Origin of the sequence: Streptomyces sp. NPDC007905, assembly GCF_042959345.1 — a bacterium.
Taxonomy (GTDB): domain Bacteria; phylum Actinomycetota; class Actinomycetes; order Streptomycetales; family Streptomycetaceae; genus Streptomyces.
The window spans coordinates 302,763-356,236 of record NZ_JBIBKS010000001.1; the positions used below are offsets into that span (position 1 = coordinate 302,763).

General features: G+C 72.7%; 49 protein-coding genes and 4 pseudogenes. 30 read left to right on the forward strand and 23 right to left on the reverse strand.

Annotation, left to right across the window (positions count from 1 at the left end):
• Positions 1–143 precede the first annotated feature (143 nt).
• Both ACFZDC_RS01510 and ACFZDC_RS01515 read right to left on the reverse strand, forming a co-directional pair.
• Entirely contained in the window at positions 144–1,145 is a 1,002-nt protein-coding gene (locus ACFZDC_RS01510; protein ID WP_391319327.1) for a lysylphosphatidylglycerol synthase domain-containing protein, read from the reverse strand.
• A gap of 34 nt (positions 1,146–1,179) precedes the next feature.
• Complete coding sequence (locus tag ACFZDC_RS01515; RefSeq protein ID WP_391319328.1) at positions 1,180–2,667, reverse strand: hypothetical protein; 1,488 nt, start codon at positions 2,665–2,667, stop codon at positions 1,180–1,182.
• Positions 2,668–2,841: 174 nt separating this feature from the next.
• Here ACFZDC_RS01515 and ACFZDC_RS01520 point away from each other — a divergent pair, with 174 nt between their 5' ends.
• A complete protein-coding gene (locus tag ACFZDC_RS01520; RefSeq protein ID WP_391319329.1) occupies positions 2,842–3,225 on the forward strand; it encodes a BlaI/MecI/CopY family transcriptional regulator in 384 nt (127 codons plus the stop codon).
• Positions 3,222–4,115, forward strand: a complete 894-nt coding sequence (locus ACFZDC_RS01525; RefSeq protein WP_391319330.1) for a M48 family metalloprotease — start codon at positions 3,222–3,224, stop codon at positions 4,113–4,115. Before ACFZDC_RS01520 ends, ACFZDC_RS01525 begins: the two co-directional genes overlap by 4 nt.
• 2 nt (positions 4,116–4,117) lie before the next feature.
• Here ACFZDC_RS01525 and ACFZDC_RS01530 read toward each other — a convergent pair whose 3' ends face one another.
• Together ACFZDC_RS01530 and ACFZDC_RS01535 are read right to left on the reverse strand one after the other, a co-directional pair.
• Complete coding sequence (locus ACFZDC_RS01530) at positions 4,118–6,460, reverse strand: glycosyl hydrolase family 65 protein (protein ID WP_391319331.1); 2,343 nt, start codon at positions 6,458–6,460, stop codon at positions 4,118–4,120.
• Positions 6,457–7,197 carry a beta-phosphoglucomutase family hydrolase gene (locus tag ACFZDC_RS01535; RefSeq protein ID WP_391319332.1) on the reverse strand — a complete coding sequence of 247 codons (741 nt, stop codon included), beginning with the start codon at positions 7,195–7,197 and terminating at the stop codon, positions 6,457–6,459. The genes ACFZDC_RS01530 and ACFZDC_RS01535 overlap by 4 nt, the downstream gene beginning before the upstream one ends.
• A 119-nt stretch (positions 7,198–7,316) precedes the next feature.
• Here ACFZDC_RS01535 and ACFZDC_RS01540 point away from each other — a divergent pair, with 119 nt between their 5' ends.
• The 7 genes from ACFZDC_RS01540 (at position 7,317) to ACFZDC_RS01570 (ending at position 15,227) form a co-directional block, all read left to right on the forward strand.
• Positions 7,317–7,964 (forward strand): nucleoside/nucleotide kinase family protein, encoded by a 648-nt coding sequence (locus ACFZDC_RS01540; RefSeq protein WP_391319333.1) that lies wholly within the window; start codon positions 7,317–7,319, stop codon positions 7,962–7,964.
• A gap of 255 nt (positions 7,965–8,219) precedes the next feature.
• Positions 8,220–8,381: a hypothetical protein gene (locus ACFZDC_RS01545; RefSeq protein WP_391319334.1), complete on the forward strand. Its 162-nt coding sequence runs from the start codon at positions 8,220–8,222 to the stop codon at positions 8,379–8,381.
• Positions 8,382–8,849: 468 nt separating this feature from the next.
• Positions 8,850–9,044 (forward strand): hypothetical protein, encoded by a 195-nt coding sequence (locus ACFZDC_RS01550; protein ID WP_391319335.1) that lies wholly within the window; start codon positions 8,850–8,852, stop codon positions 9,042–9,044.
• Positions 9,045–9,136: 92 nt separating this feature from the next.
• The gene (locus tag ACFZDC_RS01555; protein ID WP_391319336.1) at positions 9,137–10,873 is read left to right on the forward strand and encodes a phospholipid carrier-dependent glycosyltransferase; all 1,737 of its coding nucleotides are present in this window, start codon (positions 9,137–9,139) and stop codon (positions 10,871–10,873) included.
• A gap of 81 nt (positions 10,874–10,954) precedes the next feature.
• Positions 10,955–11,872 (forward strand): SIS domain-containing protein, encoded by a 918-nt coding sequence (locus ACFZDC_RS01560; RefSeq protein WP_391319706.1) that lies wholly within the window; start codon positions 10,955–10,957, stop codon positions 11,870–11,872.
• A gap of 449 nt (positions 11,873–12,321) precedes the next feature.
• Entirely contained in the window at positions 12,322–12,702 is a 381-nt protein-coding gene (locus ACFZDC_RS01565; RefSeq protein WP_391319337.1) for a hypothetical protein, read from the forward strand.
• 128 nt (positions 12,703–12,830) lie between these two features.
• Positions 12,831–15,227 carry a SpoIIE family protein phosphatase gene (locus ACFZDC_RS01570; protein WP_391319338.1) on the forward strand — a complete coding sequence of 799 codons (2,397 nt, stop codon included), beginning with the start codon at positions 12,831–12,833 and terminating at the stop codon, positions 15,225–15,227.
• Positions 15,228–15,487: 260 nt separating this feature from the next.
• Here the strand turns inward: ACFZDC_RS01570 and ACFZDC_RS01575 are convergent, their stop codons facing one another.
• From ACFZDC_RS01575 to ACFZDC_RS01585, 3 genes are all read right to left on the reverse strand, one after another.
• Complete coding sequence (locus ACFZDC_RS01575) at positions 15,488–15,967, reverse strand: flavin reductase (RefSeq protein WP_391319339.1); 480 nt, start codon at positions 15,965–15,967, stop codon at positions 15,488–15,490.
• Positions 15,968–16,045: 78 nt separating this feature from the next.
• Positions 16,046–16,789 carry a peptidoglycan-binding protein gene (locus ACFZDC_RS01580; protein WP_391319340.1) on the reverse strand — a complete coding sequence of 248 codons (744 nt, stop codon included), beginning with the start codon at positions 16,787–16,789 and terminating at the stop codon, positions 16,046–16,048.
• Positions 16,790–16,938: 149 nt separating this feature from the next.
• Entirely contained in the window at positions 16,939–17,790 is an 852-nt protein-coding gene (locus ACFZDC_RS01585) for a hypothetical protein (protein ID WP_391319341.1), read from the reverse strand.
• 257 nt (positions 17,791–18,047) lie between these two features.
• Here ACFZDC_RS01585 and ACFZDC_RS01590 point away from each other — a divergent pair, with 257 nt between their 5' ends.
• The 4 genes from ACFZDC_RS01590 (at position 18,048) to ACFZDC_RS01605 (ending at position 23,044) form a co-directional block, all read left to right on the forward strand.
• Positions 18,048–18,833: a TetR family transcriptional regulator gene (locus tag ACFZDC_RS01590; protein WP_391319342.1), complete on the forward strand. Its 786-nt coding sequence runs from the start codon at positions 18,048–18,050 to the stop codon at positions 18,831–18,833.
• Between the two features lie 183 nt (positions 18,834–19,016).
• On the forward strand, positions 19,017–19,433 hold the full coding sequence (locus ACFZDC_RS01595) for a zinc ribbon domain-containing protein (protein ID WP_391319343.1): 417 nt from the start codon (positions 19,017–19,019) through the stop codon (positions 19,431–19,433).
• Positions 19,434–19,477: 44 nt separating this feature from the next.
• Positions 19,478–19,870, forward strand: a complete 393-nt coding sequence (locus ACFZDC_RS01600) for a DUF4440 domain-containing protein (RefSeq protein ID WP_391319344.1) — start codon at positions 19,478–19,480, stop codon at positions 19,868–19,870.
• Between the two features lie 414 nt (positions 19,871–20,284).
• On the forward strand, positions 20,285–23,044 hold the full coding sequence (locus ACFZDC_RS01605) for a hypothetical protein (RefSeq protein WP_391319345.1): 2,760 nt from the start codon (positions 20,285–20,287) through the stop codon (positions 23,042–23,044).
• Between the two features lie 54 nt (positions 23,045–23,098).
• On the opposite strand, the gene ACFZDC_RS01610 is transcribed toward ACFZDC_RS01605, so the two are convergent.
• Together ACFZDC_RS01610 and ACFZDC_RS01615 are read right to left on the reverse strand one after the other, a co-directional pair.
• Positions 23,099–23,485, reverse strand: a complete 387-nt coding sequence (locus ACFZDC_RS01610) for a PPOX class F420-dependent oxidoreductase (RefSeq protein ID WP_391319346.1) — start codon at positions 23,483–23,485, stop codon at positions 23,099–23,101.
• Positions 23,486–23,554: 69 nt separating this feature from the next.
• Positions 23,555–24,733 (reverse strand): aminotransferase class I/II-fold pyridoxal phosphate-dependent enzyme, encoded by a 1,179-nt coding sequence (locus ACFZDC_RS01615; RefSeq protein WP_391319347.1) that lies wholly within the window; start codon positions 24,731–24,733, stop codon positions 23,555–23,557.
• A gap of 22 nt (positions 24,734–24,755) precedes the next feature.
• Here ACFZDC_RS01615 and ACFZDC_RS01620 point away from each other — a divergent pair, with 22 nt between their 5' ends.
• The 3 genes from ACFZDC_RS01620 (at position 24,756) to ACFZDC_RS01630 (ending at position 27,441) form a co-directional block, all read left to right on the forward strand.
• Positions 24,756–25,034, forward strand: coding sequence for a hypothetical protein (locus tag ACFZDC_RS01620; RefSeq protein ID WP_391319348.1), 279 nt, complete (start codon positions 24,756–24,758; stop codon positions 25,032–25,034).
• Positions 25,035–25,084: 50 nt separating this feature from the next.
• Positions 25,085–25,915 carry an SAM-dependent methyltransferase gene (locus ACFZDC_RS01625; protein WP_391319349.1) on the forward strand — a complete coding sequence of 277 codons (831 nt, stop codon included), beginning with the start codon at positions 25,085–25,087 and terminating at the stop codon, positions 25,913–25,915.
• A 140-nt stretch (positions 25,916–26,055) separates the two neighbouring features.
• Positions 26,056–27,441, forward strand: coding sequence for an alpha-lytic protease prodomain-containing protein (locus tag ACFZDC_RS01630; protein ID WP_391319350.1), 1,386 nt, complete (start codon positions 26,056–26,058; stop codon positions 27,439–27,441).
• Positions 27,442–27,546: 105 nt separating this feature from the next.
• On the opposite strand, the gene ACFZDC_RS01635 is transcribed toward ACFZDC_RS01630, so the two are convergent.
• Positions 27,547–27,732, reverse strand: coding sequence for a hypothetical protein (locus tag ACFZDC_RS01635; protein ID WP_391319351.1), 186 nt, complete (start codon positions 27,730–27,732; stop codon positions 27,547–27,549).
• 99 nt (positions 27,733–27,831) lie between these two features.
• Positions 27,832–28,125 (reverse strand): annotated as a pseudogene (locus tag ACFZDC_RS01640) (MarR family transcriptional regulator); the annotation flags it as partial.
• On the opposite strand from ACFZDC_RS01640, the pseudogene ACFZDC_RS01645 reads away from it, so the two are divergent.
• Positions 28,125–28,352, forward strand: a pseudogene (locus ACFZDC_RS01645) (gfo/Idh/MocA family oxidoreductase); the annotation flags it as partial. The pseudogenes ACFZDC_RS01640 and ACFZDC_RS01645 sit on opposite strands and share 1 nt — an antisense overlap.
• Before the next feature lie 37 nt (positions 28,353–28,389).
• On the opposite strand, the gene ACFZDC_RS01650 reads toward ACFZDC_RS01645, so the two are convergent.
• Positions 28,390–29,085: a L,D-transpeptidase family protein gene (locus ACFZDC_RS01650; protein WP_391319352.1), complete on the reverse strand. Its 696-nt coding sequence runs from the start codon at positions 29,083–29,085 to the stop codon at positions 28,390–28,392.
• Between the two features lie 187 nt (positions 29,086–29,272).
• On the opposite strand from ACFZDC_RS01650, the pseudogene ACFZDC_RS01655 reads away from it, so the two are divergent.
• Positions 29,273–30,130: pseudogene (locus ACFZDC_RS01655) on the forward strand (pyridoxal phosphate-dependent decarboxylase family protein); the annotation flags it as partial.
• A 40-nt stretch (positions 30,131–30,170) separates the two neighbouring features.
• Here the strand turns inward: ACFZDC_RS01655 and ACFZDC_RS01660 are convergent.
• The 4 genes from ACFZDC_RS01660 to ACFZDC_RS01675 all read right to left on the reverse strand — a co-directional run bounded on the left by ACFZDC_RS01660 (position 30,171) and on the right by ACFZDC_RS01675 (position 32,831).
• Positions 30,171–30,539, reverse strand: coding sequence for a DUF4180 domain-containing protein (locus tag ACFZDC_RS01660; RefSeq protein WP_391319353.1), 369 nt, complete (start codon positions 30,537–30,539; stop codon positions 30,171–30,173).
• Between the two features lie 28 nt (positions 30,540–30,567).
• Entirely contained in the window at positions 30,568–31,197 is a 630-nt protein-coding gene (locus ACFZDC_RS01665; RefSeq protein ID WP_391319354.1) for an MBL fold metallo-hydrolase, read from the reverse strand.
• Positions 31,197–32,285: an S-(hydroxymethyl)mycothiol dehydrogenase gene (locus tag ACFZDC_RS01670; RefSeq protein ID WP_391319355.1), complete on the reverse strand. Its 1,089-nt coding sequence runs from the start codon at positions 32,283–32,285 to the stop codon at positions 31,197–31,199. Before ACFZDC_RS01670 ends, ACFZDC_RS01665 begins: the two co-directional genes overlap by 1 nt.
• 240 nt (positions 32,286–32,525) lie before the next feature.
• Positions 32,526–32,831, reverse strand: coding sequence for a hypothetical protein (locus tag ACFZDC_RS01675; RefSeq protein WP_391319356.1), 306 nt, complete (start codon positions 32,829–32,831; stop codon positions 32,526–32,528).
• 171 nt (positions 32,832–33,002) lie between these two features.
• On the opposite strand from ACFZDC_RS01675, the gene ACFZDC_RS01680 reads away from it, so the two are divergent.
• Together ACFZDC_RS01680 and ACFZDC_RS01685 are read left to right on the forward strand one after the other, a co-directional pair.
• Positions 33,003–33,368 carry a nuclear transport factor 2 family protein gene (locus ACFZDC_RS01680; RefSeq protein WP_391319357.1) on the forward strand — a complete coding sequence of 122 codons (366 nt, stop codon included), beginning with the start codon at positions 33,003–33,005 and terminating at the stop codon, positions 33,366–33,368.
• Between the two features lie 429 nt (positions 33,369–33,797).
• Positions 33,798–33,899: pseudogene (locus tag ACFZDC_RS01685) on the forward strand (bifunctional 5,10-methylene-tetrahydrofolate dehydrogenase/5,10-methylene-tetrahydrofolate cyclohydrolase); the annotation flags it as partial.
• On the opposite strand, the gene ACFZDC_RS01690 reads toward ACFZDC_RS01685, so the two are convergent.
• A complete protein-coding gene (locus ACFZDC_RS01690) occupies positions 33,900–34,910 on the reverse strand; it encodes a CU044_5270 family protein (RefSeq protein ID WP_391319358.1) in 1,011 nt (336 codons plus the stop codon).
• Positions 34,903–35,466: a sigma-70 family RNA polymerase sigma factor gene (locus ACFZDC_RS01695; protein ID WP_391319359.1), complete on the reverse strand. Its 564-nt coding sequence runs from the start codon at positions 35,464–35,466 to the stop codon at positions 34,903–34,905. The genes ACFZDC_RS01690 and ACFZDC_RS01695 overlap by 8 nt, the downstream gene beginning before the upstream one ends.
• 106 nt (positions 35,467–35,572) lie before the next feature.
• Here ACFZDC_RS01695 and ctaD point away from each other — a divergent pair, with 106 nt between their 5' ends.
• Positions 35,573–37,198 (forward strand): cytochrome c oxidase subunit I, encoded by a 1,626-nt coding sequence (gene ctaD / locus ACFZDC_RS01700; protein ID WP_391319360.1) that lies wholly within the window; start codon positions 35,573–35,575, stop codon positions 37,196–37,198.
• Positions 37,195–37,548, forward strand: coding sequence for a hypothetical protein (locus ACFZDC_RS01705; RefSeq protein WP_391319361.1), 354 nt, complete (start codon positions 37,195–37,197; stop codon positions 37,546–37,548). Before ctaD ends, ACFZDC_RS01705 begins: the two co-directional genes overlap by 4 nt.
• Before the next feature lie 5 nt (positions 37,549–37,553).
• On the opposite strand, the gene ACFZDC_RS01710 is transcribed toward ACFZDC_RS01705, so the two are convergent.
• The 3 genes from ACFZDC_RS01710 to ACFZDC_RS01720 form a co-directional block, all read right to left on the reverse strand.
• Positions 37,554–37,691 (reverse strand): RICIN domain-containing protein, encoded by a 138-nt coding sequence (locus tag ACFZDC_RS01710; protein ID WP_391319362.1) that lies wholly within the window; start codon positions 37,689–37,691, stop codon positions 37,554–37,556.
• 280 nt (positions 37,692–37,971) lie between these two features.
• Positions 37,972–38,997, reverse strand: coding sequence for an alcohol dehydrogenase catalytic domain-containing protein (locus ACFZDC_RS01715; protein ID WP_391319363.1), 1,026 nt, complete (start codon positions 38,995–38,997; stop codon positions 37,972–37,974).
• A 134-nt stretch (positions 38,998–39,131) separates the two neighbouring features.
• Complete coding sequence (locus ACFZDC_RS01720) at positions 39,132–39,794, reverse strand: TetR family transcriptional regulator (protein ID WP_391319364.1); 663 nt, start codon at positions 39,792–39,794, stop codon at positions 39,132–39,134.
• 141 nt (positions 39,795–39,935) lie between these two features.
• Here ACFZDC_RS01720 and ACFZDC_RS01725 point away from each other — a divergent pair, with 141 nt between their 5' ends.
• Positions 39,936–41,195, forward strand: coding sequence for a YncE family protein (locus ACFZDC_RS01725; RefSeq protein ID WP_391319365.1), 1,260 nt, complete (start codon positions 39,936–39,938; stop codon positions 41,193–41,195).
• Between the two features lie 45 nt (positions 41,196–41,240).
• Here the strand turns inward: ACFZDC_RS01725 and ACFZDC_RS01730 are convergent, their stop codons facing one another.
• Entirely contained in the window at positions 41,241–43,097 is a 1,857-nt protein-coding gene (locus tag ACFZDC_RS01730; protein WP_391319366.1) for a cellulase family glycosylhydrolase, read from the reverse strand.
• 83 nt (positions 43,098–43,180) lie between these two features.
• Positions 43,181–45,151, reverse strand: a complete 1,971-nt coding sequence (locus tag ACFZDC_RS01735) for a GTP-binding protein (protein WP_391319367.1) — start codon at positions 45,149–45,151, stop codon at positions 43,181–43,183.
• A 255-nt stretch (positions 45,152–45,406) separates the two neighbouring features.
• On the opposite strand from ACFZDC_RS01735, the gene ACFZDC_RS01740 reads away from it, so the two are divergent.
• The 7 genes from ACFZDC_RS01740 to ACFZDC_RS01770 all read left to right on the forward strand — a co-directional run bounded on the left by ACFZDC_RS01740 (position 45,407) and on the right by ACFZDC_RS01770 (position 53,362).
• Positions 45,407–45,889: a 2Fe-2S iron-sulfur cluster-binding protein gene (locus ACFZDC_RS01740; RefSeq protein WP_391319368.1), complete on the forward strand. Its 483-nt coding sequence runs from the start codon at positions 45,407–45,409 to the stop codon at positions 45,887–45,889.
• Entirely contained in the window at positions 45,886–48,381 is a 2,496-nt protein-coding gene (locus ACFZDC_RS01745) for a molybdopterin cofactor-binding domain-containing protein (RefSeq protein WP_391319369.1), read from the forward strand. Before ACFZDC_RS01740 ends, ACFZDC_RS01745 begins: the two co-directional genes overlap by 4 nt.
• On the forward strand, positions 48,378–49,232 hold the full coding sequence (locus ACFZDC_RS01750; protein ID WP_391319370.1) for an FAD binding domain-containing protein: 855 nt from the start codon (positions 48,378–48,380) through the stop codon (positions 49,230–49,232). The genes ACFZDC_RS01745 and ACFZDC_RS01750 overlap by 4 nt, the downstream gene beginning before the upstream one ends.
• A gap of 15 nt (positions 49,233–49,247) precedes the next feature.
• Positions 49,248–50,123, forward strand: a complete 876-nt coding sequence (locus tag ACFZDC_RS01755) for an AAA family ATPase (RefSeq protein WP_391319371.1) — start codon at positions 49,248–49,250, stop codon at positions 50,121–50,123.
• 299 nt (positions 50,124–50,422) lie between these two features.
• On the forward strand, positions 50,423–51,601 hold the full coding sequence (locus ACFZDC_RS01760) for a VWA domain-containing protein (RefSeq protein WP_391319372.1): 1,179 nt from the start codon (positions 50,423–50,425) through the stop codon (positions 51,599–51,601).
• Positions 51,594–52,700, forward strand: coding sequence for an XdhC family protein (locus tag ACFZDC_RS01765; RefSeq protein WP_391319373.1), 1,107 nt, complete (start codon positions 51,594–51,596; stop codon positions 52,698–52,700). The genes ACFZDC_RS01760 and ACFZDC_RS01765 overlap by 8 nt, the downstream gene beginning before the upstream one ends.
• 17 nt (positions 52,701–52,717) lie before the next feature.
• A complete protein-coding gene (locus tag ACFZDC_RS01770; RefSeq protein WP_391319374.1) occupies positions 52,718–53,362 on the forward strand; it encodes an SRPBCC domain-containing protein in 645 nt (214 codons plus the stop codon).
• The last annotated feature ends 112 nt before the right edge of the window (positions 53,363–53,474 follow it).

Sequence of the window (53,474 nt, forward strand, 5' to 3'; positions counted from 1 at the left end):
CGCCGTCTCACAGGGCCTTGCGCGGGGAACCTCGCGCCGTCTCACAGGGCCTTGCGCGGGGAACCTCGCGCCGTCTCACAGGGCCTTGCGCGGGGAACCTCGCGCCGTCTCACAGGGCCTTGCGCGGGGAGCCTCGCGCCGTCTCACAGGGCCTTGCGCCGCACCAGCAGGGCCAGCACCAGCAGGCCCGGGAGCAGCGGCAGCCATACGGTCAGCAGCCGGTAGCCGAGGACGGCGGAGGCGGCCGTCGCCGCGGGTGCGCCGGAGACCGTCAGTCCGAGGGCGAGGGCGGCGTCCAGGGAGCCGAGCCCGCCCGGAGTGGGCAGCAGGGCGGCCGCACCGCTGGCGGCGAGATACAGCAGGGCCACCTGGAGCGGGGCCAGAGGCAGTTCGACGGCCTGTCCGACGGCGATGAGGACCAGGCAGTGCAGGGCCGCGAAGGTGAGCGAGCCGCCCCAGAGGGCGGCCGCGCGGGCGGGGCAGGCGTGCACGGCGCGGATGTCGGGCAGGACGGCCGCCAGCGCCCGGCGGCAGCGCGGGCGCAGCGGACCGGTCAGGAGCACGGCGAGCAGGGCGGCGGCGCCGAGGACGGCGGCGAGCGCGGAGGGCGAGACGTGCGGGACGCGCAGCAGGCCCGGGCAGAGCGGCGCGAGCACCGCGATCAGGGCGAGGCGGACCACGGCGCCGGCGGTGGCCTTGACGGCGAGCGCGCCGGCCGAGCGGCCCGCCGGCAGCCCGCAGCGCATCAGGAAGCGCAGGTTCACCGCGCCGGCGCCGAGCCCGGCGGGGAGCAGGTGGTTGGCGGCGGAGGCGGCGAACTGGGCGGCGACCAGCCGCGATCCGGGCAGGCGCCGGGCGACCGCGCCCTGCTGGGCGAGCGCCGAGGCCGCCCAGGTGCTCACGGCCGCCGCCGCGCCGACGAGCAGCCACCCCTGGTCGGCCACGGCCAGCCGCAGCGCCCCGGTCTCCACCGCCGGCCAGTGCCGCCGGGCCAGGTAGGCCGCGCCCGGCAGGACGGCGAGGCAGACCAGGCTGGGCCAGTAGGCCCGGCGGCGGCCGATGGTGGCGGCGAGGCCCACCGGGGACGTCACGAGGGCCGGTGCGGGCACGTCATGGGCGGCCTCCGGTACGGCGTGCTGGGTCATCGGCCGTCTCCCCCGCGTCTGCCTCGGCACCAGGTCATGAACCGGCCTCCGGTACGGCGTAATAGAGGCGCAGTCCGTCGAGCGGCACGGACGGCCAGCGCCGGGCGTACCCGGGTGGCCGGGAGCCCGCGGGCACCAGGGTGGCGACCGGGGTGTGACGCGCGGTGCGGGCGATGTCCTGTGCCGTGCTGTTGGCGTTGTGCCCGTTGGTGGCGGCCGAGGAACAGCCGGCGTAGAACGCCACCGGGATGGCCTCATGCCCGGTGAGCAGACAGGGCGGGCGGACGCCGAGCCCGTGGAGGGTGGCCGCGGTGCGGGACCAGTCGCGGTGGGCGGCGGTGGTGCGGGCCACGGTGGGCACCAGGACGGCGAGTTGTACGGCGAGGTGGGCCGCGAGTCCGAGCGCCACCAGCGTCAGGGCCACCGGCCGGCGGGCCCGGGCCGGCGCGGTCACCAGGTGGACGAGCGCACCGGCGACGGGGATCGCCGACAGGGCGTAGGCGGGGAGCAGGAAGCGGGGCGCCGCGTAACCGATCATGAACAGGTAGGGGATGGCGGCCGTCGCCGCGCAGGCGAGCGGGAGCAGTGTGGGCGCCGTGCGCCGGGCCCGGACCGCGACCACCAGGCCGAGCACGGCGAACACCGGCAGGACGAACCACCAGGCGGTGACCGCCGGGTGGGGCAGCGCTCCCGTGCACGGGCGGCACAGCGCCCGCCCGCCCAGACTGCGCACCTGGTCGACGACGGCGAAGTGGAAGCCGAGCCCGCCCTGGATCGCCGAGGCGTCGGACAGGCGGCGGGCGAGACCGCCGTAGTCGACGTACGCCTCGATCACCCACTCGGCCGCCCCGGCGGCGAGCCCGGCGAGCAGGACGAGCGGGGGCCGCCAGGGGCGGCGCAGCAGGCCGAGGACGAGGAGCGGCACAGTGACCCAGACGGCGTCCACGGGCCGCATCCACGCCATCAGCGCCCCGCTCGCGGCCAGACCCCACAGCGCGGCCCGGTCGGCACGGTCGGCCCTGGCGCGCAGGAAGCAGGCCACGGCCGTCAGGGCGCCCACGGCCACCCAGTAGTTGGGCATGGCCTGGGGGCCGTAGAACAGGGTCACCCACAGGGAGGCGAACAGGGCGCCGGCGAGGGCGAGCACGCGGACCGGGAACAGGCCCCGCCAGGCGCGCAGGGCCAGGAACAGCGCGAGGCCGGACAGGACGGCGAGGTAGACCCGCAGCAGCGCCGTCGAGGAGGACCAGGCGGCGACGGGTGCGACCAGCAGGGAGACACCTCGCGCGCGGGGTGCGCTGAAGAAGGCCGCGGGAATGTGTCCGCTGACCTGGCTGACGTACACCGTCTCGTCCCAGCCGAGGCCCATGCCGGGCCGGACGAGGAGCAGTTGGGCCAGGGTGAAGGCGGCCGCGACGGCCGCGAGCGGCCGCATGGCGCGATTGGGTACGGTGCCTGCGGACGCGCGGCGCGCGCGCTCGCGCCGGGCCGCGTCGACCGCGGCGTGCGCGCTGCCGGCCATGATCACTCCTCTGTTCCTTCTGTTCCTGCGGCTGGTAGGGGCGCTGTCACCCTACAGCCTGTAGGGCAGGGGGCGAGAGTCGGGAAAACACGGTCAAACTAACGCGGATTCCGGGCCCCGGCAGGGCGAACAGGCCCACCGGGCCCGCGGCCCTACGCGCTGTAAGGTTGGGGCATGGCTGGCACAGGGGCCCGTGGCAGGGCGGAGCGGCGCAGCGCCGGGGCGCTGGAGAGCGAGGTGCTGGCCGCCCTCTGGGCCACCGATCGGCCGCTGACCCCGGCGGAGATCCAGGCCGAGATCGGTGGCGGGCTGGCCTACAACACCGTGCACACCATCCTCAAACGCCTGTACGACAAGGGGCTGGTGCTGCGGGACGCCGACGGCCGGCGCGGCGCGTACCGGCCGGCGAAGAACGCGGCCGAGCTGACCGCCGAGGCGATGCACGAGGCCCTGGACCGGGGGCCGGATCCGATCGCCGTGCTCCAGCAGTTCGTGACCGGCCTGAGCCCCGAGGAGGAGCGGGCACTGCGCGAGTTGCTCGCCGGAGGCGGCGCATGAGGTTCGACGTGTACACCCCGCTGGTGCTGTCGCTGCTGCTGTCCGTCGTCGCCCCGGTGATCGGCGGCCGGGTCGCCCCGGCGCTCGCGGCACGCGTGCTGACATCGGCGGCCGTGCTCACGGCGGCGGCCACGACCTGGTCCTTGGTGCTGCTGGTGACCGCGCTGCTCGGGGACGCGCCGCCGGTGGTGCGCGAGGCGCGGGAGGACGGGCATCGGCTGGCGGATCCGGTGCCGGTGGTGATCGGGATCGCCGCCGGTGTGGCGCTGGCCGTGGTGGCCCGGCGGGTGTGCCGGGCGGTGCGCGCCGAGCGGTGCACCCGCCGGGCGCTGCAGCGGCTGTGCGCCGGCCAGCCCGCCGACACGGAGCTGATCGTCGCCGCCTCCAAGGTGCCCCAGGCGTTCGCGATTCCCGGTCGGCCGGGCCGGATCCTGGTCACCTCCGCGATGCTGAGCGCGCTGGAGCCGCCCGAGCGGCGGGTGCTGCTGGCCCATGAGCGCGCGCACCTGGCCCACCGGCACGGGCCGCTGGTGACGGCGGCCACGCTCGCGGCCGCGGCCAACCCGCTGCTCACCCCGGTCCGTTCGGCTGTCGTCTTCCTGGTGGAGCGCTGGGCCGACGAGCAGGCGGCGGCAGTCGTCGGGGACCGGCGGACCGCCGCCCGCGCGCTGGCCCGGGCCGCGCTGAGCGCGGGCCGGGCCCGCCCGGCGTGCCCCCTGAACTTCACCGAGCGCGCCGTCACCCGCCGCATCGCGGCGCTCCAGACGAGCCCGCCGCCACGCCTGTGGCCGGCCGCGGCGGCCGTCCTCGCCCTGGGCGCGCTCCCGGCCCTGCTCGCCGCCGACGCGACGGACGATCTGCTCGGTCTGCTGTCCGGCGTGCTGACCTGACCTCAGCCGGTGTTCGGTGCCCGGTGCGGGGGCTGCTCGGGCGCGGGGCGTGGGGCGACCGGTGGCACCGCGCGTGCGGCGGGCTCGTCGGTGCTCACCATGAGGGGCTCCCCGTGGTGGTGCAGCGTGAGCGGCGGCCCGTCGAGGAGCGTGTACGTCGCCTTGTCCGCGCCGATCTCCACCTTGAGGCGGCGGCCGCGGAACTGGAGGTTGAAGGCCAGGCGGCGCAGCCGCTCGGGGAGGCGGGGTGCGAAGCGCAGTCCGGCGCCGTCGCGGCGCAGCCCGCCGAAGCCGGCGACCAGGGCCATCCAGGTCCCGGCGAGGGAGGCGATGTGCAGTCCGTCGCGGGTGTTGTGCTCCAGGTCCTGCAGGTCCATCAGGGCCGCCTCGGCCGTGTAGGCGTAGGCGAGGTGCAGATGGCCGGCCTGGGCGGCGATGACGGCCTGGCAGCAGGCGGACAGCGAGGAGTCGCGTACGGTCAGCGGCTCGTAGTAGGCGAAGTTGCGGGCGATCTGCTCGTCGTCGAAGAAGGAGCCGCACGTGTACATGGCCAGGACCAGGTCGGCCTGTTTGACGACCTGTTTGCGGTAGAGGTCGAAGTAGGGGAAGTTCAGCAGCAGCGGGTACTGGTCGGGGCGGGTGCCGGCGAAGTCCCAGCGCTGGTAGCGGGTGAAACCGGCGTGTTGCTCGTGCACGCCGAGTTCCTTGTTGTAGGGGATGTGCACGGCCTCGGCGGCGTCCCGCCAGGCCGCGCTCTCCTCCTCGTCCACCCCCAGGCGCTCCGCCTCGCGCGGATGGCGCTGGACGGCGTCGGCGGCGGCGAGCAGGTTCTGGCGGGCCATCAGGTTGGTGTAGGTGTTGTCGTCGGCGACCGCGCTGTACTCGTCGGGTCCGGTCACGCCGTCGATGTGGAAGACGCCGCGGTGGTCGTGGTGGCCCAGCGAGCGCCACAGGCGGGCCGTCTCCACCAGCAGTTCCACCCCCACCTCCCGCTCGAACGCGGTGTCGGCGGTGGCCTCGACGTAACGGACGACCGCGTCGGCTATGTCGGCGTTCACATGGAAGGCCGCGGTGCCCGCCGGCCAGTACGCCGAGCCCTCCGCGCCCTGGATGGTCCGCCAGGGGAACGCGGCCCCGCCGAGGCCCAGTTGGGCCGCGCGCTCGCGTGCCTCGTCCAGAGTGTTGTACCGCCAGCGCAGCGCCTCGGCGACCGCCTGCGGAGCGGTGTGGGTGAGCACCGGCAGCACGAACGTCTCGGTGTCCCAGAAGGCGTGCCCGTCATAACCGGAGCCGGTCAGCCCTTTGGCGGGTATCGCCCGCTGTTCGGCGCGCGCCCCGGCCTGCAGCACATGGAAGAGGGCGAACCGTACGGCCTGCTGGATCTCCTCGTCGCCGTCCACCTCGACGTCCGCACGGGCCCAGAAGTCCTCCAGATGGGCCCGCTGGTCCTCCAGCAGGCCCTGCCAGCCGTCGTGCGCGGCAGCCGCGAGAGCCGCGTCCACCTGATCGGCCATCGCCGGCAGCGAGCGGGCACCGGACCAGCCATGGGCGACCAGCTTCTCCACCCGCAGCGTCTGACCGGGCTCCAGCACCGAGGTGACGGTGAGCCGGGCGACGTCGGTGCCGCTCTCGCTGTGGGTCGTGGTGCGCTCCGGTCCGGCGACCACGTGATCGGCGGCGACCGCCACCCGCAGGCCGCTGCGCCGGGTACGGTGCACCAGCCGCAGCCGGTTGCCGGAGGCGAAGTGGTCCTCCTGCTCCAGCGGCGACTGCAGGGCGATCGCCGCGCGCGGGTCACCGTTCGACCCGGGCAGCTGCTCGTTGGCGACCAGCTCCGACTGGATCACCACCCGGCTGCGGCTGCCGACGGCCTCCACCTCGTACGCCACCGCGGCCACCGCCCGCTGGGTCAGTGACACCAGTCGCGTCGAACGCACCCGCACCGTCGACCCCGCGGGCGACGTCCACTCGCACGTCCGCTCCAGCACCCCGCGACGCAGGTCCAGGACCCGCTCGTGAGTGACGAGCCGGCCGTAGCGCAGATCGAACGGCTCGTCGTCCACCAACAGCCGCAGCACCTTGCCGTTGGTGACGTTGATGACCGTCTGCCCCGACTCCGGATAGCCGTAGCCGGCCTCCGCGTACGGCAACGGGTGCACCTCGTGCACCCCGTTGAGGTAACTGCCCGGCAGACCGTGCGGCTCGCCCTCGTCCAGATTGCCACGCCAGCCGACATGACCGTTGGACAGCGCGAACACCGACTCGCTCTGCGCGAGCACGTCGAGATTCAGGTCCGTCTCGCGCACGGCCCACGGCTCGACCGTGTACGACCGGTGGGTGATCACTGCTTGCCTCCCAGCTCGGCGAGGTCCTTGACGACGACGCTCGCGCCGTGCGCGTACAGTGCCTCGGTCTGTCCGACGCGGTCGACACCGACGACGTATCCGAAGCCGCCCGCGCGGCCCGCGTCCATGCCGGCCAGCGCGTCCTCGAAGACGGCCGCCCGTTCAGGTTCCACACCCAGGTCCCGAGCGGCGGCCAGGAAGGTGTCGGGGTGCGGTTTGCCCGGCAGGTGCCGCTCGGCGGCGACCACACCGTCGATCCGTACGTCGAAGAAGTGCTCGGCACCGACGGCGCGCAGCACGTCACGGCAGTTGGCGCTGGAGGAGACGATCGCGGTGCCAAGTCCCTGCGCGCGGACGGCCTCCAGATAGCGCAGCGTGCCCTCGTAGGCCTCCACACCGCCGGTGCGGATCCGCTCCAGCAGCAGGTCGTTCTTGCGGTTGCCGAGGCCGTGCACGGTACGGGCGTCCGGTGGGTCGTCGGGGCCGCCCTCGGGCAGGTGGATGCCGCGCGAGGCGAGGAAGGAGCGGACCCCGTCGGCGCGCGGGCGTCCGTCGACGTACTCGTCGTAGTCGGCGATCTCGTCGAACGGCCGCGCCCCGGGGCCCTCGTACTCGCGCAGGAACGCGTCGAACGTCTCCTTCCAGGCGGCCGCGTGCACGACGGCCGTCCTGGTGACGACCCCGTCGAGGTCGAAGAGACAGGCCTGGATGGTGTCGGGCAGACCGAGCTGAGTCATACCCAGCACTGTTCCCCATGGGGCGCCGTCCAGTGGGTGGCGCACGCCACATGGGCCATACTTTCGCATCTCCACACCGCGCTCTCACCACACGGGCCGCTGGTGACACACTCTGCTGTGTGCCGCTGACCTTCGACGACCTCCTCATCCGTGCCCGCGCCCTCACCGCAGGCGGCCGGCGCGCGATCCTCGGGATCGCGGGCGGCCCGGGCGCGGGCAAGACGACCCTGGCCGAGCACCTGGTGCGCGCGCTCAACGGGGACGGCCCGCCCTGGGTGGCGCACGTGCCCATGGACGGTTTCCATCTGGCCGACGCCGAACTGGACCGGCTGGGCCGCCGGGACCGCAAGGGCGCGCCGGACACCTTTGACGCGGCGGGGTACGCCGCCCTGCTGCGGCGGCTGCGCGAGGAGACCGGCGAGGTGGTGTACGCGCCTTGCTTCGAGCGGGTGCTGGAACAGCCGCTCGCGGGCGCGATCCCGGTGCCGCCGGCCGCCCGGCTGGTCGTCACCGAGGGCAACTACCTTCTGCTGCAGGAGGGTTCGTGGGCCCGGGTGCGGGCGTGCCTGGACGAGGTGTGGTTCTGCGAGATCGACGAGCAGGAGCGGATCCGGCGCCTGGTCGCCCGGCACGAGGAGTTCGGCAAGGACCATGAGGCGGCCGCGGCCTGGGTGCTGGGGACGGACCAGTGCAACGCCGACCTGATCGCGACGACGCGGGACCGGGCGGACCTGGTCGTGCCGCCCGGCGCGCTGCCCTCGCCGTAGGGGGTCCCGGCATCGGGTGAGGGCGCCGGCCTGCGCCGGTGAACAGCCGGTGCTCACCCGCCCAGCGTCAGCTCGGGTTCGCCGTCCGCGTCGCCCCGGGATGCCCGAGCAGGGCGGTGAACGCCTCGGTGCGCACCGTCAGCCCCCGCTCGTCGCCGTCGAAGCCGGGCGCGAAGGGGCCGCCCGGGCCCGTACCGTACGGCGAACACGTGCAGTCCCTCCGGGGCGCCGGGCGCCGGGTCGGCCTCCAGCGCGGTGGAGGCCGACCAGGTGGCGCCGGCCCTCGTCGGGATTACCGTAGCCACGCGGGTCGGTCGCGAGCGCGAACGCCGCCTGTTGCTGGGTGAGTTCGGCGCGGGCGTCGAAGTGGTCCGGGCGCGGGTCCGCCGGATGCGTGAGGCGCAGCCCACCCGCTGAGGCGACCTCACCCTCGGCGGTACGACGCACCCGGTCGCCGTCGTCGGCGGCGTACGGCAGCCCGGACGTGCGAGCAGGGGGGACGGCTGGACCTGATCGCCGCGGCCGACGGCTACGGCGCCTTCGACTCCGACGTCACCGTCACCCTGTACCCGGCCACCGGCGGCCTCTCGGCGGCCTACCGCTGGCGCAACGGCATCGACGGCCACGGCGGACTCACCGAGCGGGGCACCGGCACGCTGACGCCGACCGGCCGCAACCGGTACACGGGTGGCACCGTGCTGGAGGCCGGCGCGCTGGTCGCGGGCTCGCGGGACGCCCCGGGCCACGGGGACGTGCGTCTCACGGGCGGCGCCCTGCGGGTCGGACAGCGGCTGCGGGTGCACGGGAGCTACGCCCAGGAGTCCGGCACGCCGGCGCACCCTGCGTGCGGGCCGCAAGGCGCCGCTGACCGTCCAGCGCCTCGCGGTGCTGGGCCGCTCGGCCGTGCCGTCGATGCGCTTCGACACCGAGCGGCCGCAGGCCGCGGGCAGCACGCTGCCGGTGCTCGACGTGCCGCGGCTGCGCGGGCAGTTCGACCGGGTCGAGGTGAACTCCGACGGGCTGCGGGCCGTACCGGTGTACACGGCAGAAGGTCTGTCGGTACGACTCGTGAAGCGGTGACCCCTCGGTGGCGGGAGCGGGTGCGACAGTAGGGCCATGATCCGGCCCCGGCTCGCCCCCGCCACCGCACGGCCGGTACCACCGCGGGGCGGATGATGGCGCGCGAACAGCAGACGGTCCCCACGGACCGGGCGGACCGGGCGGACCAGGCGGACCTCGCACCCGGGCCGCCCGGCGGCGACGGGCCCACGCGGACGTCGGCCCGGTCCCGCCCGTACGCCGGCCCGCGCGGCCGGCGGCGGTGGCTCGTGCCGCTCCTGGTGGCGCTGCTGCTGGCCCAGATGGCCGTCGCGATGGTCACCACGGCCGTGCAGCAGACGCCCACCATCGACGAACCCGTGTACGTGGCCACGGCCACCGACTATCTGCGCGAGCACCGGCTGCGCTACAACCCCGAGCACCCGCCGCTCGGCAAGCTGCTGATCGCGGCCGGGGTGGCAGCGGCCGACCCGCACTACGACCCGTCGTACGCCGGCACCCAGGGCGAGGTGGGCCGGCATCTGCTGTACGAGTCGGGCAACGATCCCTGGCGGCTGATGCTGTGGGCCCGGCTGCCGGTGATCACACTGACCCTGCTGTTCGGTCTTGTCGTGTTCGCGTTCGCCCGTGAGGTGGTGGGCCCGGCGGGCGGTCTTGTGGCGCTCGCGCTGTACGCCTTCTCCCCCGATGTGATCGCGCACGGCTCGCTGGCCACCCTGGACATGCCGGCGGCCGGGTTCGTGCTGACGTCCGCCTGGTCGCTGTGGCGGGCGCGGCACGCGCCCCGGCTGTGGCTGCCGCTCGCCGGGGCGGCCCTCGGGGCGGCCGTGGCGACCAAGATGAGCGCGCTGCCCGCGGTCCCTCTGGTGATGCTCCTCGCGGTGGTGTCGGTGTGGACGCCCCGGCACGATGCCGACCGGCGCCGGAAGGTGCTCCTGGGGCTGGCGGGGGCAGCGGTCGTGGCGCTGGTGGCCGTCGCCGTCGTCTGGGTCACGTACCTCGCGGTCGACCCCCGGCTGCGGTTCACGGCCGCCGAGCCGGTGCCGGCCGTGCACGGGCTGCGCGGGCGGCTGACCGACCTGCTGCCGCTGCCGCGCGCCTACCGGGACGGGATGCGGGTGCAGTTCGCTCTGGAGGACTACCCCTGGCAGGGGTACCTGTTCGGGCACCTGTACACCGGCTCGCACTGGTACTACCTGCCGGCCGCTCTGCTGGTGAAGACACCGCTCGGGCTGCTCGCGCTGGGCCCGGCCGGTGCCGTCGCCACCGTGGCGGTAAGCCGGCTGCGGGCCGCCGCGCCGTATCTGCTGCTGCCGCCCGCGGTGCTGCTGGCGGTGGCCATGACGGGTTCGCGGGACTTCGGGACGCGGTACGCGCTGTTCGTGCCGGTGTTCCTCGCGGTGACGGGAGCCGGTGTGCTCGCGTTGCGGTGGCGGTGGGCGCCGCTGCTGACGGGGCTGCTGGTGCTGTTCGTGGCGGTGAGTTCGCTGCGTACGTTCCCGTACTACCTGCCGTACGCCAACGAGGCGTTCGGCGGCCCGGCGCACACCCACCGGCTGCTGCACGACTCCAACGTGGACTGGGGTCAGGACCTGGGCCGGCTCGCCGACCGCCTGCGGCAGCGGTATCCCGGCGAGCGGGTGTGGCTGGTCTACAAGGGCAGCGGTGTGCCGCCGTACTACGGGATCGACGCTTCCGATCCACGCAAGGTGCCGCCGGACCGGGTGCACGGGCTGCTCGTCGTGTCGGACTCCGCGGCGGCCAAGGCGCGCGGCGAACTGGCCGAACTGATCGCCTCCAGCCGTGCGGTCGATCAGGTGGGCCATTCGATCACCCTGTACCGCCGGTGAGCCTGTCGGGCCGTCACACCCCTGGTGACCAGGGTCGGTGAGCTATGTTGAGTATTCGTGGCAGACAAAGGAGGCGAGCCGGTGCCCTCGCCGCAGCAGGCACGCGCCCAGGCATCAGCGATCACCTCGGGCAAGATCGCGCCGGAGGCCGGTGCCGCACCGACCTCCCAGCTCAGGGAGCTCTTCGACGGCCCCCGGCTGTCCCCGGGGCAGCGCCGCGTCGCCCAGTACCTGATCGAGCACATCACCGAGGCTGCGTTCCTGTCGATCACCGAGCTGGCGGACCGCGTCGGCGTCAGCCAGCCCTCTGTCACCCGCTTCGCCGCCGCCGTGGGCTTCAGCGGCTACCCGGCGCTGCGCGAGAAGCTCCAGTCGATCGCACTGAGCACGCTGGCCGGCGGACCGAGCGAGGAGGACCGCGCCAACGAACTCCAGGCGGCCGTCGACGCCGAGATCCAGAACCTGGAGAACCTGCGCCGCGACTTCGCCGACCCCGACCGGGTGATCCGGGTCGGCCGCGCGCTGTCCCGCTCCACCCCGCTGACCGTGCTGGGCCTGCGCATCTCCGTGTCGCTGGCCGAGTACTTCGGCTACGCGGCCCGCCGCATCCATCCCGATGTGCGGCTGGTCACGCGCGGCGGCAGCGTGGCCTACGACGCACTGCTGCAGTCCCGCGAGGCCGGCGGCACCTGGGTGCTGGCGTTCGCCATGCCCCGGCACGCGCAGGAGACGCTCACCGCGCTCCGGGTCGCGCGCGAGGCGGGCCTGAAGGTCGCGCTGATCACCGACCTGGCCCTCGGCCCGCTGGCCGACGAGGCCGACGTCACCTTCACCACCGGCGCCGGCTCCCGCCTGGTCTTCGACTCCTACGCCGCGCCCGGACTGCTGGCCTCTGCCCTGCTGCAGGCCATGACCGACGCCGATCCGGAGCGCACGCAGGCCCGGCTGGAGAAGTACGAACAGGTGGCGGATCAGCAGCAGTTCTTCCTCAGGGACTGAACTTTTCGCATTCGGGAGACCTTGCCGCAGATCCTCCTGCCGCAGGCCGCCCGCGCGAGGATCATTCGGTCCACGGGGATCATTCACCGCATATCTCGCATGAATGTTTTCATACGTCTTGCAAAGCGGTCGGCATATATAAATACTGCTCACGGATCGCGCCCGGCCCACTCCGGGCACCTTCCGCACCCGCCGATTCACCGCTCGCACACCGCCCCGAGAAAGCCGATGGACCGCCCATGCGCACGCAAGCACTCCTGCCGCGCCGGTCCGCTGTGCCCGGGGCTCCCGCACGGACATCCCAAGCCGCCGTTCCCTACCCACGTCGGCGCCCGGGATGTTCGGTGGCGCATCGCCCAGGCGATACGCCCGTGGCGGCCCCGGCCATCCCCTGGGCCGGGGCCGCCCCAACCGTCGGACCACCCTCACGACGCCGCACACCGGAAGCGATGATCATGCCCCTGACCACCACGCGCCTCAGCCCGGACTGGCCCTGCCAGGTCAAGACGCCGGGCAGCTACGACTGGGAACGCTCGGCGGCCAAGTGGCTGCGCGAACTGATCCCCGCCCGCTACGCCAGCTACCCCGCTCTGATCCGGCACCCCGTCCTGCTCGCCCGGCACGCCCAGCTCCAGGTCCAGCAGGAGATCCGGGTGGCGCGGACGGCGCTGCAGACCGCCCGGGCCGAGCTGCCCGTGCTCGGTCTGCCCGAAGCGGTCATCGAGCACACGATCAAGCTGTACGCGGCCGAGGTGCTGCAGCTTCAGCACATCGCGCGCAGTGTCCGCGCGGTCAGCGAGGCGCTGGCCGGACGCGGCACCGGCCGCTGAGGGCAGGCCCACGGCGCCTCCCCCGGCCTGCTCGGGGCACCGCCGCGGCCCGTCACGGCCTCGCGTCCGAGCCCTCCTGTCTCCCTGGTGAAGCCGGACGTGGCAGACGAGTGATCGGACGGCCCGACATGTGCAATGCTCATCGCGTGACGAGCGAGCCAGCGCCCTCTGCGGACCCCGGCGCCGGTGCCGATCTGGTGGCACTGGCCAAGGTCGTGGCCCGGCAGCGCGCCGAGATGGAGCGGCTGCGGGACCTGGCGGCGACCTCGGCCGTGCTGGAGCGGGCCAAGGGTGCGCTGATGGCGACGACCGGCTGCTCCCCCGACGCCGCGCACGAGGAGCTGATGCAGCGCGCCAAGGCCGGCAACCGCACGCTCCTGGAGGAGTGCTGGCTCACACTGGGCGGCCTGGTGCCACCGAAGGGGGCGGCTCCCGAACCCGAGGACGCGATACGCTCCACGGCCGCCGCCTGGGAGCCCGGGCCCGCCGGCACCCGCGACCTGGCGGACGTACTCGGCCATGTCGGCCGGGACCTGGTCGGGGTCGGCTCCCCGCAGGAGCTGGCCGGATGCCTGCTGGCACACCTGGCGCCCGAGGTGGGCGCGAACGCCGTGCTGCTGTACGAGCGGCTGCCCGGGGGCGGGCTCGAACTGATCGGGCACGCCGGGGTGAACGCCACGCTCGCCACCCAGTGGCACCATGTGCCGCCCCTGAGGGTCACCACGCTCGACGCCCTGACCACCGGCGAGCCGCGCTGGCTGGAGGACATCGCCACGGACCGGCAGCGCTACCTGCTCATCGGGGACCCGCCCGAGCGGTGGCTGTCGCGGGCCTGGCTGCCCATGCCCGCCGGGGACAGCGCGGGGGTGGCCCTCGGCGTGCTGCGCCGGCGGGACGGGCCGTTCGCACCGCGCGAGCGGGAACTGCTGCGGGCCGTGGCCCGGCTGTGCGCGGGCCGGTTGCGGGCCTTCGACGCCCCCCAGGAAGGCACCGACGAGGGCATCGCCCAGACCGTGCAGGCCGTCTTCGACGCCCTGCCGGGAGCGACGGTCCTGCTGACCCCGCTGCGCGCCGCCTCCGGCGTGGTGGAGGACTACCGCATCGACGCCGCCACCGCCGACGCGGTCGACGTGTTCGGTCGGGCCGGGCGGGACATGGTCGGCAAGCACATCCTGGAGAGCTATCCCTCCGTTGCGGGCGAGCCCCTGTGGCTCGGCTATCTGGACGCGCTCGACACAGGTGTGCCGTTCGAGAGCGAGCCGTTCGCCTACCAGGACGTGGCCGACGGAACGCTGGTGACCGCCACCTACTCGGTGCGAGCGGCGCCGCTGGGCGAGGGGCTGCTGGTGACCTGGCTGCGGCACGACCCCGCGGAGCGCCAGGAGCAACGCCTGTCCGACGTCCAGCGGCTCGGCAACCTCGGCTGGGCCAACTGGAACCTGGTCACCCAGGAGATCACCTGGTCCCCGCAGGCCTACGCCGTCCTCGGCCGCGACCCCGCGCACGGACCGGTCCGGCTGGAGCGGCTGCCGGACCTGGTGCTGCCCCAGGACGCCGGCCCCCTGGCCCACGCGATCGCCGAACTCGTCCGGCACGCTCGGCCGTTCGACGTGCCGTTCCGCGTCCAGGCGTCCGACGGCGTACGGCACCTGAGGATCGTCGCGGAGGCCGTGACGGAACCGGACGGCACCCCCGCCGACGTGCACGGCTTCATGCAGGACCTGACCGCGCAGCGCAGTGCCGAACTCGCCCTGGTGGAGAGCGAGCGCGCCATGCTGCTGCAGCGCGGGGTCCTGCAGGCCGAGCGGGCCCTGGCCGCCCGGCTGCAGCACGCACTGCTGCCACTGCCCAGCAAGCCGGTGCGGCTGGCCGGGCTGCGGATCGAAGTCGCCTACCTGCCCGCCCAGTCGGGCATCCACGTCGGCGGCGACTGGTTCAGCGCCATCGAACTGCCCGACGATGCGGCGCTGTTCGTGGTCGGCGACGTGGCGGGACACGGCATCGGCGCCGTGGCCACGATGGCCCAGCTCCGGTTCACCGCCAAGGGCATGGTGAGTACGGGCTCCTCGCTGACCGGAGCCCTCGCACGGCTGAACCAGCTGCTGCTGCACTCCCGGGACAGCCGGGCCACGGCCACCCTGATCCTCGCCCGCTACGACCCCAGCACCCATGTGCTGACCTGGGCCCAGGCCGGCCATCCGCCGCCGCTGCTGGTGCGCCGCGGCGAGGCGCGTTACCTCCAGCGACCGGGCGGCATGCTGCTCGGCGCGAGCGCGAGCCCGGTCTTCGAGTCGGCCGAGATCCGCCTGGAACCGGGCGACCGTCTGGTGCTGTACACCGACGGCCTGGTGGAGCGCCCCGGTGAGGGCCTCGACGCGGGCTTCGCCCGCTTGGCCGACGCGGTCCGCGCCCACGGCTGCGGCCGGCCGGGGTCCCTGGAGGCGCTGCTCGGCGCGATGCTGTCGGAGGAGCGGCGGGACGACGTGTGGGTGCTGGACATTCGGATGCCGCTGGAAGGGGAGTAGCCGGATCCCGCCCGTCGTCAGTCGGGATCCCGCCCGTCGTCAGTCCTCGTCGCGATGTCGCCAGTACCAGCAGACGCCGATGGTCAGGGCCAGCAGGAAGACGGCGGGCACTAGCAGGCCCGGGATGCGGGAGCCGGTCATCGGCGTGGCCTTCGGTCGTGGTGCGAGGTGCGCCCGGCGGGGCGACTGCCCATGGTGCGGCCCGGTGGCCGGACGTTCGTGGAGCTTTTCCGAGGTGTTGCCCGGTGTTCGAGCACGGGTCAGTCCACCGGGTGACCGGGATCGATCGGGAGCGCGTCGGACAGCCGCAGCAGCGGGCCGCCGGGCCCTTCGCCCCACTGCACCGGGTCGAGGACGAAGCCGACGTGGTCGCCGCCGTCGGTGCGGTGCAGGATGCCGCCGACGAACCAGGCCGCCGCGCCCGTCAGAACGGCCGCGCCGTGTGCCTCCCGCCAGTCCACCTGAGTGAACTTGTCGACCTCGTCGCCCGTCTCGCCGCCGAAGACCACCGCGAGGTCCCGCTGGTCGCGGGTGAGGAGGTGGACGGCGAGGCAGTGCGCGGCCCGGGCGACCCGGTAGGTGCGGTTGGCCTTGGACAGCCACACCGCGAACCTCAGCGGCCGGATGGAGCACTGCGAGGCGAAACCCACCAGACAGCCGGCCCGCTCACCGCCCGCCACGGCCGTGACCACGCACATCTCAGGATCGAGTCGATGGAAGAAGTCGTCCAGGTCCGTCATGCCGCTCAGCTCCCGTCCGCACCGTCACCGCACCCTCAGAGTGCCCCGGGAGGCGGAGCCGATGCACCGGGCCGGCGATCAGCCGCCACTGTCGAGGCTGGTGCGGGATTCCAGCGCGCGGCGGGTGTCGTCGCCGTAGACGCCGGTCTCGTCGCCGCTGATGCCGTACCAGAGCTGGAAGCGGGCCACGGCCGCAGTGAGGACGGCGTCGTATGTGCCGTCGGCCGAGCCGTCACGGTAGACGTCGGGGATGCGCAGCAGGCGCTGCTGCAGTTCGGTGACCTCGGGGCCGGTGTCGCCCTGGCGGAGGGTGCCGGCGCCGTCCGGGTCGGCGGCGGCGGTGGGAGTTGCCGGGGCGGGGGTGGCCGGGGCGGGGGTGGCCGGCGCCGTGGTGGCCGGCGCCGTGGTGGCGGGGTGGGAGGGCCGCACGGTCGCACTGGCCTCCTGGCGGCCCGGGAGCAGCAGGGCGCAGGCGAAGCCGACGAGTGCGGCAGCGCCGACGGCCACGGCGACGGCGGCGCGGCGCAGTCCGGGTCCGAAGCCGAAGGCACCGGGGGCGGAGTGGCCGGGGCCGGCCGGTGCCGTGCGCGGGGGCGTGGGGAACGGGGGCAGCTCCTGGGTCTCGTCCTCGGCGGCGTGGGGCGACCGGGTGGTGGCGGCGCCCGGTCGGGGTGGGCCGCCCAAGGATTCGTAGGTCTCCGGTTCCGGATACATCTCGCGCATCAGCTCCGCGAGGGCGTCGAAGCGGCGTAGTCGCAGGACGCGGACAGGTTCGAGGACCGGTCCCGGGTGCGGCTGTTCCGGGTCGGGCGGTGTCGGCACGCTGCTCTCCTTCCGTCCCATGCGGATGGGCGTCCGCGGTCCCCGGGCTGAGATACGGCGCGCACGGCGGTGCCGTTCACCCCCACCCACCGACTGCAAACGCTCGAAACGTTCAACTCGGACGGCGCGTGCGGCGCAGCGGATCGGCGTCAGGCCGGGACGAGCGCCTCCGGCGCCCCGTGGACGAACCGGCTCAGGGACGCCGTCAGCGCCGTGACGAAGGAGACCCGGGCCTCCTCGGGCAGGGCGTCAAGGGAGAGGTAGGGGTTGAGGTCCTCCAGCTCGACCAGCAGCAACTCACCGTCCAGGGCGCGGCAGGCGTCGACGCGCTGGATGCCGTGGCCGAGGCCGTTCCAGTCGATGAAGCGGCGGGCGAACTCGAGATCGGCGGCGGTGGCCGCGTACGGCTTCAGCTCCCAGCGGCGCTCCGGGTCGGGGGCGTACAGGGCGTACTGGAAGTCGTCGTCCACGAAGTAGAAGGACACCTCGTGGGCGAAGTCGACGCACGGCTGGATGAGGACGGAGCCGTCGGCGGGTCCGGTGAGCCGGCCGGCGGGCAGGATCCGCAGGCCGAGGGAGTCGGCGCCGAGCTTGGGCTTGACGACGTACCGCTCGGCCGTCGGCAGCAGGTGCAGGTCCTCGAGGCGATCGACGGTGGGAATGACCGGGAAGCCGGCGGCGCTGAGGTCGACCAGGTACTGCTTGCCGGCCATGTCCGCCTTGCCGGTGAGCGGGTTGTACACCCGCATCCCGCTGTCGAGCGCACGCGCGCGGAAGGCGTCGTACTCCTTCTGGTAGCCGAGGACGGGGCCGCTGTTGCGGACGACGACGGCGTCGTGCGCGTCCATCAGCGCCGCCGCGTCCAGCGGATGGCACAGGGCGAGGTCGAAGTGCTCGCGCAGCCGGGAGGTGAGGAAGATGTCCTCGTCGCAGTAGCGGCGCCCGCGGGCCGGGTACGCCAGGTCGGTGACGTAGAGGACGCGGGGGCGGACGGTGGGCATGCGGGTTCTCCTCGGGCGGGCCGACGGCGGCGCGGGGGCCGGTGGCGGCACTGGTGGAGAAAGGTTACGTCCCAGCGTGCGGGCGACTTCCGGCGGCCCTGCCCGTCAGGTGTCCGGGCCCTGCGGTCCGCCGCCCACAGGCCCATTCGATCGTTCCGGTGTTCGGGTCGAGGGTGGGAAAGCACTCAGTTCCCCGAGCGGGCATCGGCTGCTGCACTGAGTGTCATGAAACCGGGCCGGGTGCTACGTTCCCGTTCATGAGCTCCAGCAGCGCGGCATCGGCCGCGAAGCCGCCGATGCGGGACGCCCTGGTGGCGGCGGCCTTCCGGCTCTTCCTTGAACGCGGGTACGAGCAGACCACCGTGGACGACATCGTGGCGCTGGCCGGGGTCGGCCGGCGCTCGTTCTTCCGCTACTTCCCCTCGAAGGAGGACGTGGTCTTCCCCGACCACGAGCGCTGCCTGGCGGACATGACCGCCTTCCTCGCCGCGAGCGACGAGGCGGACGAGCCGGTGCGGCGGGCGTGCGACGCGGCCCGGCTGGTGCTGCGGATGTACGCCGAGAACCCGACCTTCTCCGTGCAGCGCTACCGGCTCACCAAGAAGGTGCCGGGGCTGCGCGCCTATGAGCTGTCGGTGGTGTGGCGCTACGAGCGCGCGCTCGCCGAGTATCTGCGCGAGCGGTTCGCGGGCCGGCCGGACGGGACGCTGCGCGCCGAAGTGATCGCGGCCGCGGTCGTCGCCGCGCACAACAACGCCCTGCGCTCCTGGCTGCGTTCGGACGGCAAGGGTGACGCGGGCGCGGCGGTGGACCATGCCCTGGGGCACGTCCAGGCCGCGTTCGACCGCTCGGCAACCGGGCACCCCGCCCCGGCCCACTCCAGGCCCGCCGCCTCCGGGTACGACACCGACCGGGCCGGGCACCCCGACGTCGAGGACCCCGGCGGCGAGCGCCCTGACGACGTGGTCGTCCTGGTCGCCCGCCGGGACGCACCACTGTGGCGGGTGGTGCAGGAGTTCGAGTCGGCGCTCGGCCGGCCCTGACCCCGACACGGGCCGGGAGCGCCCGCACAAAGACTCCGCAGATTCGGGGTACGGAGTGCCTTTACGAGTGACACTGAGTGCCATACTCTGTCGGCGTGCACGGTGGCACCGCGACCGCGCACACGCGTGCGCGGTTCACGCCGGGCGCGCGGGTTTCCGGCCGAGCGCAGGGAGTTGACCAGCGTGTACCACCACTCAGCAAGTACCTCGCATTCGGCGGCCGGATCCGCGGCGGGTGTCCTCGACCCCGTTGCCGCGGACTCCAGGGACGCCATCCACTTCCAGCGCTGCACCTGGTGCGGCACCGCGATGTACCACCGGCTGCTGTGTCCGGTGTGCCAGGGCAGCGAGCTGCGCACGGAGCGCAGCGAGGGCGTCGGGACGGTGCGCCACTCCACCGTGGTGCACCGCAACACGCCCGCGGCGCGGAATGTGTCGCTGATCGAGATGGCCGAGGGGTTCGTCGTACGGGGCCGGGTCATGGGTCCGCCCGTCGGCATCCACAGCGGGGACCGGGTACGGCTGTCCACGGCCAAGGACCCGGTACGCGGCGAACCGGTCTTCCAGCTGCTCGACGAGCCGTACCGGGCGTGGACCTGAGGACCCGTTGACCGCGGCCCTGCGGCCTGGGCGAAGATGCCTCCATGACCACGGCATGGGAATCGGAGCAGGTGAGCGCGGCCATCGCGGGTGAGCTTCGGCTCATGGACCCCCGGGTGCGCGCCTCGCGGGACCTGGCCCGGCGGTGGCTCGACCCGGAGTACCTCGAAGTCGGCGCGTCGGGCAGGCGCTGGACCCTGGAGGACATCCTCGCCGAACTGCCGGACATGGCGGGCAGCGCGGAGGACGGCCCCCGATACGAGCCCTCGGGGATCAAGGGCGTCCTCCTCGCCCCGGGTCTGGTGCATCTGACGTACGAGACGGTGCTCGAGGGCCGTCGCGCGCGCCGCAGTTCGCTGTGGCGCCGGCAGGACGAGGAGTCGGGCTGGCGGATGTACTACCACCAGGCCACCCCGGTCCCACCCGGCACCGAGTAGCCGGACCACCGGCAGGCGCGGGCCGAGAGGACAGGTCGATGTCCGTTCTCGGTTCCTCGGTGCACCCCGGCGGCGGGGCACGACGCCTGATCGACCCCGTGCCCGTAGGCCGTCGGACGACTCCGTGCCTGCGTGAGCCGGGCAGTTCGCAACCCTCCACCGTCATGCGGATGCGGCGCGAGCACGACGAGCAGGCCGCCGCGTCGGCGAGAACGTGATCACCCCTGCTTCGCGGCGGGTGTCTGCGCAAGGACTCCAGGACCTCGTCCGCCGGACCGCTGACCGTGCGATGTGATCGAACACTTGGCCTTCACAGGCAACCCACAGACTCTCCTTCCCGTCCTCCGGGGGCGAGGGGCGCCCGGGGCGCCCGGGACGGCCGGGACGCCCGAGGTCGGGGTCAGAGGAGGAACTGTGGTCCGTGCCCGGCGCATATGGGTCACCGCCGCCGCGCTGCTCGCGGTGGCGGGAGCGTCCCCAGGGTCGGCGATTGCCCAACCACCGTCACCAGCGGGGTCGTTAACTGCCAAGGCCGAACGGACACTGCCGCCCGGGTGGGGGATCACCGGCGGCCGGTCGGCGCCACAGCTGGTGTGGCGGTCGGACCGGAGGGTGCCCATGGGTGACGCGCGCGTCGAATTCCGTTCGGACGGGCGGCTGTTGGGCGTTCCGCAGCCGGCCGAGGACGGACGCACCTTCCGGTTGCGGCTCGACGGGCAGCGCCCCGGCGAGCTGCGGGGGCTGCAAGTCTGGTCCGGCGGGCGCCGGTTGGACGGCAAGGACGCCGCCCCGACCACGTCGGCGGGCCGGATGCCGGCGCCGCTGCCGGCCAACTCCGTGGATCCGGGCAAGCCGGGTTCGTACCGCACCAAGACGGGTGAGTACCGGCTCACGTCGGTCCGCCTGCCGGGCTTCTCCGCCCCGGTGGAGATGCGCGCGGCGGTCGTCGCTCCCACCGGCGCCCGTGGCCCGCGCCCGCTCGTGCTGTTCCTGCACGGCCGCCACTACACGTGCTACAAGGGGCACGACATCACGGGTGACTGGCCCTGCCCGGCCGGGACGAAGCCGGTGCCGAGCCACCGCGGCTATCTGCGCGACCAGAAACTGCTGGCCTCCCAGGGCTATGTGACCGTCTCGATCTCCGCGAACGGCATCAACGGCCAGGACTGGGCGGCCGAGGACGGCGGCGCGCAGGCGCGTTCCTCCCTGGTGCGGCTGCACCTGGCGAAGTGGGCCGACTGGGCCGAGCACCCCGACACGGCCCCGCCGGTCGTGCGGGACGCACCGCGCGCCGACCTGTCCCGCGTCCTGCTGATCGGGCACTCGCGAGGCGGCGAGGGCGTGAACCGGGCGGCGCTGGACAGCCTCTACCCGCCGCCGGCCGACCAGGACGGCTACCACGGACCGGTGCGCTGGACCATCCGCGGGCTGGTCCTCATCGGCCCCACGGTCTTCGGCCAGAACCCGGTGCCCGACGTGCCCTCGGCGACGGTCCTGCCGGGCTGCGACGGTGACGTCTCCGACCTCCAGGGCGAGGTGTACGTCGACGGCACGCGCGCCGTCAGCCGCGGCGGCGCCCTGCACAGTGCCGTGTACGTCATCGGCGCCAACCACAACTTCTTCAACTCCGAGTGGACGCCGGGGCAGGCCGCCGCGCCCGCCGAGGACGACTTCTCGGACGACCCGGAGCACCACGACCCGGTGTGCTCCAAGCACGCTGCCACCCGGCTGACCGCCGACCAGCAGCACCGGGCCGGTTCGACCTACATCGCGGCCGCCGCGCGGCTGTTCCTCGCCGGTGACGACCGGGTACGGCCGCTGCTGGACGGCTCCGGGAAGCGGGCGCCGTCGGCGGACCCGGCCCGGGTCCTCACCCACGCCGTGGGCGGGCGCCGTGACGCCGGGTTCCTGCCGGACGGTGGCGTGTCCGTGACCGGCGGCCGACTGTGCTCGGCGGTCGATCCCGCACCGGCCAAGGCCTGCCTGGGCCAGGGTGCCAAGGGAATCTCGCCGCACTTCGCCCAGTGGGAGACGGACCGCGAGGCGGGCCGGCACGCGATCGCGCTGCACTGGACCCATGCCGGCACACCTGCGCGGGTGCGGATGAAGGACGCGGTGTCGCTGGCCGGTGACAAGGCGCTGGCACTGCGGCTGTTCGTACCGCCGAACTCCCGGGGCACGCGCCTCGACGTGTCCCTCACCGACGCCTCCGGCCGCAAGGCGGTCCTCGGCAACGTCCGGGTCGACGGTCTGCCCGGCAGCGAGCGCACCGCCTCCTACTGGGCGCGCGAGATCCGGGTGCCGCTGACGGCGGCCACCCGTGCCGGGCTCGACCTGCACAAGGTCAAGTCCTTCGGACTGACACCGCGTTCGGCCTCGGGCCGGGCCTGGCTGATGGACGCGTGGGGCTGGCGTCCCGGTCTGCCTGCGGTGCGGGCCGCGGATCTGCCGCGGGTGGACGTCGGCCGGACGACCGTGGCCGAGGGCGACTCCGGCGTGCGCACCTACCGGGTGCCGGTCGAGGTGTCGGGGCACGGCAGCGGCCAGGTCAGGGTGTACGTCCTGGACCCGGCCACCGGCCGGGGCAAGGACCGGCTGGTCACCGTGCACCCGGGCGGCCACGACATCGACGTGCCGGTCGAGGTGAAGGGCAACACGCGCTACGGCATGGACCTGTCGTACGACATCCTGGTCAAGGCGGTCCGGGGCGCGGTCGTCGGCTCGTACCGGGGCGGGATCACCGTGCACGACGACGACCCGGCGCCCAAGGTGACCGTCACTCCGCTCGCCGACCGGGTGGCGGAGGGGCAGGCCCTGAAGTGGCGGGTGTCGCTGTCCGAGCCGGTCGACGTGAACCTGGGCACGGCCTTCATGGCAGTCGCGCCGGTCACCGGCCCGGAGTTGTCCACGAAGGACGTGTCCGCGCGCTGGCTGCGGGACACCACCGGCGCGTCGCCGGACCCCGAGCGGCCCCTGTCCAAGCTGGAGGGCGGTCTCTACCTGTGGGTGGACGTCCCGGCGGGCAGCACCAGCACGGACGTCACCATTCCCACGGTCAAGGACCGGGTGACGGAGCCGGCCGAGTCGGTGCGGTTCCAGCAGACGGACGAGCAGACCGGCGAACCGCGGTCCGGCGGGATGGAGTTGAACGGCACGGTGCTCGACGCGCCGTAGCCGGCCGGGGCCCTGCGGGAGCGGCGGCTTCCTCAGGGCCTCACCGCACCCGGATCAGGGCCCCAGGGTCACCCGGATCCCGACCGTGCCGTCCAGGCCGCGTCGCAGCCGGCTGCCCAGCAGCGTGAGACGGCCGAGGATGCCGTACTTGCGGGCGATGAGGGTGCGGTAGCGAGCGGTGGTGGCCGCGTCGGCGATCTCGGCGGTGGCCGGGAGCTGGTCACCGGTGGGATGGCCGCGCAGGTCGCAGGGGCCGACGAGGACGTCGGCCCGACGACGGATCCGCTTGACCTTCCAGCTGTCGGCGGCCGTCCACACTCCGAGGGCATCCCCGTCCCGCACCACCCACACCGGCGTGGCGACGGGGGTGCCGTCCTTGCGGTAGCTGGTGACCAGCAGGTATTTGCCGGAGCCGAGCCGGTCCTGCCGTGTGTGGTCCATGTCCGGAAGTCTAGGTCCTGTCGTCGACGTCCAGGTGCCGTTCCGGGCGGCCCGGTCGGGGGCCGCGGCTCAGGCGGGCGCCGCCGCCATGCGCCGTACCGCCTCCGTGAGGTTTTCCGGAGAGGTCGCCAGGTTCAGGCGCGCGTGTCCGGCGCCGCCGGTGCCGAAGGGGAGGCCGGAGCTGAGGGCGACCCGGCCACGTTCCAGGAACGCCTCCGCGGGGTCGTCGCCGAGATCGAGGGCACGGCAGTCGAGCCAGGCCAGGTAGGTGGCCTGGGCAGGACAGGGGCGGATCGCCGGCAGGTGCTCGGCGAGCAGGGCGGTGAGCAGGCGCCGGTTGGCGTCGACACCCGCGAGCAGGGCGTCCAGCCAGTCGGTACCGTCGTTCAGGGCGGCCGTGTGGGCGATGACGCCGATGTGGCTGGGGCCGTGGCTCACCTCCTCGGGCAGCCGGGCGAGGTCGGCGGCGGCTCCCGGTCCGGCCAGGGCGAGCGCGGCCTTGAGTCCGGCCAGGTTCCAGCCCTTGGACGCGGACATCAGCGACAGGCCCCGTTCGGCGCCGGGCACGCTCAGGTACGGCACGAAGGTGACACCGGGGGCGACGAGAGGGGCGTGGATCTCGTCCGCGACGACCCGGACGCCGTACCGTTCGGCCAGGTCCGCGACGGCAGCCAGTTCGGCGGCTGTGTGCACGGTGCCGGTGGGGTTGTGGGGGCTGCACAGCAGGAAGGCGGCACGGCTGCCGCCGGCGGTCGCCGTCCGGAACGTGTCCGCCAGCAGGTCGAGGTCGATGCGCAGGCCGGCGCCGAGCGGGGCCTCCACCACGCGGCGGTCCATGTGGGTGACGAACTGGTAGAACGGCGGGTACACCGGGGGGTTCACGATCACCGGATCTCCGGGCCCGGTGACCAGTTTGATCATTTCGACCACACCGAGCATCACGTCGGGAACGATCGCGGTGCGCTCCACCGCGATCCCGTGCCAGTTCCACCGCTTGGCGGCGAAGCCGGCCAGTGCCTCGGCGTAGGCGGTGCCCGCCGGGTAGCCGGTGTCTCCCAGGGCGAGCGCGTCGGTGACGGCGCGGACGACCGCCTCGGCCAGCGGTACGTCCATCTCGGCCACCCACAGCGGGAGCACGTCCGCGGGGTAGGTGCGCCACTTCATGCTCGTACGACATCGCAGGCTCTCGAGGGAGAGGGCGCGCAGCGGGTTCGGTTCGCCGGGTGTGTCGCGCGGGATGCTGGTCATGGGCTCAAGATAGGCGGCTGCGGTGCGACCGGAAACGGGGCGAGCCGGACGGGTGGGGCGGGGCGGCATCCCGGGGGCCGCCTGTGGCGAGTCGGTCTCGGACGGGGAGCACCTCACCGGCGGAACCACGGACCTTCTCGCGCACGCGGGCGTGGCGCTGCCGGTGGACGGGGCCGAGGAGTGCGGCCGCGTGGATCCGGCGCAGGGTCCGGTCGCCCGTGTGGGGCGAGCACGGCTGTCGCGGATCGGTCGGGCCGTGGAAAACCCCGGACGAGCGGCACAGATCAACTCGGGCATCTAGATTGCCTGTTGAATGGCGCACCTCTCTCAGGCATCGAGGAGCTGACCCAAGTGACCGACAATCCGGCAGCCACCAACGACGTGGCCGTGTCGCTGCGCGCCCGTATCAACACCAGCCAGCCGCACACGGCCCGGATATGGAACTACTGGCTCGGCGGCAAGGACAACTACGAGGTCGACCGCGCGGCCGGCGATCAGATCCGTCAACTGCACCCGGGCATCGGGGAGTACGCGCGCGCCGACCGGCTGTTCCTGGGGCGGGCCGTGCGTCATCTGGTCGGCGAGGTCGGCATCCGGCAGTTCCTGGACATCGGCACCGGGCTGCCCACCGCCGACAACACGCACGAGGTCGCCCAGCGCATCGCGCCGGAGGCGCGGATCGTGTACGTCGACAACGACCCGCTGGTCCTCGCGCACGCACGCGCCCTGCTCACCAGCACGCCCGAGGGCCGTACCGACTACCTGGACGCGGACCTGCGCAACGTCGACGCGATCCTCGAGCACGCGGCGAAGACACTGGACTTCAGCGAGCCGGTGGCGCTGATGCTGCTCGGCGTGGTCATCTTCGTCGGTGACGACGAGGACCCGTACGGGTTGGTACGGCAGTGGACGGACCGGCTGCCGTCCGGCAGTCATCTGGTGCTGTCGCACACCATCACCAGTCCGTCGATGCCGGACGTGGACGAGGCGGTCAAGTTCTGGAACGAGCACGGCACTCCGAAGCTGACCCAGCGCAGCCCCGAGGACGTCGCCCGGTTCTTCGACGGACTGGAGCTGCTGGAGCCGGGCGTGGTGTCCTGCTCGCGCTGGCGCCCGGAGGACGGCCACGGGGCCGAGCCGGAGGAGGTCGCCATGTTCGGCGGGGTGGCGTGCAAGAACTGACGGCGCGCGTGGGCCGAGAAGATCACCGAAGTCGGTGAACGCGACCGGGCCGGGCCACGTACTCACGGTCGGGCGCTCGACGACCGGAGGGCCCCGCGGTGCCGGCCGGGCACCGCGCGTTCGGGGTTCGGGAGCCATGCATGAGGCACGCACGACGACGGGTCGTGAGGCGAGTGACACGGCTGGCCGCGGTCGGCGGACTCCTCCTGGGAGGCGCGATGGTCGCGCAGGCGGCCATGGCGAGCGAGACTCCCCCGGCGTCCGCCAGGCCGTTCGGTTCGGCCGGGACGGCCGGTGACACCGGAGCCGCGCTGGTGGCGCGGCTCGGCACGGCACGGACGGCGGGCAGCTGGATCGGCCGGGACGGGCGTCCGGTCGTGGCGGTGACCGACTCCGAGGCGGCGCGGACGGTGCGGCGGGCGGGGGCCGAGGCGAAGGTCGTGCCGCACAGCATGAACGAGCTCAAGTCGGCCACCGCCACGCTGCGTTCGGCGCCCCGGGTGGCGGGGACCGCGTGGTCGGTGGACTACCGGACCAACCGGGTCGTGGTGCAGGCCGACCGCACGGTGTCGGCGGCCGACTGGTCCCGGATGACCCAGGTCGCCTCGGGGATCGGCAGTTTCGTGCAGATGGAACGCACGAAGGGCACCTTCACGACGCGGCTGAACGGGGCGCAGCCGATCCTGTCGACGGGCGGCCGCTGCTCGGCGGGGTTCAACGTCACCAACGGGCAGAGCGACTTCATCCTCACCGCCGGTCACTGCGGGCCGTCCGGATCGATCTGGTTCGCCGACAACCAGGGCAACCAGCAGCTGGGCAAGACGATCAGCAGCACCTTCCCCGGCAACGACTTCTCACTCGTGCAGTACAACTCCGGCAAGGCGGGTGACGGCGCCGACGTGGTCGCGATCGGCGGCGGCAAGGGTGTGCGGATCACCGGGGCCACCGATCCGACGGTGGGGCAGCGGGTGTTCCGCAGCGGCAGCACCAGCGGCCTGCACGACGGCCAGGTGACCGGGCTGAACGCGACCGTGAACTACCCCGAGGGCACCGTCACCGGCCTCGTCGAGACCAATGTGTGCGCCGAACCGGGCGACAGCGGCGGCCCCCTGTTCTCCGAGGGTGTCGCGCTGGGCGTCACCTCGGGCGGCAGCGGCGACTGCACCACGGGCGGAACGACGTTCTTCCAGCCGGTGACCAAGGCGATGGCGGCGCTGAACGTCCGGCTCATCGTGTCGGCGCAGAACGCCGGCGGTGCCCAGAACGCGTCCCCCTCCCCCGCGCCGACCGGGTCGGCCGGCCAGGGTGCGGTCGCGCCGAGCGCGGCCTCGCCCGGCTCCTCGGCGCCGGCGACGAGCACCACTCAGGGCCAGACGCTGCTGGCGCGGCTCACGGACACCCGGAACGTCGGTCCGGGGCTGCTGGTCATCGCGGGCAGTCTGATCGCCCTCGTCGCGACCCGTTTCATCCGGGCCGAGCAGGACCGCAGGGCGTACCAGCGGCACTACTCGGCCACGTGGGGCTGACGAGGCTGGACCGGAGCCGTTCGGCTGCGTGGAGGTGTGACGCGAGGGGCATCCCTGCGTTCACGGGTGCCCGGACGGGTGCGGGGCGGTGGCCCGTCGGCCGGTTCAGGCCGCCCGGTGCGACTGCGGGGCCGCTTCGGCCCACTCCAGCACGAGGCGCTGGTACTCCGCGCGCTGCTCGCTGGTCAGTGTCCCGCCCGACCGGCGCCACAGGGCCCTGATCTCCTCGTTGACCTCCGCGGCCGATCGCTCGGAGGCGGCTGCAACAGTGGTGGACATGCTGTGAAGCATATGCCGGTCGACGTGAAGGCATGGTGAGCAAGCACCCCCGATACGGACATTTCGGACCGTGTTACTCATCACGTCAATGTGTCGAGCGGGAGCGGCGGTTCAGCCCCGCGCCGCACCGAGCGCCAGGACCTGGATGGCCGGCACCGCTGCCCCACCTGCCCAGTCGTGGAAGTCGGAGACCTTGGTCTCCAGGTCGACCGGCGCGGCCGGCGGGTGGCGGTGGGCGCGGATGGTCTCCCGCACCGTGTCCCCCGCCACATCCATGAGGCCGACGCCTTCGCCGACGAGCAGGATCTTCTGCGGCATCGCCGCGATCTGTGCGACCAGGGTGACCAGGCCCCGGGCGTCCTCGTCAATCACCCGGAAGGCCATCGGCTCGCCCGCGGCGGCGCCGGTCGCGGCCGCCGCGGGAGTCCGACCACCTCCACAATGGGCACGAGGGCAGCCGGCACTTCCTGGTGGACGACTTCGTGACCGCCGTCAACACGCGCACCCCGCCGTCGGTGAACGCGTGGGTGGCCGCCCGCTACACCCTGCCGGGCATCGTCGCGCACGAGTCCGCGCGGCAGGGCGGGGTCCGGCTGGCGATCCCCGACCACGGGCACGCGCCCGAGAGCTGAGGCCTCGGGCGCTCGGGGTCCGGGTGCCTGTGCGGGTTCAGGTGCCCGGCTTGCGACCGTAGACGAAGACGTCGTCACCCGTCTTCAGCAGCGACCAGTACTTCTTGGCCTCCGTCGTGGTCATGTTGACGCAGCCGTGCGAGCCCGGCGGGTTCCACATGCTGAGGTTCACCGAGTGGAAGGCCTGGCCGCCGTCGAAGAACTGGCTGTAGGGCATCGGCACGTTGTAGATGTTCGAGACGTGGTCGATGTCCCGCCAGTAGATCTTTTTCAGGCCGGTGCGCGTCTCGTAGCCGTCACGACCGGTGCGCACCGGCACGGGCCCGTGGACGAGCCTGTTCCCGTCCTGGATCCAGCTCAGCTGGAGGGTGAGGTTCACGCAGGCGATGCGGCCCTTGTTCACCGGGCACTTGCCGTCCTTGTTGGGGTTGTCCCCGACGGCCTTCTGCTTGTTCATCAGGTCCATCACGCCCCAGGTGACGGGACCGGCGTAACCGACGGCCGGCGTGATGCCGTGCTTGTTCTGGAAGGCCTGGATGGCCTTGCAGTCGGTGGCGGACTGCTTCCCGTCGACCGGGCGGCCGAGGAACTTCTCCACCTGCTTCTGGTACGGCCCCGCCTGCGTGGTACAGCTCGCGGCCTGGGCCGGTGCCGCGGTGAAGGCGAGCGTGAGCGGCGCCACCAGTCCGATGACGCCCAGCGCGACCACACCTCGTCTACGTATGTCCCCCATGTCGACCTATTCCCCTTTTCCCCTTTTCCCAGGGCCTCCCCCGGGGTGTCCTCTTCGCGATTCCCGCAGCTTCGGCCTACTAGACCTGCGCACGGGCACGAGGGTTGTGGTTCCGGCCAGGCTGTGACTGAACGGTGAACTTCGCCGCCGCGCGCGCCAGGACCAGCGCGTCGCGCTCGCCCGCGCCCTGGCCACCAGGCCCGGCTGTGCAGGAGGGCCGGTGCCGGAACCGCTCGGCCGAGGACGAGGGGGAGCTTCGCGGCACCCTCGCCAGAACCGGGAGGCGGTGGACGTGGCCGCCCTGGAGTCGGCGCTCGCGGAGCTGGGCGGCCGGCCCGCGATCGTCGTCGCGAACGCCGGCACGGTGAACACCGTCGACTTCGACGACCCGCGGGCGATCGCCGCGCTGAAGGAGCGCCACGACTTCTGGCTGCACGCGGATGCCGCGTTCGGCGGCTTCGCCGCCCTCTCCCCCGAGTACGCGGCCCTGGTCGACGGACTCGACGCAGCCGACTCGGTCTGCGTGGACCTGCACAAGTGGCGCAACGTGCCCTATGACGCGGCCGTACAGGTCACCCGCCGCCGCGATCTCCAGGTGGCGGTGTTCCACAACGCCTCGCCGTACCTGGACCCGCCCACCGGCGAGCCCGGCTTCCTGCACCTCACCCAGGAGAACTCCCGGCGGCTGCGCGCCCTGCCGGCCTGGTTCTCCCTGGTGGCCTACGGCCGGGCCGGACACCGCGAGATCGTCGAACGGAACGTGGCCCTCGCCCGCCTCCTGGGCCAGGGCGTCGACGCCCTGCCGGGCCTGCGCCTGCTGGCCCCGGTCCGGCTCAACGTCGTCTGCTTCACGCTCGCCGACGACAAGCCCGCGCGGGAGCGGGTGGACGCGCTGGCCCGGGCGGTCGCCGAGTCCGGGGAGGCGTATCCGACACCGACGGTGTACGACGGGGTACCCGCGCTGCGGGCCGCGTTCAGCAACTGGCGCACCACCGAGGCCGACACGCGGCGGGTCCTGGACGTGCTCGCGGCAACCTCGGCCTGAGGGTTCCGGGTTGGCGCAGAGCGGCACGGACGTGCCGGCTTTACCCGATCAGCCGCTCCTCGAGTTCCCCGGCGTCCGCGAGGAACCAGAGGTGGCCCCCCTGGTTGGCCTCGTACACGAAGTCCCGCAGGGCGTCGCTCGCCTCGACGTGGGCGGAGATGTCGCCGACGACGGCGAGCCGCAGCCGGTAGGTCACGAACTTCTGGACGACGGCGCCCGCGACGCCGGAACGCAGCCGGAAGAACTCGTCCGGGACCCGCCCGACGGGGACCGCGACCAGCTGGGCGTCCTGTCCCAGCGCATCGCCGATCAGGTCCAGCGCCGCGCTCTCGCCGTCCAGGGACGGGCCGTCGGGGGCGCAGCGCAGGACACGTACGTCATGGAGGGTCACGAGCGTGTTCGTGGTCATGATCGTGACCCTAGCGGCGCCCGGGGGTTCAGTGCCCGCGTTCGATCCATTCCTCCAGGTGGGGTGCCTCGGCACCGATGGTCGTGGAATCGCCGTGACCGGTGAGCACCTTGGTCTCCGGCGGGAGGGTGAGGAGCCGGTCGCGGATGGAGTCGATGATCGCCGGGAAGCTGGAGTACGAGCGCCCGGTGGCGCCGGGGCCGCCCTGGAAGAGGGTGTCGCCGGTGAAGACGGTGCCGAGCCCGGGGTCGTACAGGCAGACGGCGCCGGGGGCGTGGCCGGGCGTGTGCAGGACGGTCAGGTCGGCCCCGGCCGCCTCGATGACCTGGCCGTCGTCCAGATGCCGGTCGGGGTCGCGGTCGGGGTGGGTGAGCTTCCACAGCGGCAGGTCGTCGGGATGGAGCCAGATGGTGGCGCCGGTGAGGTCGGCGAGGGCGGGGGCCGCGTCGATGTGGTCGTTGTGGGCGTGGGTGCACACGATCGCGGTCAGGCGCCGGTCGTCCACGGCGCGGGCGATGGCCTCGGCGTCGTGGGCGGCGTCGATGACGATCACCTCCCGCTCGTCGCCTACGATCCACACGTTGTTCTCGACGTCCCAGGTGCCACCGTCGAGGGTGAACTGCCCAGAGGTGACAAGGCGTTCGATGCGGACGGTCATCAGAGCACCACCACCGAGCGCAGCACGTCGCCCTGGTGCATCCGCTCGAACGCCTTCTCCACCTCGTCCAGTTGGATGGTCTCGGTGACGAACGCGTCCAGCGGCAGGCGGCCCTGCAGGTGCAGATCGATGAGCATGGGGAAGTCCCGGGAGGGCAGACAGTCGCCGTACCAGCTGGACTTGAGCGCACCGCCGCGGCCGAAGACGTCCAGCAGCGGCAGTTCGAGCTTCATCTCGGGGGTGGGGACGCCGACGAGGACGAGGGTGCCGGCCAGGTCGCGGGCGTAGAAGGCCTGCTTGTAGGTCTCGGGGCGGCCGACCGCATCGATGACGACGTCGGCACCGAAGCCGCCGGTCAGCTCGCGGACGGCCTCGACCGGGTCGGTCTCCTTGGAGTTGACGGTGTGGGTGGCGCCCAGCGTGCGTGCCTTGTCCAGCTTGCGGTCGTCGATGTCCACCGCGATGATCCTCACCGCGCCGGCGAGGTACGAACCGGCGATGGCCGCGTCACCGACGCCGCCGCAGCCGATGACGGCGACGGAGTCTCCGCGACCGACGTTCCCGGTGTTGAGGGCGGCGCCGAGGCCGGCCATCACACCGCAGCCGAGCAGCCCGGCGACGGCCGGGGAGACGGCCGGGTCGACCTTGGTGCACTGCCCGGCCGCGACGAGCGTCTTCTCGGCGAAGGCGCCGATGCCGAGCGCCGGGGAGAGTTCCTCCCCGGTGGCGGCGAGGGTCATCTTCTGCTCGGCGTTGTGGGTGTTGAAGCAGTACCAGGGCCGGCCGCGCAGGCAGGCCCGGCACCGGCCGCACACGGCACGCCAGTTGAGGATGACGAAGTCACCGGGGGCGACGTCGGTGACGCCCTCGCCGACCGACTCCACGACGCCGGAGGCCTCGTGGCCGAGCAGGAAGGGGAAGTCGTCGGAGATAGCGCCCTGTTTGTAGTGCAAATCGGTGTGACAGACGCCGCAGGCCTGGACGCGTACGACGGCTTCGCCGGGTCCCGGGTCCGGGACCACGATCGTCTCGACCCGTACGGGCTCGTCCTTCCCCGGTGCGATCACGCCGCGTACTTCCTGCGCCATGGCCTGGCCCCTTTTCCTCGATGTGCCTGCGGAGCCGACCCTACGCGTGACCGCCGGGCCGACTCGCCCGTCTGCTCCTCCATCATGTCGAGGAAGTGGCCGTCGTGCTTGATCTGGAACGCCTTCGGCTCGACCGGTGGGAGCGCCTTCCGGCGCCGGACAGCACCTGGTTCCCTGGACGGCCGGCCAGCGGCGAGGGCCGCCCCCGGCGGGAGGCGGCCCCTCGGGTCAGCGGGTGGATCAGCCCCCGACGGCGGGCAGCAGGCCGGTCAAAGGGGCGGCGAGGTCGGTGACCTGGTGCAGCTCGTTCAGCCGGTTCAGTTCGCCGACCTGGTTCATCGGGCGCAGCTGGTCCGAGACCCGCGGGATCCGGGCCTGCTGCTGAGCGGGGATGTCGCTGACGGCGAGCGAGTCCAGCGCGGTCATCGGGTTGATCTGCCCGGTGTGCGATGCGCTCGTGTCGGCCGCGTTGGCCAGCGGGGCGGCGAGCCCCGCGACCCCGACGGCCAGACCGACGGCGGCCACGATACGTCGTGTTGAGATCATGCCTTCAGCAACGCGACGGACCCCGGTCGGACACGGGCGCCGGGCGACGCTCACTCGTCAGGCGGAGCAGGCCCCCTGCGCTTGCCGTTGCCGTCGAGGCGGAGGAGGCTCGGAGGTGGGGCCCGTGCGGTCCGCTCCCCGCCGGGCCGCGGGCGCCTGAAGGAGGTCATCATGGGCACCGCGACAGGCTCCGCCTTCGACACCGAGACACTGCGCCGCGCCATAGAAGGAAACACCGGGAACTCCCTGCTGGCCCTCTACGCGGACGACGCGGAGATCCACATCATCGACCGCAACGCCCAGCCGAGCCATCCCAAGGTCCTGCACGGCCGGGGCGAGATAGCCGAGCTGCTGGACGACGTCTACAGCCGCGACATGACGCACAAGCTGGACCAGTGCGTCATGCAGGGCGACCACGCCGCGTTCACCGAGTCCTGCCAGTACGGGGACGGCACCCGTGTGCTCGCCGAGTCGATGATCACGTTGCGTGACGGGAAGATCGCCGAACAGATCCTGATCCAGGCATGGGACGAGTAGGAAGGAAGCTCGCGAGGGTCCAGGTCGCCTCCTGGCTGACCTGGACCTTCTCGGCCCGGGCGGCGCTGGGGCGGGCGCGTCCGCCCTGCCCTCGGCGGCCAGGACCGGTTTCCGCAGCAGGTCTGCGAGTGTCCGCCGTTCTTCCTCGGTCAGTGCTGCGAGCAGCGCGCCCTCGCCCGCGTCCTCAGCCGCCGAGTGCGCCACGAACGCCGTGTGTCCGGCCTCGGTGAGCCGTACGCGTACGCGCCGGCGATCGCCGGTCTCGTGGGTCCGGGTGATGAGCCCGGCCTCCTCGATGGGGCCCAGCCGCGACTGCGCGCCCCGGGTCAGCCCGAGCAGGTCGGCGAGCGGCGAGGGGCTGGACCCGTAGGGTGGCCCGGACCTGCGCAGCATCAACAGCACTTTGTACTGCCAGTACTTCAGGCCGTCGCCTCGTTGATCACGCCGGTGCCGGGTGGTGCCGGCCCGATGACGATCGCCACGCTGCTGGAGCAGACCGTGACCGCCGCCGCCCGGCAGCTCGGGGTGTGATCAGCGCATCCAGGCGCTGTACTGCATGACGTCCCCTGCCTTGACCCCGTACTCCGGGTCGTCCCGGGTGAAGGTGGTCTCCAGGCCGAGGACGGCGCCGGTGCGCGGGTCGAGGATCAGCATGCGCCGGCCGCCCCCGCCGTCCCCGGCGTACACGTACGCCTGCCCCGGGCGCCCGAGGCGGTCCGTGACCTGTCCCACCGGCCGCAGGCCCTCGGCGTCCGCGAGAAGGCGCACCAGCGCGTCCGACTCCCGCGCACCGAGGGTCCAGTGGTCCAGCAACTCCACGACGCCCTCGAGGAGTTCGGGGGTGCGCAGGGAGTCGGTGCGGACGGTTTCGGCCAGGTAGGCACGCAGGGCTGCGGGGGTGTGCGGCGGGCGGGCCTCGGGCGGTGCGTCGCTCCAGCTCGGCGGGTACGTGGTCCTGCTGAGGGCATGGCCGTCCTCGACCAGGCGCGGCTCGTCGCCCTCGTCGGTGAGGACCGGCCGACCGGGATGGCTCGGGTCGGTCGCCACGACCACCTCGGTGTGGCTGTCGTCCGCCCTCCAGCGCACGACCCGCTCCTCGGGGAGCGTGACGGGGGGCTTGTCGTCGCTCATGCCGAGGCTCCACGACTGCACGTGTGTGCCCTTGACCAGCCGCGCCGAGTCATCCGCGGCGGCCGCGGCGGCCAGGGGCACCATCTCCTTGAGGGGTACGGGCGTGGAGTGGGCGCGGACGGTCAGCGGGCGCGGCGCGGCGACCGCCGACGGGGTGCTCGGACCTCCGAGCAGCACGGTGAGGGCGGTCGCCAGGACGACGGCGGTGGCGGCGAGGCCCCACAGCAGCCGGGCGCGCGAGGTGCGACCGTGCAGTGGCGGCAGAAGCCGGACGCGCCGCGGGGGGCGGGCCTCGTGCAGCAGCCGTTCCAGCTGCCGCTCGGCACCGTGGTCCAGTGGCCCGTCGCCGAAGTGGGGGCCGTCGGCGGGCACGGGGTTGGCACGGCGGAGGAGTTCGAGTTCGTCAGCCATGTCGATGGTCCTTGCAGACGGTCGCGTCGGTGGTGGGCGGGGAGTGCGGGGCCAGGGCACGCATCCGGTCGATCTCGGCTCTGAGGCGGCCCCGTGCCCGGTGCAGGCGCATGGCCGCCGCCCGTCTGCCGCAGCCCAGGGCCACCGCGATCTCGTCCACGCCGAGTTCCTCCCACGCCGCGAGGCGGAGTACCTCCTGGTCCGCCGGGGAGAGCCGGTCCAGCGCCTCGTGCACCCAGGCACCGGGGGCCTCGGCGTCGGGGCTGTCCACGATGTGCCGGCCGTGCGCGGCCTCGTCGTTTCCGACACGGTCCACCAGCCGGCGCCGGCGTCCGTAGCCGCGTACCGCGTTCGCCAGGCAGTTGCGTGCCACCCCGTACAGCCAGGGCAGCGGTGCCTCGGGCAGGTCGGCCCGGCGGCGCCAGGCGACCGTGAACACCTCCGCCACCACTTCCTCCACCTCGTCGGCCCGCCGCTGAAGTCGCCTGGCGACATAGCGGCTGACCGCCCAGTAGTGCTCGCGATAGGCAGCGGCGAAGAACTCGTCGTTGCTCATGTTTCGTTCGTGTCCGGCACCGCCCGGATCGTCACACCCTTCTTCCGTGATGCTTGTCGCGCCGTCCGAGTGTGGCCGACGGGGCGGGCGCGGACACAGGCGGGGCGTGAAGAGGATCAGAGACATCAGGGCCGTACGGTGGCTGACGACCACCGATCACAAGACGATTGGCACGCTCTACTTGGTCACCGCGTTCGCGTTCTTCCTGATCGGTGGCGTGCTGGCGCTGCTCATGCGCGCCGAGCTGGCCCGTCCAGGTCTGCAGATCATGTCGAACGAGCAGTTCAACCAGGCGTTCACGATGCACGGCACCGTGATGCTGCTGATGTTCGCGACGCCGCTGTTCGCCGGCTTCGCCAATTGGATCATGCCGCTGCAGATCGGCGCGCCGGACGTGGCCTTCCCGCGGCTGAACATGTTCGCCTACTGGCTGTACCTGTTCGGCTCGACCATCGCGGTCGGTGGCTTCCTCACCCCGCAGGGCGCGGCCGACTTCGGCTGGTTCGCCTACTCCCCGCTGTCGGACGCGGTCCGCAGCCCGGGCATCGGCTCCGACCTGTGGATCATGGGCCTGGCCTTCTCCGGCTTCGGCACCATCCTCGGCGCCGTCAACTTCATCACCACGATCATCTGCATGCGTGCCCCGGGCATGACCATGTTCCGCATGCCGATCTTCGTGTGGAACGTGCTGCTGACCGCCGTCCTGGTCCTGCTGGCCTTCCCGGTCCTCGCGGCCGCGCTGTTCGCCCTGGAGGCGGACCGCAAGTTCGGCGCCCATGTCTTCGACGCGGCCAACGGCGGCGCCCTCCTATGGCAACACCTCTTCTGGTTCTTCGGCCATCCAGAGGTGTACATCATCGCGCTGCCGTTCTTCGGCATCATTTCCGAGGTCATCCCGGTCTTCTCCCGTAAGCCGATGTTCGGCTACATGGGTCTGATCGCGGCGACCATCGCGATCGCCGGTCTGTCCGTGACGGTGTGGGCGCACCACATGTTCGTCACCGGCGGTGTGCTGCTGCCGTTCTTCTCCTTCATGACCTTCCTGATCGCCGTCCCGACCGGTGTGAAGTTCTTCAACTGGATCGGCACCATGTGGCGCGGCAGCCTGTCCTTCGAGACCCCGATGCTGTGGGCGGCGGGCTTCCTGGTGACGTTCGTCTTCGGCGGGCTGACCGGGGTGATGCTGGCGTCGCCGCCGCTGGACTTCCCGACCTCCGACACCTATTTCGTCGTGGCCCACTTCCACTACGTCATCTTCGGCACGGTGGTGTTCGCGATGTTCGCGGGCTTCCACTTCTGGTGGCCCAAGTTCACCGGCAGGATGCTGGACGAGCACCTCGGCAAGATCACCTTCTGGACGCTGTTCATCGGCTTCCACGGCACGTTCCTCGTGCAGCACTGGCTGGGCGCGAACGGCATGCAGCGCCGGATCCCCGACTATCTGGCGGCCGAGGGGCTCACCACGCTGAACACGGTCTCGACGGTCTTCTCGTTCCTGCTCGGCTCCTCCATGCTCCCGTTCTTCTACAACGTCTGGAAGACGGCCAAGTACGGCGAGAAGGTCGGGAGCGACGACCCGTGGGGCTACGGCCGTTCGCTCGAGTGGGCGACCTCCTGCCCGCCGCCCCGGCACAACTTCCGCTCACTCCCCCGGATCCGCAGCGAATCCCCCGCGTTCGACCTGCACCATCCGGACATGGACGGCCGGGCAAGGGAGCTGACCGCGCGGTGAGTGCCGGTGAGGACGACCGTAGGCGAGAAGGCCCGGCGCTGGTCCGGGAGATCGAGGGCCATCTGCTGCTCGCCGCAGCGCAGGAGGAGGGCCGCGCGGCCGCGGCCCGTGCCGCCTCCCGGCTCGGCTGGCTGACCGACACCCAACGGGACGATCTGGAGCGGCACTTCGAGACGGAGTACCTGGCGCTGGCCCGCGCCTCGTGGCGGCGCACCGCCGAACGCGCCGAAGAGCTGCGGACCACCTACGAGACCAGGTACCGGACGCTGCGGCAGCGGCTGGTGGCCTGGGGTGTGCTGGGCTGTGCCCTGCTGGCGGCGACGGGCCTGCTGATGCTCGCCGCCGCCTGAGGGTGTCAGGTCCGGGACCACTTCTGGTTGGCGCCGCCGTTGCACGCCCAGAGCACCAGGGGCGTGCCGTTGCCGGTGCCGCCGTTGTACGCGTCCAGGCGCAGGCCGGCGTTGACGTTGGTGATGGTGCCGCCGGCGTTCACGTTCCACTTCTGGGTTCGGGCTGTGGGCAGGGGTGCCCGCGGTGCCGGTGCCGATCCGGTTCGACGAGGGGTTCTGGTCCGCCCGGCTCGTGTCGCTCGGCGTCGCCCCGGCCGTCGTAGCGCTGCGCCGACTCGGCGTCGAGGCCCCGTCCACGGCTCTGCTCCGGGCGACGCGCGAGTCGTCGTACGGCTCTCGCCGTGGTGCTCGGCGAGCGGATCCGGGCCGAGGACGGAGTGCTGCCGGTGCTGGAGGCGGTGGACGCCCTGGGCGGTCGAGGTCTCAGTCGTTGGCGAGCACCATGCGGAAGCGGGCCTTGCCGCCGAGCATCTTCTGATAGGCCTCGTCCGCGCGGTCCAGCGGCACGGTCTCGGTCATCGGGCGGATGCCGCGCAGGGCGCTGAACGCCATGGTGTCCTCCACCTCCTGCGAGGTGCCGGACGGGTGGCCGCGGACGACGCGGCCGCTCATCAGCAGCTGGACCGGGCTGATCCCCAGGGGCTCGGTGTCCGCTCCGATGACCACCAGCTCCCCGCGGTGAGTGAGGCCGTCCACGGTGGCCGTGATGGCCTCGGAGTTCCCGGCGGTGGCCAGCACGACCTTGGCACCGCCGAGGGACTGCAATGCCTCCGCGACCGGAGTTCCGGAGGTGCTGTCGACGTAGTGGTGGGCGCCCAGCTGCTTGGCGAAGTCGGCCTTTTCGGCACCCCGGGCAATCCCCACGGTCTCGAAGCCCATGGCGACCGCGTACTGCACTCCCAGGTGTCCCAGGCCGCCGAGACCGAGCACGGCGACCAGGTCGCCAGGCCGGGCGGAGCTGCGGCGCAGCCCGTTGTACGTGGTCACCCCCGCGCAGGCCATCGGCCCGGCATCGCTCGCCGCCAGCCCCTCGGGGATCCGGGCCAGGGCGTCCACGGGCGCGACCACCTTCTCGCCGAAGCCTCCGTCGTACGTCCACCCCGGGACCTTCAGGTACGGGCACACGATGAAGTCGCCCTCGCGGCAGGGCCTGCAGTGACCGCAACTGCCGCCGAACCAGCCGACGGCCACCCGGTCGCCGACCCGCCACCCGCGGTCGTGCGTTCCCTGACCCAGTTCCTCGACGCGCCCGGCGATCTCGTGCCCCGGAACCTCCGGGAAGGACACGCCCGGTAGTCCGCCGCTCACGAAGAGCGCGTCACTGTGGCAGATCCCGCACGCCTCGACGGCGATCCTCACCTGCCCGGGTCCCGGCTGCGGCACCTCCCGCTCGACCAGCTCGAACGTGCCGTTCGGGGCGGTCACCTGCGCGACTCGATAAGTACTCATGCCTGTCTCCGGAGAACGGTACGAAAGCCCCTCACCCAGCAGAGCAGCTCCGGGCCGATCGCGCGCGTCGAACGGCACGGGCCCGGCGTCGGCCCGGCTCTCGACCCGGGCCCACGCGGCCCGGCGGGTCCGGGTCAGGCGGACCCGGGACGCCAGCCCTCCGGACGCAGGATGCCGAGCAGTTGACGCACGAGCTCGTCGACGACCTCGTCCAGGCTCGCGTCCACCCAGCCGGCGCTCCAGTCGTGCAGCAGGCCATTGACGCTGCCGATGAAGGCCGTGGCCGCGAGGCGGTAGTCGCGCGGTGCGGCCTCCCCGCGGGCCACCGCCGCGTCGGCCTCGGAGCGGATCAGGTCGACCCAACGGGCCCGGCGGGTGAGTCGCTGCTCCTCCAGCGCCGGGCTGACGCCGATGATCTCCACGAAGGCAATGCGGATACGGCGCAGGTCGGAGGTGACGTCGCGGGCGTAGGCGCGGAACAGCACCGCCACCCGCTCCGCCAGCGGCAGCCCCTCCGCCGCCGCGAGCGCGTCCAGCACCGCCTGTTCCGCCCAGCCGTTGACCTCCAGGTGCAGTACGGCGAGCACCTCCTCCAGGGTGCGGAACTCCTCGTAGAACTGGCGGGTGGACAGGCCCGCGGCCTGGCTCAGCGCGGCGACCGTCGTCTGGCGGAAGCCCGGGCTGTCGCCGAACAGCCGCAGCGCCGCGTCCAGGAAACGGCGGCGCCGCTCGGCCTGCCGCTCCTCGGCGGACCTGCCGCCGTAGCGGCCCGTCGGCGCCCTGAGCCTGCCCGTCACGCTTGCCCCCTCCGTCACCCCACCGGTGGCCCAATCTTGTCGTGCACACATCTTGTCGAGAAGGCCACCCCCTCCTTACTTTTCAGTAAGTTCACTGTGAAAGCGCCCGTGTTCAGATTTCCCCGAGGAAAGAGAGCAGTCATGCCTGCCTCCAGAACCAGGCACCTTTGCTCCGTGGCCGCCGCCCTCGTCCTGACCGTCACAGGCCCTGCGACCGCCGCCTCCGCCACGACCGCCGGGTCCGACGCCGCCGGCCTGCGCGAGGTGCTGTTCGTCGGCAACAACTGGGACGGCACCGCCGACGTCATCAGGTCCTCCGGCGACTTCGCGAAGGTCGGCCGCGTCAACGTCATCCCGGACAAGGACCAGCGGATGGCCGAGATCACTGCGGACCCCGTCAAGTGGATCTACTTCATGGCGATCCGCAACAGCGTCGGAGAGGGCCACGACCAGTTCGCCGACGACATGTACTCCACACCGGACGGGACGTCGGTCGTGGTCTCCCGCCCGAGTTTCGCCGACGTCGTCTCGATCGACCTGGCCACCGGAAGGATCAACTGGCGCTTCCCGGTGGCCGGGTACCGCGCCGACCACATGGCGGTCTCGCCGGACGGCACCCGGGTGGCGGTGTCCGCCTCCACCGCGAACACCGTGCATGTGCTGGACATCGACACCGGAAAGCAGCTGGGGTCGTTCGCGACCGGTGACAAGCCGCACGAGAACATCTTCACCAGGGACGGCAAGTACATCTGGAACATGGCCATCGGGGACGTCAACACGGCCCTGGACGACCCGGCCTGGGACTGGACGAAGGGCGACCGGCGCATCACGGTCGTGGACGCGACCACGTACAAGCAGGTCAAGGTCGTCGACATGCGCCAGCGGCTGGACGCGATCGGGCTGAAGGACTTCTCCGACGCCGTGCGCCCTGCCGTCTTCTCCCCCGACGAGTCGAAGCTGTACTTCCAGGTGTCCTTCTTCAACGGATTCCTGGAGTACGACGTCACGGCCGACAGGATCACCCGGGTGAAGACGCTGCCGAAGAACCCGGCGACCAGCGAGGACCGCACCACCTGGGTCAACGACTCGCGCCACCACGGCATCTCGATGAACCCCGAGGGCACCAAGCTGTGTGTCGCCGGCACCATGGACGACTACGCCACGGTGGTCGACCGCGCCACCCTCCAGGAGGGTCCCCTGGTCACCGCGTCCAAGCCGTACTGGGCCACGGTCAGCGGTGACGGCAAGGACTGCATCGTCTCCGAGAGCGGTGCCGACCAGGTCACGGCGATCGACTTCGCCACCGGCCGGAAGGTGACGTCGATCCCGGTCGGCGACCATCCGCAGCGCGTGCGGCTGGGACATGTCCAGGCCGACTGGGCCGGTCCGTCGGGGAGTTGACGGGACAGGGCCTCCGGAGGGAAGGCACCCGGAGGCCCTGTCCCGTCAGAAGTGCGCCGCCGCCCAGGCGGCCAGCTCGGCGTTCGCCGCGCTCAGCAGGTCTGCCGAGGGTGCCGTGGCCCCGTTGGTCACCAGGGCGTAGTGCAGGGCGCCGGAGTCCATGTCGGTGAGCAGCAGCCGGCGGCTGCCGGTGCCGCCCGGCTCGGGGGCCACTGCGACCGGGGAGGAGGGGGTGTAGGCGGGCGGCGCGTAGGCCGCGCCCAGGTCGGAGACGACGGTGGTCCCCGAGGTGGGGAAGGAGGCCGGCAGATGCAGGTCGGTGGGTGCGGCTCCGCTGTCGGAGCGCCACACCAGCAGCCCGTACTGGCCCGCACCCACCAGTCGTGCCACGTTCGGCAGCGAGCTCGGCACCGGGTTCCAGGTCAGGGTGGTCGCCCCGTCCCGGGACCGGTCCTCGTAGGTGAAGGCGAGGCTCGTGCCCGCGGTGGCGCTCGGGTAGATCCGGTCCAGCAGCCGGGCGTCCTGGCGCAGGGCCGCGTTCCCCGAGTCGTCGAGCCGGACGGCGGAGAGGTCCTCGTCGTTCCAGCCGTCCCCGGAGCTCACGACCTTGCCGGGGTTGCCGTTCATCAGCTCGTGATGCCGGCCGTTGTAGAGGTCCCACTGCCACTGCGAGCCGGACAGCACCGGGCCGGACACGGCCGGGTTCGTCCACCAACTCGCCCCGCGCACACGGGAGTCCAGCGCCTGGTACATCGCCTTGAGGACGGTCGGCGTCTTGTCGGAGACCGTGCCGGACAGCGGGTGCCCGAACTCGCTGACCACGGCGGCGGTCCCGGCGGCCGAGGCCCGGTCGCGGACGGCGCCGAAGTCGGAGGCGTACTGGCCGTCGGCCGCCTTGCCCCACATCAGGATGCCGGAGATCGCCTTCTGGTCGTAGAAGTGGGTGTTGAGGACATAGGCCGGGCCGAGCGTGCCCGCGTCCAGCAGTCCGCCCTCCTGCTTCTGGGTGGAGATGTTCGCGTTCCAGAAGAGGTTGGGCTCGACGAAGGCGGGCTTGTCCTGCCAGCCGGCGGCGTCCATACGGGCGCGGAACCTCACGTAGAACGGCCAGAGCAGATCGCGTTCCCAGGTGCGGGAGGTCTGCCCGGAGTCGTAGCTGCCCGCGTACGGCTCGTTGTACGGGTCGAAGCCGACGACGTTCGCGAACTCACCGTCGCCCAAGTGCTGTCGGAGATAGGCCATGGCCGTCTGGGCCGTGCCGAGGAACGCGTCCTGGAGGCCGTGGGCGTTGTGCCAGAAGTCGTACTGCGCCTGCTGAACGGCCGCGTTCTGGGTGATGTTCTGACCCCAGAAGAGGCAGACGCCGCAGTACTCCTTCGGATAAGTCCCCGCATCCACCGCCCACTTGGGGGCACCGTCGCCGGTGTACCAGCTGCCGGTGTTGAACAGGTGACGGGAGTAGAGGTCCTGGTGGAAGTCGGGGTAGACCCGGATGCCCGCGTCGAGGAAGGCGCGCATCTGCTCGGTGACCGCGGCCAGGTAGGCGGTGTCCACCTGGCCACGCACGGGTTCGGCGCGGGCCCAGGAGAGCAGGAAGCGGACCGCGTTGCCGCCGCCGAGGGCGCGCAGCGCGGTCGCCGACCTGCGGGCGTCGGCGACCGAGGCGAAGGGCAGGCCGCGGTTCTCCTCCAGCTTCGTCTCGCCGGAGACGTTGTAGCCGCGCAGCACGACCTCGCGGCCCTGGCCGTCGACGAAGCGGCCGCCGCGCACGGTGAGCGGGGTTCCGTCGAACCAGAGGGAGTCGGAGGGGGTGACGGCGGTGGCGGGCGGGGCGCCCGCCACCGTCAGGAATCCGCAGAGGACGACCAGCACAAGCAGCAGACGCACCCTGATATTCGTCATGTACACCACAGTCCGGTGGCGTCCTGGCGGCGTCAATACCACCTGATTTGAAGGTAAGTTGACTATCAGTCAGCGCTGCGGAGTCAATCGCCCGTTCGGCGCATGACGTTCAGCAGGTACTCCTTCCGGTTGAGCGGGTTGTGGTCGGTGCGCGCCCGCTCGGGCAGCGGACCACGGGTGACCGGTGCGTAGTGGTCGAAGGCGGTCTCCAGCTCGCCCTCGCCCCGGGTGAGCCCCGGCAGCCGCTGCCCCAGTTCATGGACCCGGGCGGCGGGCACGAAACCCTCCAGGACACCGGCCCGCTCGTGCGCCCCGGTACTCTCCGGCACCGCCCCCAGCCGCGCCAGCACCGGCAGCAGGGCGCCCAGCGCGTCCGCCGGAGCCTCGATGCGGAAGCGGTGCATCGGCTCGTACACCAGGGTGCGCGCCCGGCGCAGGGCGTCGATCAGCACGAGCGGGGTCAGGCCGCGGAAGTCGTAGCCGGTGCTCGACATGCTCTTGTCGAACCGCTGGTGGGCGTGGCTCTGCCGGGGTGAGTAGCCGCAGTGGGTCATGGTGACGGTGCAGTCCGTGACCTGCCAGCCGTGCAGGCCCTGGCCGAGCGTCTCGCGCACGGTGTCCTCCACGGCCTTGAAGAAGGCGTACGGCATCGACCCCAGCTCCACCTCGAGGCGGAACCGCACGCCCGAGCCGGGCGGGGCGGGGTCGACGCGCAGCCCGACGGTGGCGAGGAAGGGGTTGGCGTCCTTCTTGTTGAACTCCACGGCCTCCCCGCCGGCCACCGGACGTTCGATGCACACGGTGGTGGTCTCCCGGAAGGTGACGTCCAGGCCGTACTCGTCGGCGAGGGTGGCCTGGATGACCTCCTTCTGCACCTCGCCGTAGAGAAAGACGGAGGTCTCCTTGCGCAGCTCGTCGTGGCGGACGCCGATGAGCGGGTCCTGCTCGGCCAGCTGGGTGAGCGCGAGGTGCAGGGAGCGCCGGTCCGCGCCGGGGCCCGGGACGACGACGGTCTCCAGGGTCGGCGGCGCGAAGTGGTGCTCGTACGCCCGTCCCGGAGCGCCGAGCGCGTCGCCGACCCGGATGCCGCCGAGGCCCCACACCCTGGTGATCCGGCCCGCGCCGACGCCGTCCTGCCGGGCCTCGCCGCCCTGGTCGAAGACGGCGAGTGAGGTGATGCGGGCCTCCTCGCGGCCGTCACCGAGCGGGATGCGGTCGCGCACGCGCAGGGTGCCGGAGAAGATCCGCGCATAGGCGATCTTCTCCCCCGCCGGACCCCGCTCCACCTTGAACACCGTGCCGGACAGCGGGCCGTCCGGGTCGCCGCCGGCGGGAGGCAGCAGCCGTTCGATGCCGGTGATCAGTTCGTCCACTCCGGCGCCCGTGATGGCGGACCCGAAGTAGACGGGGTGGACCAGGGCCTGCCGGGTCTGGGCGGCCAGGGCGGTGTGGAGGCGGTCGTCGCGGACACCGCCGCCCACGTAGGCGGTGAGCAGGTCGTCGTCGTGGTCGACGAGCGCGTCCAGCGCTGAGGGGCCGAGCCCGGGGACGAAGCGGGCGTCGCGGGTGCCGAGCGCGGCGGCCGTCCCCATGGGGACGAGCGGTACGGCCAGCCGGCGGGTCATCTCGGCCGGCACGGACTCGCCGCGCGCCCCGCGCCGGTCGATCTTGTTGACGAAGACGAGGGTGGGGATGCGCAGCCGGCGCAGGGTGCGCATGAGGACGCGGGTCTGCGCCTGGACGCCCTCGACGGCCGAGACGACCAGGACCGCGCCGTCCAGCACACCGAGCACCCGTTCCACCTCGGCGATGAAGTCCGGGTGACCGGGGGTGTCGATGAGGTTGACGGTCACGGAGTCGAGCGGGAAGGAGACGACCGCCGACTTGATGGTGATGCCGCGCTGCCGTTCCAGCGCGAGCGTGTCCGTCCGGGTGCTGCCCTGATCGACGCTTCCGATCTCGTCGGTCACTCCGGCCGAGTGCAGCAGCCGTTCGGTCAGGCTGGTCTTACCGGCGTCGACATGGGCGAGGATTCCGAGATTGAGCAGATGCACTGAGCGCGATGTCCTTCGGCATGGGGTGGATTCCTTCCTGGGTGGACATGCACGCAGCGCGCATCGGTGGTCCTCTCCGTGTGACGTCGGGTTCCCGAACAGTGCAGCAGGGCCGAGCCCTCGACAGCAATGGATTAACGCTCAACAAATGCCCGCCGCAGCGCTCGCCGCTTTCAAGGCGCGGTCATAGAGTGACGTACATCACGTCCAGTTGACTGACTTGCTTCGCCCCTGCCCGCACGGTCTGGAGGGCACATGACCCACATCACGGTGAACGTGGACGGCACGACGTACGAGGACGACGTGGAACCCCGTCTCCTCCTCGCCCACTACCTGCGCGACCGCCTCGGCCTGACCGGTACCCCGATCGGCTGCGACACCTCCAACTGCGGAGCGTGCACCGTCGACCTGGACGGAGCGACCGTGAAGAGCTGCTCGGTGCTCGCCGTACAGGCGGACGGCAGCGAGGTGACCACGATCCAGGGGCTGGCCCAGGATGGCGAGTGGACACCGCTGCAGCGTGCCTTCCACGAGCGGCACGGTCTGCAGTGCGGCTACTGCACCCCCGGGATGATCATGGCCGCGCGCGATCTGCTGCGCGAGAACCCGCACCCCAGCTCCGACGAGGTCCGGCATGCCCTGGAGGGCAACCTCTGCCGGTGCACCGGATACCAGAACATCGTCCGCGCGGTGCTCGCCGCCTCCGGGCAAGAGGTCACCGAGGAGGTCACGGCATGACCGACCAGGCCGTCGAACACGAGGTCGGCCGCTCCCGGCTGCGCAAGGAGGACGCCCGGCTGATCACGGGGCAGACCAACTGGACCGACAACATCCAGGTGGCCGGACTGTTGCACCTGGCCATCCTGCGCAGCCCGATGGCCCACGCCCGCATCGCCCGCGTCGACGTCTCCCCCGCCCTGGAACGCCCCGGTGTCGTCGCCGCGTTCAGCGGCGCCGATCTCGCCGAGGGGCTGAGCTCGCTGCCCTGCGCGTGGCCGGTGACCGAGGACATCGTGCTGCCCGACCACCCGCCGGTCGCGGTGGACGAGGTCCGCTACGCCGGTGACCCGGTGGCGGTCGTGGTGGCCCGCGACCGGTACGCGGCCGCCGACGCGCTGGAGGCGATCGAGGTCGACTACGACCCGCTGCCGCCGGTCCTCGACCTGGAGGCCGCGCTGGCGGAGGGCGCCCCGCTGGTCCACTCCGACAAGGGCACCAACCGCTGCTACACCTGGCCGCTCGCCACCGGCGAGAGCTTCGCCGCGGTGCGCGAGCGCGCCGAGGTCACCCTGAAACGCCGCTACCACCAGCAGCGGCTGATCCCCAACGCCATGGAGCCGCGCGCGGTCGTCGTCACCCCGCTCGCCGCCTCCGGCGAGTACACGGTCTACTCGGCGACCCAGATCCCGCACATCCTGCGAATCATGCTGGCGATGGTCACCGGCGTCCCCGAGCACAAGCTCCGCGTGATCGCCCCGGACGTGGGCGGCGGATTCGGCTCCAAGCTCCAGGTGTACGGCGAGGAGGCCCTGGCGCTCGCGGTGGCACGCAGGCTCGGGCGCCCGGTGAAGTGGACCGAGTCCCGCTCCGAGGGCTACCTCGCGACCCATCACGGCCGCGGCATGATCCAGGACGTCGAGGTCGCCGCCACCCGGGACGGAAAGCTCCTCGGCCTGAAGGTCGACCTGCTCGCCGACATGGGCGCCTACCTGATGCTCGTCACCCCGGGGATCCCGATCCTCGGCGCCTTCATGTACCCGGCGATCTACAAGATGGACGCCTACGAGTTCAACTGCACCGGCGTCTTCACCACCCGCACCCCGACCGACGCCTACCGTGGGGCCGGCCGCCCGGAGGCCACCTTCGCCATCGAGCGGACCATGGACGAGCTGGCCGTCGAACTGGGCCTGGATCCCGTGGAGGTGCGGCGCCGGAACTGGATCCGGCACGAGGAGTTCCCGTACACCACCATCGCCGGGCTGACCTACGACAGCGGCAACTACGAGGCGGCGACCGAGAAGGCCCTGGCCCTGTTCGGGTACGACGATCTGCGCGCCGAACAGCAGAAGCGGAACGAACGCGGCGACACCGTGCGCCTCGGCATCGGCGTGTCGACCTTCACCGAGATGTGCGGGCTGGCACCGAGCCGAGTGCTGCGGGACCTCAGGTACGGAGCCGGTGGCTGGGAGGCGGCGGGAATCCGCATGCTGCCCACCGGCAAGGTCGAGGTCGTCACCGGCACCAGCCCGCACGGGCAGGGCCATGTGACCTGCTGGAGCCAGATCGCGGCCGACGTGCTGGGCGTGCCGTTCGAGGACGTCGAGGTGGTGCACGGCGACACCAAGGCGGCCCCGCAGGGCATGGACACCTACGGCTCGCGCTCGCTGGCCGTCGGCGGCGAGGCGGTGCACCGGGCGGCCACGAAGGTGGTGGAGAAGGCGCGGAAGGTCGCCGCGCACCTGCTGGAGGCGAGCGAGCAGGACCTGGACTTCCAGGACGGCGTGTTCTCCGTCAAGGGCTCCCCGGAGGCGCGCAAGACCATTCAGGAGATCGCCTTCGAGACGTTCACCTCGCACGACCTGCCCGACGGAGTCGAGCCGTCCATCAACGCCGAGACGCTGGTCGACCCGGAGAACTTCTCCTACCCGCACGGCACCCACCTGTGCGCGGTCGACGTCGACACGGAGACCGGGATGACGCGGATCCGGTCGTACGTCTGCGTCGACGACGTCGGCAGGGTCGTCAACCCGATGATCGTCGAGGGACAGGTGCACGGCGGGCTGGCGCAGGGCATCGCGCAGGCGCTGTTCGAGGAGGCCGTGTACGACGACGAGGGCAACCTGGTCTCCGGCACCATGGCCGACTACCTCGTGCCGTCGGCGGCGGACCTGCCGGACTTCGTGACCGACCGGACGGAGACTCCGGCGGTCGGCAACTCCATGGGGGTCAAGGGCGTCGGAGAGGCCGGGACGATCGCGTCGACGCCCGCCGTCGTGAACGCGGTGGTGGACGCGCTCCGGCCACTCGGCGTGCGGGACGTGCGGATGCCGTGTTCGCCGCACCGGGTGTGGCAGGCCATCCGGGCGGCCCGGTCCGGTACCGCCGAGGAGGCCGCCGGCACGGGTCCCGCGCAGTCCGGGCAGTCGGGACAGGCCGCTCAGTCCGGTGACATCGGTCAGTACGGCGAGCCCGATCAGCCGGCTCAGCCGGGAACGGAGGGTTCGGCATGATTCCTCCCACGTTCGAATACACCCGTCCGACGAGCGTGGACGAGGCGGTGCGCGCGCTCGCCGGCGCGGGCGAGGAGGCGAAGGTGCTGGCCGGCGGCCAGAGCCTGCTGCCGCTGCTGCGGCTGCGGCTCGCCTTCCCGGAGCTGGTCGTGGACGTCGGCCGGATCCCCGAGCTGCGTGGGGTCCGCGAGGACGGCGGCACACTCGTCATCGGGGCCATGACCACGCACCACGAGGTGGTCCACGACCCGCTGGTGCGCCGGCACGCCGGCCTGCTGGCGGAGGCGACGGCCACGGTGGCCGATCCCGCCGTACGGCACCGGGGCACCCTCGGCGGCTCGCTCGCGCACGCCGACCCGGCCGGTGACCTGCCCGCCGTGGCCCTGGCCCTGGACGCCGAACTGGTCGTCGCGGGACCGGGCGGCAGGCGTACGATCCCGGCGCGGGAGTTCTTCCTCGACTACCTGCAGTCGGCACTGGCGCCCGACGAACTGCTGGTCGAGGTGCGGGTGCCGAAGAAGGACGGCTGGGATTTCCACTACGAGAAGTTCCACCCCGTCGCCCAGTCCTGGGCCATCGTCGGTGTCGCGGCGCTGGTGCGGCGCGACGACGGGCACATCGCCGAGGCGCGCATCGGACTGACCAACATGGGCTCGACCCCACTGCGGGCCACGGCGGCCGAGGAGGCACTGTCCGGCGCCGACGGTCCCGAGGCGGTGGCGCGGGCCGCCGAGGCGGCGGCCGAGGGCGCCCAGCCCTCGCAGGACCTGTCCGCCTCACCCGAGTACCGGGAGCACCTCGCCCGGGTGCTGACCAGACGGGCGGTGCTGACCGCCACCGGGATGGGGTGAGCGCCGATCACCCGGTTGGACGGCCCGGAGCAGGTGCGCGCCCGCCTGGAGGAGACGGGGTACCTCGTCGACGAAGGGCTGGCCGTCACCTGCTTCCTGGCGCTGAGGCTGCACCGGCCGCTGTTCTGCGAGGGCGACGCGGGCGTGGGCAAGACCGCGCTCGCCACCGCCCTGGCCGAAGCGCTCGGCGCGCCACTGATCCGGCTGCAGTGCCACGAGGGTATCGACGCCTCGCAGGCCCTGTACGACTGGGACTTCCCGCGCCAGCTGCTGCACCTGAGGGCGGCCGAGGCGGCCGGCGTCAAGGACGCGGACCGGCTGGAGAGCGAGCTGTACGACCGGCGCTTCCTCATCGCCCGGCCGCTGCTGCGGGCCCTGCAGACGCAGCCGTCGGTGTTGCTGGTCGACGAGATCGACCGGGCCGACGACGAGTTCGAGGCGTTCCTGCTGGAGCTGCTGTCGGAGTACTCCGTGACCATCCCCGAGCTGGGCACGCTGCGGGCGCAGGTGCCGCCGGTGGTCGTGCTGACCTCCAACCGGACCCGGGAGGTGCACGACGCGCTGAAACGGCGGTGCCTGTACCACTGGTTCGACCACCCCTCCTTCGCCCGTGAACTGGCCATCGTGCGGCGCCGGCTGCCCGAGGTGTCGGCGCGGCTGGCCGAGCAGGTCACCGCGCTGGTGCAGACCCTGCGGGGCGCGGAGCTGCTCAAGCCGCCCGGAGTGGCCGAGACGATCGACTGGGCCGAGGCCCTGGACGCGCTGGGGGCGAGCGAGTTGGATGCCGAACTGGCCGTGGCGACCCTGGGGTCGGTGCTGAAGTACCGGGAGGACGCGGACCGGGCACGGGGACTCGACCTCGCGGCGGTCCTGGCGGCCCGGGGAGCGTGACCGTGATGGGCACGGCGGAGAGCGGAGCGAGCCGGCGACCGGGGCTCGCTACGGGGCCGCACGGGACAGAAGAGGTGCCGCTCGTCGCGGATGCCGTGAGCGGCGCGAACCAGCCACCGCCGGCGCGGCCCGAGCCGCTCCGGACCGACACCGCGAGCGGGGCCGGCCGACCACCGGAGGCGGACGCCGACCCACTCCGGGCCGACGCCGCGAACCAAGCCGGCCAACCACCGGCAGCGCAGCCCGACCCGCCCGGGACCGGCACTGTGGGCGGAGTCGGCCGGGCGTCAGGGGTGGGCGTGGCGTACCGGTCGCCGGCAGGGGATGCCGCGTTGTTCCGGGCGGATGCCGTGCTGGTCGGCTTTGTGCGGGCGCTGCGGGCGGCGGGGCTCGACGCCAGTACCGAGCGGCTGTACGCCTTTCTGCGCGCCGTGGACGTGTTGCGGCCCGCAATGCGGGCGGACGTGTACTGGGCGGGGCGGGCGACGCTGTGCGGCGGGCACGACGACCTGGAGCGGTACGACCGGGTGTTCGCCGCGTACTTCGGGGCGCCGGGCGAGCCCGCGCCGCGCGCTGTTCCGGCCGCTCGCCCGCCCCGTCTCGGGCTCGTCGCCCGGGAGGTGTCCGGCGCCCCGCGCAGGGCCGGTGAGGGCGAGCCCTCGGGTCCGCCCACCGCCACGCTCGCCAGCTCCGCCGAGGTGCTGCGACACCGCGACGTCGCCGGGCTGGACCCCGCCGAACGTGCCCAGCTGCGCCGCCTGCTCGCCGCGTTCGCGCTGCACGGGCAGACCCGCCGCTCGGCGCGGCGGCGGCCCGCCCGGCGCGGGGCCGTCGACCCGCGCCGCACCGTACGGGAGCTGCTGCGGCGCGGCGGGGAACCCGCCCGGCTGCGGCGGCACGCGCGCGTGGAGCGGCCCCGCCGGGTCGTCCTGCTCGTGGACGTGAGCGGCTCGATGGCACCGTATGCCGACGCGCTGCTGCGGTTCGCGCACGCGGCGGTGCGCGGGGGACGCACCGAGGTGTTCACCATCGGCACCCGGCTGACCCGGGTGACCCGCGAACTCTCGCACCGCGACCCGGACCTGGCCATGGCGGCCCTCGCGGCGGCCGTGCCGGACTGGCGCGGCGGCACCCGGCTGGGCGAGCTGCTGCGCGAGTTCCTGAACCGCTGGGGACAGCGCGGGATGGCGCGCGGAGCGGTCGTCGTCCTGCTCTCGGACGGCTGGGAGCGCGGCGATCCGGAGCTGCTCGGCGCGCAGATGCGCCGCCTGCACGCCCTGGCCCACCAGGTGGTCTGGGCCAACCCGCGCAAGGCCCGCCCGGGCTACGCGCCGCTGGCCGCCGGGATGGCGGCGGCCCTGCCCAGCGTGGACGCGTTCGTCGAGGGACACAGCCTGGCGGCACTCGAACGGCTGGCGGCGGTGGTGCGCGGGACGGGGAAGGGTGAGGCTGTGGTGAGAGGAGCGCAGCGTGCGTGAGATTCTGCCGGCGCTGGAGCGCTGGTACAGGGCCCGGATCCCGTTCGGGCTCGCCACGGTCGTCGCGGTCAGCCGCAGCGCGCCGCGCGGGCCCGGCGCCGCCATGGCGGTGGGGCCCGACGACGAGGTCGTGGGGAGCGTGTCCGGGGGCTGTGTGGAAGGTGCGGTGTTCGAGCTCGCCCAGGAGGTCGTGGCGAGCGGCGAGGCACGGCTGGAGACCTTCGGGTACAGCGACGAGGACGCGTTCGCGGTCGGGCTCACCTGTGGCGGCGAGATGACCCTGCTGGTGCGGCCCGTGACGCCCGCGACGGACCCCTCGTTCGGGGCCGTCGCCGCGTCGGTCACCGGGGGTGAGCCGGTGACCGTGGCCACGGTGGTCGACGGACCGGCCACGCGCGGGGCCACCCTGGCGGTCTGGCCGGGCACCGAGGCCGGCACGCTCGGCACGGCCGGGCTCGATGTGGCGGTCACCGCCGACGCGCGCGGCGAACTCGCCCTCGGTGCCTCCGTCCTCAGGCACTACGGGCCGCACGGGGAGCGCCGCGAGGACGCCGTCACCGTGTTCCTGCAGTCCTTCGCCCCACCACCCCGCATGCTGGTCTTCGGTGCGATCGACTACGCGGCCGCCGTGGCACGCATCGGCGACTTCCTCGGCTACCGGGTCACCGTGTGCGACGCCCGCCCGGTCTTCGCCACGCCCAAACGCTTCCCGGCCGGCGTGGAGGTCGTCGTCGACTGGCCGCACCGCTATCTCCAGGGCACCGACACCGACGAACGCACGGTGATCTGCGTCCTCACCCATGACCCGAAGTTCGACGTGCCGCTGCTGGAGGAGGCACTGCGCCGGCCGGCCGCCTACATCGGGGCGATGGGCAGCCGCCGTACCCACGACGAGCGGCGCACCCGGCTGACCGAGGCCGGTCTCACCGAGGCCGAACTGGCCCGGCTGCGTTCGCCGCTCGGGCTCGACCTGGGCGCCCGGACGCCGGAGGAGGTCGCCGTGTCCGTCGCCGGCGAGATCGTCGCCCTGCGCTGGGGCGGCAGCGGCGCGCCCCTGACCACGACCGCCGGGGCCATCCACCCGTCCGCCGCCCTCTGAGATGCGTGGAGGAAGTCATGGAGCTGCACCACGAGTTCACCGTCCCCGTCCCGGTCGACGACGCCTGGCACGCGCTTCTCGACATCGAACGCGTCGCGCCGTGTCTGCCGGGCGCGGCGGTCGAGGAGTACGACGGCAAGACCGTGACCGGCTCGGTGAAGGTCAAGGTGGGGCCGGTGACGGTGACCTACCGGGGCACCGCGGTCTTCGAGGAGCAGGACGAGGCGGCGCACCGGATGGTGCTGGTCGCGAGCGGCCGGGAGACCCGGGGGCAGGGCACGGCCAGGGCGACGGTCACCGCCACACTGAGCGAGCGCGACGGCGGTACGGCGGTGTCGGTGCGGACCGATCTGACGGTGACCGGGCGTCCGGCGCAGTTCGGGCGCGGGGTGCTGGGGGAGGTCGGCGACCGGCTGGTGGGACAGTTCGCGGCGTGCCTCGCGGAGCTGCTGGCCGAGCGGCCTGACCAGCCCTCCGCCGAGGCACCGGCACCGCCCGCCCGGGAGGAGCCGGAACCGCTCGACCTCCTGCGTACGGCCGGGTTGCCGGTGGCCAAGCGGGCCGCCGGCGCGGTGGCGGCGGCCGTCGTCGTCTTCCTGGTGGCCGTGCGCCTGTGGCGGCGGTGCCGGGCCCGGTCCCGTCGGGCGGCCTGGCACCGGTAGCCGATCCCGGGCTGGTCCGAGTCGGTCGGGCAGCCCGCCGACGGTCGCCGTCCGCGGGCTGGTCCGGATCGGTCGCGCGGCCTCGCGGCGGTAGCCGTTCACGATCTGGTCC

Bases quoted from the DNA above. Each gene is read 5' to 3' on its own strand.
- ACFZDC_RS01510 (WP_391319327.1), bottom strand. From the start codon at position 1,145: ATGACCCAGCACGCCGTACCGGAGGCCGCCCATGACGTGCCCGCACCG.
- ACFZDC_RS01515 (WP_391319328.1), bottom strand. From the start codon at position 2,667: ATGGCCGGCAGCGCGCACGCCGCGGTCGACGCGGCCCGGCGCGAGCGC.
- ACFZDC_RS01520 (WP_391319329.1), top strand. From the start codon at position 2,842: ATGGCTGGCACAGGGGCCCGTGGCAGGGCGGAGCGGCGCAGCGCCGGG.
- ACFZDC_RS01525 (WP_391319330.1), top strand. From the start codon at position 3,222: ATGAGGTTCGACGTGTACACCCCGCTGGTGCTGTCGCTGCTGCTGTCC.
- ACFZDC_RS01535 (WP_391319332.1), bottom strand. From the start codon at position 7,197: ATGACTCAGCTCGGTCTGCCCGACACCATCCAGGCCTGTCTCTTCGAC.
- ACFZDC_RS01555 (WP_391319336.1), top strand. From the start codon at position 9,137: ATGATGGCGCGCGAACAGCAGACGGTCCCCACGGACCGGGCGGACCGG.
- ACFZDC_RS01565 (WP_391319337.1), top strand. From the start codon at position 12,322: ATGATCATGCCCCTGACCACCACGCGCCTCAGCCCGGACTGGCCCTGC.
- ACFZDC_RS01570 (WP_391319338.1), top strand. From the start codon at position 12,831: ATGTGCAATGCTCATCGCGTGACGAGCGAGCCAGCGCCCTCTGCGGAC.
- ACFZDC_RS01575 (WP_391319339.1), bottom strand. From the start codon at position 15,967: ATGACGGACCTGGACGACTTCTTCCATCGACTCGATCCTGAGATGTGC.
- ACFZDC_RS01585 (WP_391319341.1), bottom strand. From the start codon at position 17,790: ATGCCCACCGTCCGCCCCCGCGTCCTCTACGTCACCGACCTGGCGTAC.
- ACFZDC_RS01590 (WP_391319342.1), top strand. From the start codon at position 18,048: ATGAGCTCCAGCAGCGCGGCATCGGCCGCGAAGCCGCCGATGCGGGAC.
- ACFZDC_RS01600 (WP_391319344.1), top strand. From the start codon at position 19,478: ATGACCACGGCATGGGAATCGGAGCAGGTGAGCGCGGCCATCGCGGGT.
- ACFZDC_RS01610 (WP_391319346.1), bottom strand. From the start codon at position 23,485: ATGGACCACACACGGCAGGACCGGCTCGGCTCCGGCAAATACCTGCTG.
- ACFZDC_RS01615 (WP_391319347.1), bottom strand. From the start codon at position 24,733: ATGACCAGCATCCCGCGCGACACACCCGGCGAACCGAACCCGCTGCGC.
- ACFZDC_RS01630 (WP_391319350.1), top strand. From the start codon at position 26,056: ATGAGGCACGCACGACGACGGGTCGTGAGGCGAGTGACACGGCTGGCC.
- ACFZDC_RS01635 (WP_391319351.1), bottom strand. From the start codon at position 27,732: ATGCTTCACAGCATGTCCACCACTGTTGCAGCCGCCTCCGAGCGATCG.
- ACFZDC_RS01650 (WP_391319352.1), bottom strand. From the start codon at position 29,085: ATGGGGGACATACGTAGACGAGGTGTGGTCGCGCTGGGCGTCATCGGA.
- ACFZDC_RS01660 (WP_391319353.1), bottom strand. From the start codon at position 30,539: ATGACCACGAACACGCTCGTGACCCTCCATGACGTACGTGTCCTGCGC.
- ACFZDC_RS01665 (WP_391319354.1), bottom strand. From the start codon at position 31,197: ATGACCGTCCGCATCGAACGCCTTGTCACCTCTGGGCAGTTCACCCTC.
- ACFZDC_RS01670 (WP_391319355.1), bottom strand. From the start codon at position 32,285: ATGGCGCAGGAAGTACGCGGCGTGATCGCACCGGGGAAGGACGAGCCC.
- ACFZDC_RS01675 (WP_391319356.1), bottom strand. From the start codon at position 32,831: ATGATCTCAACACGACGTATCGTGGCCGCCGTCGGTCTGGCCGTCGGG.
- ACFZDC_RS01680 (WP_391319357.1), top strand. From the start codon at position 33,003: ATGGGCACCGCGACAGGCTCCGCCTTCGACACCGAGACACTGCGCCGC.
- ACFZDC_RS01690 (WP_391319358.1), bottom strand. From the start codon at position 34,910: ATGGCTGACGAACTCGAACTCCTCCGCCGTGCCAACCCCGTGCCCGCC.
- ACFZDC_RS01695 (WP_391319359.1), bottom strand. From the start codon at position 35,466: ATGAGCAACGACGAGTTCTTCGCCGCTGCCTATCGCGAGCACTACTGG.
- ACFZDC_RS01715 (WP_391319363.1), bottom strand. From the start codon at position 38,997: ATGAGTACTTATCGAGTCGCGCAGGTGACCGCCCCGAACGGCACGTTC.
- ACFZDC_RS01725 (WP_391319365.1), top strand. From the start codon at position 39,936: ATGCCTGCCTCCAGAACCAGGCACCTTTGCTCCGTGGCCGCCGCCCTC.
- ACFZDC_RS01730 (WP_391319366.1), bottom strand. From the start codon at position 43,097: ATGACGAATATCAGGGTGCGTCTGCTGCTTGTGCTGGTCGTCCTCTGC.
- ACFZDC_RS01740 (WP_391319368.1), top strand. From the start codon at position 45,407: ATGACCCACATCACGGTGAACGTGGACGGCACGACGTACGAGGACGAC.
- ACFZDC_RS01745 (WP_391319369.1), top strand. From the start codon at position 45,886: ATGACCGACCAGGCCGTCGAACACGAGGTCGGCCGCTCCCGGCTGCGC.
- ACFZDC_RS01750 (WP_391319370.1), top strand. From the start codon at position 48,378: ATGATTCCTCCCACGTTCGAATACACCCGTCCGACGAGCGTGGACGAG.
- ACFZDC_RS01770 (WP_391319374.1), top strand. From the start codon at position 52,718: ATGGAGCTGCACCACGAGTTCACCGTCCCCGTCCCGGTCGACGACGCC.